Annotated in this window: 48 protein-coding genes and 1 riboswitch (1 of these 49 running past the window's edge); of the genes, 13 read left to right on the top strand and 35 right to left on the bottom strand. The window is 40.4% G+C overall.

Features of this window, described 5'->3' with window-relative positions; genetic code table 11:
• Positions 1 to 34 precede the first annotated feature (34 nt).
• From ACH8JV_RS06515 to ACH8JV_RS06525, 3 genes are all read right to left on the bottom strand, one after another.
• Positions 35 to 388, bottom strand: a complete 354-nt coding sequence (locus ACH8JV_RS06515) for a DUF1304 domain-containing protein (RefSeq protein ID WP_396520274.1) — start codon at positions 386 to 388, stop codon at positions 35 to 37.
• A 65-nt stretch (positions 389 to 453) separates the two neighbouring features.
• A complete protein-coding gene (locus tag ACH8JV_RS06520) occupies positions 454 to 1,431 on the bottom strand; it encodes a zinc-binding dehydrogenase (RefSeq protein ID WP_396520276.1) in 978 nt (325 codons plus the stop codon).
• A gap of 3 nt (positions 1,432 to 1,434) precedes the next feature.
• The gene (locus ACH8JV_RS06525) at positions 1,435 to 2,037 is read right to left on the bottom strand and encodes a TetR/AcrR family transcriptional regulator (protein ID WP_396520278.1); all 603 of its coding nucleotides are present in this window, start codon (positions 2,035 to 2,037) and stop codon (positions 1,435 to 1,437) included.
• Positions 2,038 to 2,331: 294 nt separating this feature from the next.
• Between ACH8JV_RS06525 and uvrA the strand changes: the two genes are divergently transcribed.
• Positions 2,332 to 5,166 carry an excinuclease ABC subunit UvrA gene (gene uvrA, locus ACH8JV_RS06530; protein ID WP_396520280.1) on the top strand — a complete coding sequence of 945 codons (2,835 nt, stop codon included), beginning with the start codon at positions 2,332 to 2,334 and terminating at the stop codon, positions 5,164 to 5,166.
• A 32-nt stretch (positions 5,167 to 5,198) separates the two neighbouring features.
• On the opposite strand, the gene ACH8JV_RS06535 is transcribed toward uvrA, so the two are convergent.
• Positions 5,199 to 6,905 (bottom strand): GGDEF domain-containing protein, encoded by a 1,707-nt coding sequence (locus ACH8JV_RS06535; RefSeq protein WP_396520359.1) that lies wholly within the window; start codon positions 6,903 to 6,905, stop codon positions 5,199 to 5,201.
• 990 nt (positions 6,906 to 7,895) lie between these two features.
• Between ACH8JV_RS06535 and omp33-36 the strand changes: the two genes are divergently transcribed.
• The gene (omp33-36, locus tag ACH8JV_RS06540; protein ID WP_002054064.1) at positions 7,896 to 8,798 is read left to right on the top strand and encodes a porin Omp33-36; all 903 of its coding nucleotides are present in this window, start codon (positions 7,896 to 7,898) and stop codon (positions 8,796 to 8,798) included.
• Positions 8,799 to 8,855: 57 nt separating this feature from the next.
• On the opposite strand, the gene ACH8JV_RS06545 is transcribed toward omp33-36, so the two are convergent.
• The 4 genes from ACH8JV_RS06545 to ACH8JV_RS06560 all read right to left on the bottom strand — a co-directional run bounded on the left by ACH8JV_RS06545 (position 8,856) and on the right by ACH8JV_RS06560 (position 13,899).
• On the bottom strand, positions 8,856 to 10,823 hold the full coding sequence (locus ACH8JV_RS06545; RefSeq protein WP_396520282.1) for a BCCT family transporter: 1,968 nt from the start codon (positions 10,821 to 10,823) through the stop codon (positions 8,856 to 8,858).
• Between the two features lie 164 nt (positions 10,824 to 10,987).
• Positions 10,988 to 11,680, bottom strand: a complete 693-nt coding sequence (locus ACH8JV_RS06550) for an ion channel (RefSeq protein WP_396520284.1) — start codon at positions 11,678 to 11,680, stop codon at positions 10,988 to 10,990.
• Positions 11,681 to 11,849: 169 nt separating this feature from the next.
• A complete protein-coding gene (locus tag ACH8JV_RS06555; RefSeq protein ID WP_263614801.1) occupies positions 11,850 to 13,565 on the bottom strand; it encodes a cation acetate symporter in 1,716 nt (571 codons plus the stop codon).
• A gap of 1 nt (position 13,566) precedes the next feature.
• Entirely contained in the window at positions 13,567 to 13,899 is a 333-nt protein-coding gene (locus ACH8JV_RS06560) for a DUF485 domain-containing protein (RefSeq protein WP_000372818.1), read from the bottom strand.
• Between the two features lie 183 nt (positions 13,900 to 14,082).
• Here ACH8JV_RS06560 and ACH8JV_RS06565 point away from each other — a divergent pair, with 183 nt between their 5' ends.
• A complete protein-coding gene (locus ACH8JV_RS06565; RefSeq protein ID WP_396520286.1) occupies positions 14,083 to 17,580 on the top strand; it encodes a PAS-domain containing protein in 3,498 nt (1,165 codons plus the stop codon).
• Positions 17,581 to 17,968: 388 nt separating this feature from the next.
• Positions 17,969 to 18,736 carry a hypothetical protein gene (locus tag ACH8JV_RS06570; RefSeq protein WP_396520288.1) on the top strand — a complete coding sequence of 256 codons (768 nt, stop codon included), beginning with the start codon at positions 17,969 to 17,971 and terminating at the stop codon, positions 18,734 to 18,736.
• A gap of 44 nt (positions 18,737 to 18,780) precedes the next feature.
• Here the strand turns inward: ACH8JV_RS06570 and ACH8JV_RS06575 are convergent, their stop codons facing one another.
• Complete coding sequence (locus tag ACH8JV_RS06575; RefSeq protein WP_031955588.1) at positions 18,781 to 19,431, bottom strand: response regulator transcription factor; 651 nt, start codon at positions 19,429 to 19,431, stop codon at positions 18,781 to 18,783.
• Positions 19,432 to 19,806: 375 nt separating this feature from the next.
• Here ACH8JV_RS06575 and msuE point away from each other — a divergent pair, with 375 nt between their 5' ends.
• Positions 19,807 to 20,544, top strand: a complete 738-nt coding sequence (msuE, locus tag ACH8JV_RS06580) for an FMN reductase (RefSeq protein WP_396520290.1) — start codon at positions 19,807 to 19,809, stop codon at positions 20,542 to 20,544.
• A gap of 44 nt (positions 20,545 to 20,588) precedes the next feature.
• Positions 20,589 to 21,701, top strand: coding sequence for a dimethylsulfone monooxygenase SfnG (gene sfnG, locus ACH8JV_RS06585; RefSeq protein WP_396520292.1), 1,113 nt, complete (start codon positions 20,589 to 20,591; stop codon positions 21,699 to 21,701).
• 92 nt (positions 21,702 to 21,793) lie between these two features.
• Here the strand turns inward: sfnG and ACH8JV_RS06590 are convergent, their stop codons facing one another.
• Positions 21,794 to 22,207: an Lrp/AsnC family transcriptional regulator gene (locus ACH8JV_RS06590; protein ID WP_263614804.1), complete on the bottom strand. Its 414-nt coding sequence runs from the start codon at positions 22,205 to 22,207 to the stop codon at positions 21,794 to 21,796.
• A 105-nt stretch (positions 22,208 to 22,312) separates the two neighbouring features.
• On the opposite strand from ACH8JV_RS06590, the gene ACH8JV_RS06595 reads away from it, so the two are divergent.
• Entirely contained in the window at positions 22,313 to 22,855 is a 543-nt protein-coding gene (locus ACH8JV_RS06595; RefSeq protein ID WP_396520294.1) for a cysteine hydrolase family protein, read from the top strand.
• Positions 22,856 to 22,896: 41 nt separating this feature from the next.
• On the opposite strand, the gene acs is transcribed toward ACH8JV_RS06595, so the two are convergent.
• Positions 22,897 to 24,846 carry an acetate--CoA ligase gene (acs, locus tag ACH8JV_RS06600; protein ID WP_396520296.1) on the bottom strand — a complete coding sequence of 650 codons (1,950 nt, stop codon included), beginning with the start codon at positions 24,844 to 24,846 and terminating at the stop codon, positions 22,897 to 22,899.
• Between the two features lie 294 nt (positions 24,847 to 25,140).
• On the opposite strand from acs, the gene ACH8JV_RS06605 reads away from it, so the two are divergent.
• Together ACH8JV_RS06605 and ACH8JV_RS06610 are read left to right on the top strand one after the other, a co-directional pair.
• Positions 25,141 to 25,716: a DUF805 domain-containing protein gene (locus tag ACH8JV_RS06605; protein ID WP_343568922.1), complete on the top strand. Its 576-nt coding sequence runs from the start codon at positions 25,141 to 25,143 to the stop codon at positions 25,714 to 25,716.
• A 113-nt stretch (positions 25,717 to 25,829) separates the two neighbouring features.
• Positions 25,830 to 26,801, top strand: a complete 972-nt coding sequence (locus ACH8JV_RS06610) for a mechanosensitive ion channel family protein (RefSeq protein ID WP_004704965.1) — start codon at positions 25,830 to 25,832, stop codon at positions 26,799 to 26,801.
• Here the strand turns inward: ACH8JV_RS06610 and ACH8JV_RS06615 are convergent.
• From ACH8JV_RS06615 to prfB, 5 genes are all read right to left on the bottom strand, one after another.
• Complete coding sequence (locus tag ACH8JV_RS06615; protein WP_396520298.1) at positions 26,790 to 27,497, bottom strand: 16S rRNA (uracil(1498)-N(3))-methyltransferase; 708 nt, start codon at positions 27,495 to 27,497, stop codon at positions 26,790 to 26,792. The genes ACH8JV_RS06610 and ACH8JV_RS06615 overlap by 12 nt on opposite strands.
• Positions 27,494 to 28,786, bottom strand: coding sequence for a 3-deoxy-D-manno-octulosonic acid transferase (locus tag ACH8JV_RS06620; RefSeq protein WP_396520300.1), 1,293 nt, complete (start codon positions 28,784 to 28,786; stop codon positions 27,494 to 27,496). Before ACH8JV_RS06620 ends, ACH8JV_RS06615 begins: the two co-directional genes overlap by 4 nt.
• Positions 28,787 to 28,954: 168 nt before the next feature.
• Entirely contained in the window at positions 28,955 to 30,013 is a 1,059-nt protein-coding gene (locus ACH8JV_RS06625) for an alkene reductase (RefSeq protein WP_396520302.1), read from the bottom strand.
• 28 nt (positions 30,014 to 30,041) lie between these two features.
• Positions 30,042 to 30,344, bottom strand: a complete 303-nt coding sequence (locus tag ACH8JV_RS06630; RefSeq protein ID WP_002053977.1) for a helix-turn-helix transcriptional regulator — start codon at positions 30,342 to 30,344, stop codon at positions 30,042 to 30,044.
• A 199-nt stretch (positions 30,345 to 30,543) separates the two neighbouring features.
• Positions 30,544 to 31,639, bottom strand: a protein-coding gene (gene prfB, locus ACH8JV_RS06635; protein WP_099143691.1) for a peptide chain release factor 2 whose coding sequence is annotated in 2 segments (ribosomal slippage) — positions 30,544 to 31,566 and positions 31,568 to 31,639 — 1,095 coding nt in all. Because the reading frame shifts where the segments join, the coding sequence is not laid out codon by codon here.
• 391 nt (positions 31,640 to 32,030) lie between these two features.
• Here prfB and ACH8JV_RS06640 point away from each other — a divergent pair.
• The gene (locus ACH8JV_RS06640; RefSeq protein WP_396520304.1) at positions 32,031 to 32,798 is read left to right on the top strand and encodes a putative porin; all 768 of its coding nucleotides are present in this window, start codon (positions 32,031 to 32,033) and stop codon (positions 32,796 to 32,798) included.
• Between the two features lie 43 nt (positions 32,799 to 32,841).
• Here the strand turns inward: ACH8JV_RS06640 and recJ are convergent, their stop codons facing one another.
• The 11 genes from recJ to ACH8JV_RS06695 all read right to left on the bottom strand — a co-directional run bounded on the left by recJ (position 32,842) and on the right by ACH8JV_RS06695 (position 46,715).
• Positions 32,842 to 34,542 carry a single-stranded-DNA-specific exonuclease RecJ gene (recJ, locus tag ACH8JV_RS06645; RefSeq protein ID WP_396520305.1) on the bottom strand — a complete coding sequence of 567 codons (1,701 nt, stop codon included), beginning with the start codon at positions 34,540 to 34,542 and terminating at the stop codon, positions 32,842 to 32,844.
• Positions 34,543 to 35,199: a pyridoxamine 5'-phosphate oxidase gene (pdxH, locus tag ACH8JV_RS06650; protein WP_046879663.1), complete on the bottom strand. Its 657-nt coding sequence runs from the start codon at positions 35,197 to 35,199 to the stop codon at positions 34,543 to 34,545.
• Between the two features lie 10 nt (positions 35,200 to 35,209).
• The gene (gene glmM, locus ACH8JV_RS06655) at positions 35,210 to 36,547 is read right to left on the bottom strand and encodes a phosphoglucosamine mutase (protein WP_311087253.1); all 1,338 of its coding nucleotides are present in this window, start codon (positions 36,545 to 36,547) and stop codon (positions 35,210 to 35,212) included.
• 148 nt (positions 36,548 to 36,695) lie between these two features.
• Positions 36,696 to 38,162 carry an IMP dehydrogenase gene (guaB, locus tag ACH8JV_RS06660; protein ID WP_311069946.1) on the bottom strand — a complete coding sequence of 489 codons (1,467 nt, stop codon included), beginning with the start codon at positions 38,160 to 38,162 and terminating at the stop codon, positions 36,696 to 36,698.
• Positions 38,163 to 38,297: 135 nt separating this feature from the next.
• Entirely contained in the window at positions 38,298 to 38,663 is a 366-nt protein-coding gene (locus ACH8JV_RS06665) for a YkgJ family cysteine cluster protein (RefSeq protein WP_396520307.1), read from the bottom strand.
• Positions 38,664 to 38,754: 91 nt separating this feature from the next.
• On the bottom strand, positions 38,755 to 39,552 hold the full coding sequence (locus tag ACH8JV_RS06670; protein ID WP_004711495.1) for an MBL fold metallo-hydrolase: 798 nt from the start codon (positions 39,550 to 39,552) through the stop codon (positions 38,755 to 38,757).
• A 270-nt stretch (positions 39,553 to 39,822) separates the two neighbouring features.
• The gene (locus ACH8JV_RS06675; protein WP_396520309.1) at positions 39,823 to 40,398 is read right to left on the bottom strand and encodes a TMEM165/GDT1 family protein; all 576 of its coding nucleotides are present in this window, start codon (positions 40,396 to 40,398) and stop codon (positions 39,823 to 39,825) included.
• Positions 40,399 to 40,413: 15 nt separating this feature from the next.
• A riboswitch (yybP-ykoY riboswitch) is annotated at positions 40,414 to 40,610 on the bottom strand.
• Positions 40,611 to 40,646: 36 nt separating this feature from the next.
• Positions 40,647 to 40,919: a hypothetical protein gene (locus tag ACH8JV_RS06680; protein WP_311069948.1), complete on the bottom strand. Its 273-nt coding sequence runs from the start codon at positions 40,917 to 40,919 to the stop codon at positions 40,647 to 40,649.
• A gap of 149 nt (positions 40,920 to 41,068) precedes the next feature.
• Complete coding sequence (locus tag ACH8JV_RS06685) at positions 41,069 to 43,051, bottom strand: 2-oxo acid dehydrogenase subunit E2 (RefSeq protein WP_311069949.1); 1,983 nt, start codon at positions 43,049 to 43,051, stop codon at positions 41,069 to 41,071.
• Positions 43,052 to 43,053: 2 nt separating this feature from the next.
• Positions 43,054 to 45,771: a pyruvate dehydrogenase (acetyl-transferring), homodimeric type gene (gene aceE / locus ACH8JV_RS06690; protein ID WP_263614819.1), complete on the bottom strand. Its 2,718-nt coding sequence runs from the start codon at positions 45,769 to 45,771 to the stop codon at positions 43,054 to 43,056.
• A 251-nt stretch (positions 45,772 to 46,022) separates the two neighbouring features.
• Entirely contained in the window at positions 46,023 to 46,715 is a 693-nt protein-coding gene (locus tag ACH8JV_RS06695) for a M23 family metallopeptidase (protein ID WP_263614820.1), read from the bottom strand.
• Between the two features lie 107 nt (positions 46,716 to 46,822).
• Here ACH8JV_RS06695 and ACH8JV_RS06700 point away from each other — a divergent pair, with 107 nt between their 5' ends.
• Complete coding sequence (locus ACH8JV_RS06700; RefSeq protein ID WP_263614821.1) at positions 46,823 to 47,263, top strand: DUF721 domain-containing protein; 441 nt, start codon at positions 46,823 to 46,825, stop codon at positions 47,261 to 47,263.
• A gap of 97 nt (positions 47,264 to 47,360) precedes the next feature.
• On the opposite strand, the gene lpxC is transcribed toward ACH8JV_RS06700, so the two are convergent.
• From lpxC to gshB, 8 genes are all read right to left on the bottom strand, one after another.
• On the bottom strand, positions 47,361 to 48,263 hold the full coding sequence (gene lpxC / locus ACH8JV_RS06705) for a UDP-3-O-acyl-N-acetylglucosamine deacetylase (RefSeq protein ID WP_031982274.1): 903 nt from the start codon (positions 48,261 to 48,263) through the stop codon (positions 47,361 to 47,363).
• A gap of 110 nt (positions 48,264 to 48,373) precedes the next feature.
• Positions 48,374 to 49,549, bottom strand: a complete 1,176-nt coding sequence (ftsZ, locus tag ACH8JV_RS06710; RefSeq protein WP_002053783.1) for a cell division protein FtsZ — start codon at positions 49,547 to 49,549, stop codon at positions 48,374 to 48,376.
• Positions 49,550 to 49,713: 164 nt separating this feature from the next.
• Positions 49,714 to 50,976: a cell division protein FtsA gene (gene ftsA, locus ACH8JV_RS06715; protein WP_002053865.1), complete on the bottom strand. Its 1,263-nt coding sequence runs from the start codon at positions 50,974 to 50,976 to the stop codon at positions 49,714 to 49,716.
• A gap of 60 nt (positions 50,977 to 51,036) precedes the next feature.
• The gene (locus ACH8JV_RS06720; protein ID WP_396520311.1) at positions 51,037 to 51,891 is read right to left on the bottom strand and encodes a cell division protein FtsQ/DivIB; all 855 of its coding nucleotides are present in this window, start codon (positions 51,889 to 51,891) and stop codon (positions 51,037 to 51,039) included.
• A gap of 2 nt (positions 51,892 to 51,893) precedes the next feature.
• Positions 51,894 to 52,820, bottom strand: a complete 927-nt coding sequence (locus ACH8JV_RS06725; protein WP_002053928.1) for a D-alanine--D-alanine ligase — start codon at positions 52,818 to 52,820, stop codon at positions 51,894 to 51,896.
• A 37-nt stretch (positions 52,821 to 52,857) separates the two neighbouring features.
• Positions 52,858 to 54,306, bottom strand: coding sequence for a UDP-N-acetylmuramate--L-alanine ligase (gene murC, locus ACH8JV_RS06730; RefSeq protein ID WP_033855553.1), 1,449 nt, complete (start codon positions 54,304 to 54,306; stop codon positions 52,858 to 52,860).
• A gap of 11 nt (positions 54,307 to 54,317) precedes the next feature.
• Entirely contained in the window at positions 54,318 to 55,415 is a 1,098-nt protein-coding gene (murG, locus tag ACH8JV_RS06735; protein WP_396520314.1) for an undecaprenyldiphospho-muramoylpentapeptide beta-N-acetylglucosaminyltransferase, read from the bottom strand.
• A 237-nt stretch (positions 55,416 to 55,652) separates the two neighbouring features.
• Positions 55,653 to 56,597, bottom strand: a complete 945-nt coding sequence (gene gshB / locus ACH8JV_RS06740; protein WP_396520316.1) for a glutathione synthase — start codon at positions 56,595 to 56,597, stop codon at positions 55,653 to 55,655.
• Positions 56,598 to 56,757: 160 nt separating this feature from the next.
• On the opposite strand from gshB, the gene ACH8JV_RS06745 reads away from it, so the two are divergent.
• Both ACH8JV_RS06745 and ACH8JV_RS06750 read left to right on the top strand, forming a co-directional pair.
• Positions 56,758 to 56,970, top strand: coding sequence for a DUF1737 domain-containing protein (locus ACH8JV_RS06745; protein WP_000781166.1), 213 nt, complete (start codon positions 56,758 to 56,760; stop codon positions 56,968 to 56,970).
• Positions 56,971 to 57,195: 225 nt separating this feature from the next.
• Positions 57,196 to 57,671: the beginning of a TonB-dependent receptor gene (locus tag ACH8JV_RS06750; RefSeq protein ID WP_396520317.1), read on the top strand. The gene runs 1,717 nt beyond the window's last position; 476 of the gene's 2,193 nt are visible here — the first part of the coding sequence; it begins with the start codon at positions 57,196 to 57,198; its stop codon lies beyond the right edge, outside the window.

Here is a 57,671-nt window from a genome sequence, read left to right on the forward strand (position 1 = left end):
TCATTCAAACTCAAAACGCTGTATTGTGCGCTTTTTAAAGAAAATTAACAGCGACTAAAGCAATAAAAGCTGGAACTGCCTGAATATAAATAATCTTTTTACTGGCAGTTAGACCACCATAAATACCTGCAATCAGTACACAACCTAAAAAGAAGTTAGCAATTGATGTGGCAAACGGCGCATCAGCCAATAAAGACCAAAATAAACCCGCAGCTAAAAAGCCATTATAAAGCCCTTGATTTTGTGCCATGACTTTAGTGAGTTTTGCTTTTTCAGCATTATTTCCAAAGGCTTTCATGCCATAAGGTTTGTCCCATAAAAACATTTCTAACACTAAAATATAGACATGTAATATGGCTATAAGCGCAATGAGTATTTGTCCGACCATACGGTTTTCCTTTTTATTTTAAAGATATGAAAAAAGATCAGTCTCTCGACTGATCTTTTTACGTTTTACGGTTTTAACAATACTTTGCCTTGTCGAGCACCTTGCGTTGCTTTTTGAGCAGCTGTTTTAATCTCATCAAAACCAAACACACCTTCTACAGGTAGAATTAATTTTTTCTGAGTCGCTAGTGTTAATAACTCAACAATCAGTTCCTTTTTACGTTCTGCAGGCATTTCTTTATTGACCACACTCGCCCAGAAACCTTTTACTGTTGCTTGTTTGAAAATCAAATCGCCCGATGAAATCTGCATGGTTTCACCAGTCATACTGCCAAACGAAACGAGCAAGCTATTTTCACTGAGTAAATTCAGCATTTCACCACTTGCAGTTCCGCCAATTGAGTCCACACCCGCAATCAGCGGTTGGTCACCGTGGAGTTGTTTAACTTGCTCTTTCCAGTTCGGCTGATCAGTTGCAACAACGTGCTGAATACCTAGTGCTTGCATCTCTGCAATCGCGTCAGTACGACGAACTAAATTAATTACAGGTAAGCCACGTGCCTGTGCAATCATGGCAACTGTTTTACCGACTGCACCATTCGCTGTGTTTTGAATGAGCCATTGACCTGGTTGAACATTTACAAAGTCCAATAGCATAAGCGCACTAATGGGCATACCAATCAGCTGCGCTGCTGTTTCATCATCAATTTCATTATTGAGTGGAATAAGCCCTTGAGCTGGTGCAATAAAATATTCAGCCCAACTACCATGAACAGATGCAACCGCAATACGCTGGCCTACCTGTACATGGGTAACGCCTTCACCCAAAGCATCGACAATACCAACGCCTTCACTACCACCAATCGCAGGTAAAGTTGGCTTGTAGCCATAGCTTCCACGTACTGTCCATACATCATGATTATGAATTGGAGACATGATGGTTTTAATACGAACTTCGCCTGCTTTTGGTTCTGGCTTTGGCATATCCGCCTGCTCTAAAACGTCTACAGGTTCGCCAAAATTACGATGGATAATACTTCGCATGCTTTATTCCTCTATCGGTTTTAACAGCTGTTGGGTAGTTTCTAAGGCTAGGTATAAATGTGCTTTGTCTTGCGATAATTTTGTGAGTAAGGCTGCACCTATCCATAACTGATACATGACTTGCGCAGTTTTCAAAGGCTCAATATGTTTTGGAATTGACCCTTCTTGTTGCCCTTCTTTGAGTAGTAAAGCTAGACGCTGCGTTAATTTGTACACACCATCATTGAGAATTTGACGCATATCTTCTGACAAGTCAGAAACCTCTGCCGCCAACTTCACAATCAGGCAATTTTCAGCCCAGCTGCCATATACGGGATCATCAATCCACGCCTGCCACAACGCCATTAAACGGGCATGCGCACTTTGTTCACTGTGCTGCCAAAGTTGTTCCATACGAACTTTATAATTGGCCATGTATTGCTCTAGCAAGGCACAACCAAATGCCTCTTTCGAAGCAAAGTAGTGATAGAACGAACCTTTGGGTACGTCACAAGTCTTTAAAATTTCTTGCAAACCAACACCAACAAACCCTTTACGTAGTACCAGCTCAAAGCTGGTATCTAAAATGTGTTGTCGCGTGCTTTCGCTTTTGTTTAATCGTTTCATGAACACATCATAAACAACTATTAGACCAGTCGTCTAGTAAAATTATGTTGCTTGTAAAAATATGCGGAGAGTAGAAATGTAGAGTGAGGAATGTTAAAAATACAATCTGCTTATTTAAACAAATTTTGTCGATTGTCGTTTAACCGTCACAATTTGTCGCTTTAAATCATTTTGTACTACTTGAACAATTTTAAATCGTTATCATATAGGGTCTGTTGTTTATAAATAGCCATATCTCCCTGTGACTAAACAAACAACACCTAAATTTTCATCAATACATAATTGAGATGTTTTATGAGCCAAAGTCATATCCGTATTCGAGGCGCACGTACACATAACTTAAAAAATGTGTCACTCGATATTCCACGCGACAAATTTGTGGTGATTACGGGGCTATCAGGTTCAGGAAAATCTTCTCTTGCCTTTGATACCTTGTACGCCGAAGGACAACGCCGTTACGTCGAATCACTTTCAGCCTATGCCCGCCAGTTTTTATCGCAAATGGAAAAGCCTGAAGTCGACTCGATTGAAGGTTTATCACCAGCGATTGCCATTGAGCAAAAGTCTACCAGTCATAACCCACGTTCAACGGTGGGTACGATTACCGAAATTTATGACTATTTGCGTTTGCTTTATGCACGTGTCGGCACCCCTTACTGCCCTGAACACGACTTACCAATGGTTGCGCAAACTGTTTCTGAAATGGTCGATGCAGTAAAAAACCTTGAGGAAGGCACAGCACTTATGTTGCTTGCTCCAGTGGTACGTGAGCGTAAGGGTGAATACAGTAACCTGTTCGAACAACTACAGGGTCAAGGTTTTGTACGAGCGCGTGTTGATGGTGAAATCATTGATATTGATACGCCACCAGAACTCGACAAAAAGAAAAAGCATACTATTGAGGTTGTGGTTGACCGTTTCAAAGTACGTGATGACTTAGGCAACCGTATTGCTGAATCATTTGAAACCGCACTGCGTTTAGGTGGCGATATTGCTGTTTTATCATGGATGAATGGCGAACACCCAGATCGTGTTTTTTCTGCGAAGCATTCATGCCCTGAGTGTGATCGCGCAGTCGCAGAGCTTGAGCCTCGTTTATTTTCATTTAACAACCCATTCGGTGCCTGCCCTGTTTGTGATGGATTAGGTACACGCAGTCATTTTAGTTCTGAAAAGCTCATTCCAAATCCTGATCTTGCGATTAGTGAAGGGGCTATTCGTGGTTGGGATCGTCAGCGTCCTTATTATTATTCAATGCTACAAAAAGTTGCCGACCATTTTGGCTTTCAACTTGATACGCCTTGGAACCAGTTAGATAAAGACACTCAAAAGAAATTTCTACAAGGTACTGGCAAAGAAAAAATCGATTTAAGTTATATCGATGAGCGTGGCCGCAAGCATACACGGGTGCAACCTTTTGAAGGGATTTTGCCGCACCTTGAACGCCGTTACCGTGAAACTGAAAGTAACTACGTACGTGATGATTTAGCTCAATATTTGTCTAATGCAGCATGTGATGCATGCGGTGGTTCACGACTAAATGAAATTTCACGTCATGTTCGTGTAAAAGATAAAACGATTGCCGACATTACCCGCATGTCGATTGGTGATGCAGAAAGCTACTATCAAGATTTAAACCTTGAAGGTGCTAAAGGCGAAATCGCAGATAAAATCTTTAAAGAAATCCGTGAGCGTCTACACTTCTTGGTGAGTGTTGGTCTGAACTATTTAAGTTTAGCTCGTTCTGCCGAAACCTTATCGGGTGGTGAGGCACAGCGTATCCGTTTAGCCTCACAAATTGGTGCAGGTTTGATGGGTGTGATGTATGTACTCGATGAACCATCTATTGGTTTGCATCAACGCGATAATGATCGTTTATTACAAACCCTCATTCGCTTACGTGATTTAGGCAACACGGTATTAGTTGTTGAACACGATGAAGACGCCATTCGTGCAGCCGACCATATTATTGATATCGGGCCGGGTGCGGGTGTACATGGCGGTGTGATTATTGCTGAAGGAACTTATGATGAATTGGCTAAACATGCCGACTCACTCACAGGACAATACCTTTCTGGCAAACTCAAAATCGAAGTGCCAAAAAAACGCACTGAGTCGCCACGTCCAGATGAAGTCATCAAACTTTCAGGTGCAGCAGGCCACAACTTAAAAAATGTCGATTTAACCATTCCACTTGGTATTATGACCTGTGTGACTGGCGTTTCAGGTTCGGGTAAATCAACACTAATCAACCGTACTTTGCTTCCATTGGCTGCAACACAGCTCAACGGTGCAACGACTTTAACGGCTGAAAAGTTCGACTCAATTGATGGTCTACAACACCTTGATAAAGTCGTTGATATTGATCAAAGCCCGATTGGACGTACACCACGTTCTAACCCTGCAACTTACACAGGGCTATTTACGCCAATTCGTGAGTTATTTGCACAAACCCCAGAGGCAAAAGCCCGTGGTTATAGTGCCGGTCGTTTCTCGTTTAACGTGAAAGGCGGACGCTGTGAAGCCTGTGAAGGCGACGGCATGATTAAGGTCGCAATGCACTTCTTACCAGACATGTATGTACCTTGCGATGCCTGTCATGGCAAACGTTATAACCGTGAAACGCTTGAAGTCGGCTATAAAGGCAAAAATATTTCTGATGTTTTAGAAATGACGGTTGAAGATGCCGCTGAGTTCTTTAGTGCAATTCCAGTCATTCACCGTCGCTTAGAAACCTTAACTCAGGTTGGCTTAGGCTATATTCGTTTAGGTCAAGCTGCTACTACACTTTCTGGTGGTGAAGCGCAACGTGTAAAACTTGCACGTGAGTTAGCAAAACGAGATACAGGTAAAACGCTTTATATCTTGGATGAACCGACAACAGGTCTACATTTCCACGATATTGCTAAGTTGCTCGATATTTTGCATGAGCTACGCAACAAGGGTAATACCATAGTGGTGATTGAACATAACCTTGATGTGATTAAAACAGCAGACTGGGTTGTGGACTTAGGTCCTGAAGGTGGTTCGGGTGGTGGTATGATCATTGCCGAAGGTACACCTGAACAAGTGGCTGAGGTTGAGATTTCCCATACGGGACGTTTCTTAAAACCGATGTTGAAGCAATAAAACAAAAAGCCGGAAATCATTTTCCGGCTTTTTTATCCCTCTACAACATTTCGGCCCCGAGCTTTAGCTTTTAAAAGTGAACGGTCTGCTTTTTCTAACAGTTCCATCCAGCTTGTTGCTCCAATCGCAAAACCAATACTGACCGATACATGCAATTTTTCATGCGTACTAGATAAATCGACTTCTTCTAAAGAAATCGCAATACGAATTTTTTCGGCCAAGAGACGTGCATCTAAAAATGGTATCTGCTCTAATAAAATTAAGAACTCATCGCCACCATAACGAACGATTAAATCCGAAGCGCGCACATTCACTTTTAATTGATCTGCAATACGTTTAATCACTTGATCACCGACAATATGACCATATTGATCATTCACATCTTTAAAGCGATCTATATCAATAATCATTAAACAAGTTTGTGAAAATTTTTGAGGATAGCTCTCAACAATTTTTAAATATTCAGATAAAGCCAAACGATTGGATACACCTGTTAAAGGGTCTGTATTTGCAATATTTTTAAGTTGGAATTCAAAAGCATCTCGCTGCTTAAGCATTCTTTGTAAACGGTCAATCGCTTCAAATAGTGAAATAAACTCACCCTTTTTAGGATTCAACTCATCTACCGGATAATCTTTGCTATGAGACAAATCAAGAATTAAGGTTCGGGCCTGAATAAGGGGCTCAAATACCCTTCTCTTTGCATAAATTAAGGTAAGTAAAGCAGCCGCTAACGATATGCTAGAAATAAGCAAAGTCAGAAAGAATTTCTTTTTTGCCAAATAATTTTCTTGAGAAGCAATAAAGACACTTTTATTAAGTAGAAAGTTTTGTAAATCGATGACTGTTGTAAATTTATCAACAATTTGGTCTGTCAGTTCAGTTCCATTTAAATGATAGCTCTCATGTTTTTGGCTTTCTTCTAAAAGTTGACCAACAATAGGCACACCTTTATCCAAAAACTCAGTTTTAACTCTCGCATAAAGGCGATGATATTCTGGGGTCTTGGCCTGCTCAGACTGTAACGTATCTACAAGTGCCCATAAGTAGCGTGCTTGTTGTTGAGTCTGTAAAGAACGCGCCCGATTATCATTGGGTATGGTTTCTTTAAACGTCACTGGTGCAATAACATTGGATGCGGTGCGACCAGCTTGATCACGCATATCAGTTAATACAACAATCAAAGTAAAATAGTTATTAATTTGGCTATCTTTACTTTTTAACTGCAACATGAGCTTTTGCAAAATTTCTCGGCAGCTATCCCAAGCACCGAACATCCCCAAAATTGCATGATCGAATTGCATAGAGGTTCGTGCTTGTTCAGGTGTTGCGGCATAATAGTCGACGACAGCCCGCGCCTGCTTCAAATCATCTTTAAATTTAGTATCTAAAGTATGTGCTAAATCGGAATAGCCTTCTTCCTTTAAAATACGAATAGTTTCATTAATTTGCTGATCGACAGTAAGTCGATATTCTTTTAACTTCTTCTGATTTTTTAAAAAGTCGGCAGCGTTACTCGACATTAATTTATTTGCTGGTGCACGCTCTTTAGATACCTTATTTGCAACTTCAGCAATCGATTTTAAGCTTTTGATTTCAACCAAAGCTTGTTTAGTTTTTAAATACTCTTGATAACTGCTGACAATAAGAGGCACAGCCATAAATAGTAAGGACAGAATAATGACCAACATGAAGAAAAATAGTCGATTACTGATATGTTCTGAACGTAATCCTGACATTTCTAGCTGGTACTCCGTAAATGTCCTACCATCATCACTACTATAGAATGAAGTAATTAACTCGCATCCTAGCACTTTAATGAGCAGAAGTTCAGCAACAAAGTTGAATAACGCAATATACGCATTCATTGTTGGTATTTCATAAAAATCTGATCGAAAGAGCAAATGATGGCTATAGCAAAACTCCATTTTACAGCTGAAGTAAATTTCGCAATCCTATAAAAAGATTCTTTTTCCTCTTGGATGCCACTCCCAGCATCCGAAACCCAGCGTTAAGCTGGGTTCTTTTTATACAAACTAAAAAGAAGAAATTTCATGTAATTTTTTTAACAAATGTTAATGTTTTCTTATAGATAAAAAAAAGCTCAACCTTGGGGAAAGCTGAGCTCGTAAAGTCTGATGTGATAACACATCGTATCTGGAAAAGCACTGCTAACTATAAAAATGTTAGATAGTGAACTTTGCAATTGAATTGTGTGACTTATCTCTAATTTTGTAAAGTTGATTAAATTGATCAGAATTAATTTTTTAATCGTTTTTTTGATTTAAAAACGTATTTTTTTTGCCTTATTCAATTATATAATAATTCAAAATAGATAGATTGTTTAGATAAACTTATTAAAATAATGTTAACTATTACTCAAAATATATAAAAATTGAAACAAGAATAATGTTTGAGCGACTATTTATTAATCAAATCGACAATTTTATTAACGTTAAATCCGATTAACAAGATCATTTTTTCCAATTGTGAATGTAATTATTTTTAAACTATTTATTGTCAAATCCTTAGGAAACTTAAGGTTTAGCTACTTGTTAATGTTCATTTTTTTATCAGGTTGACATAAAATGCTTTGATTGATGTTTTTTTAACCATTTTTAACATAAGTGTCAAATTTCCTTAACATTACGTTTCATCTATTATTGACTTCATAAATTGTTACAATACAATGACCCCAGCTTTATCTCTTGTTAATGCTGGAAATGATTATGAAAAAACTTGGTTTAGCCACTGCTGTATTATTAGCCATGACCGGTGCTCATGCTTATCAATTTGAAGTTCAAGGTCAATCTGAATATGTTGACACAACTGCAAACGATAAAAACTACACTGGTGACGTTGCTGGTACATTCTATTTGAAAAATGTTGATACAGCTAAGGGTCCTTTAGCTGAAGCAGCTTTCTTAAACCAAGCTTCTAGCGTGTCTTTAGGTTATAGCTATCAACAATATGACCAAAACAACGGTTTAAACTACCGTGTAGGTACATACGGCGTTAAAGGTGAGGCATACGTTCCAACTCCTTACCTTCCTGTATACGCTAGCGCTACTTATAACCACACTGACGTTGACGGTAAAAACGCGATTTCTCGTGATGACCAAGGCGACCGTTATGCTTTAGAAGTTGGTGCAATGTTGTTACCTAACTTCTTGATGGCTGTTGGTTACACAAGCGTAGCTAACCAATTTGCTTTAGATAACTTCGGTATCATGGGCAACGGTATCTACTCTGCTGTTAACCAAACTGCTGCTATCCAAAACGATCAAGATGCTGTTACAGCACGTGCTAAATATGTAGGTCCAATCGACGGAACTAACATGGCAATCGGTTTTGAAGCTGCTGGTGCTTTCGGTCAAGAAAACCAATACGGTTTAAAAACTGACCTTTACTTAACTCCTAAGTTAAGCGTTGGTGCTGCATTCATCGGTAACGACGGCGTAGCTAACATCAAAGGTAATGACCTTGGTGAATTCCGCCAAGCTTGGGGTGGTAACGTAAACTACTTCATCACTCCTGCTCTTGCAGTTGGTGCGTCTTACATGAAAGCTGACGTTAAAAAGTCTAGCTACGACACACAAACTATCGGCTTAAATGCTAAATTCCGTTTCTAATTTAATTTAGAAATTGAATTAAAAAAAGGACTCAATTGAGTCCTTTTTTTATGGCTTTTAACTACGTACGATATTTAAGAAATGTAAGTGACGTTCGTACTGATCAATAATATCTTGGATCAAATCTTCCTGCGTCCAGTCCATTACATCATAGTTTTGTCCACCCTCTCTCAAAAACACCTCAGCTTGGAAATATTGACCATCTTCGGCTTCAGTACGCCCAATTAAAAAACTTGGTGGCACTGTTTCACGTGAAACAACTTTATAAATAAAATTAATTTCATGGTGATGATCGACTCGAAGTTGCATACCGTCCTCAACTTCACTAATCGAAACCTCAAGATGACGGCGTTTAAACTCATGCTGAATATTTCCAAAAGCACGTGAAACCTGCTTTTCAATATATTGCTGAACCTCTTCTTCGCTATGAGGATAGTGCATAATTAAGCCAAGACGTTGTTGCCAACTTCTAGGGTTATGAATAGCACGTGGAGTAATGCGAGCTTCCTGAATTGCTTGCATTTTCGTGACATCGAGATGTAAAGCTTTTATAAGTCCCCAGCTCATCAGCAACATGACTACAGTAAATGGCAATGCACTCATAATGATTGAAGACTGAAGCGCGGCAAGGCCACCCACCAAGAGTAAAATAATAGCCAGCACCGCCATAAGCACTGTCCAGAACAGGCGTTGCCAAGTAGGTGAATTTTCAGTTTTTGCAGTTAAGTAGTCAGTAACGAGTGCCCCTGAGTCAGCAGAGGTCACGAAGAATAAAACCACTAAAATAGTAGCCAGAATATTCATGACACCTGACCATGGCAGGTGCCCTAAGAATTCAAACAGTGCAACTGATGAGTCTTGCTGAACAGCCTGAATGAGAGTGGTTTGATGTTCATGAATAATGCTAAATAACGCAGCATTTCCTAAAAAGCCCATCCAGATAATGGTAAAGCCTGTTGGAATAAGAAGAACGCCTACAATAAACTCTCGAATGGTACGACCACGTGAAACCCTCGCGATAAACATGCCCACAAATGGTGACCATGAAATCCACCAAGCCCAATATAAAATAGTCCATCCCCCAATCCATCCATTTGGCTGATAAGCATATAAATTGAATGTCATGGTAAAAAGGTTAGATATATATTGCCCAGTGTTTTGAATAGTGGTTTGAAGTAAATAAATACTAGGGCCAGCAATGAAGACAAATACTAATAATATTAAAGCTAAAACCAGGTTTAGTTCTGATAAGCGTTTGACCCCTTTATCTAGGCCTAAGAACACAGATAATGAAGCTAAAATGCTCACAAAAATAATGAGCAAAACTTGGATATTAGTACTTTGCTCGACACCAAATAAGTAATGTAAACCAGAGTTAATCTGGGTGACACCAAATCCGAGAGAAGTCGCTACACCAAATACCGTACCAATGGTCGCAAATATATCGATGCTATCACCCCATGGCCCATAAATCTTTTTACCAATGAGTGGATAAAGAGCTGAACGGGTCTTTAGAGGCAAATTATGACGATAAGCAAAATAAGCTAATGCTAAACCGACCACAGCATAAATTGCCCATGCATGTAAGCCCCAATGGAAAAAGGTCACACGTAGAGCTTGTTGTGCTGCATCAATGGTCTGTGGCTCACCGCTTGGTGGGTTGACATAGTGCATGACAGGTTCAGCAACGCCAAAGAACATTAAGCCAATACCCATACCGGCAGTAAACAGCATGGCAAACCATGAACCGTTACTGTATTCGGGCTGGCTATGGTCAGGGCCTAATTTAATCCGACCTATCGAAGAACAGGCAATATAAATCAGTAGGATAAGAAAGAAAGCAACCGATAAAACATAAAACCAGCTAAATGAATCAGTGATCCACTGTTTTAACTGCTGCGTGAGAAGTTCAAAAGAACTCGGAGCGATCACAACAACTGCTAGGAATAAAGCAATAATAATGACCGTACCCAAAAAGACATTGGGATTAACATTTGCGAACCAACTCGTTTGTTTGGAAGGCATAAATCCTCCATATTATTTTAATGAAAATGACAGGCTTAAAGCCAATAAAGACATTCAGGAATGAACAAAGTTATATCTTTCAATAGAGAAAGCCGATAATACTTTAAGTAAACTTAAATAATATTGCAGTTACAAAGGTGTAAATAAACTCAACACCTCCTTCTTTATTTATCAGAATTCTTTTTAGGGGCGTGTGAAATGTATTGTAAAGCGATCAAACGCGTAACAATTAATGCCAAGTACATAACGCCACAAAACATTTGTAACATCGCTAGAACACGTGCTGGTGGGCTAAGAGGCATGAGGTCAGACAGCCCTGTTGCCGACTGCAAACTAAAGCTTAAAAACAGTAAATCTAGCCAAGTTTGTAAGTGATGGACATGATTTGGATTTTGGAAGCTATTAGGAATGAGTATCTGACAAATGTTGTATAAAAATGCAAAGCCCCAAGCGATTAGGGTAAAAACAGCTGCTGCTGCAAACAATTCATCCCGTGTTAGATATCGGTCGGCAAACATATAACGAAATAAACCATAAGCTGCCGAGAAATAAGCTAACGCTTCACAACTATGGGCAAAAATCTGGATCGTTAAATTGCTGTAGCCTAATAAAATAAAAACTGAAGATACAATTGCCCCACTTACAAATGTGAGGCCCAGAAAAGTGAACATGGGGGTCTGACGAATAACCTTAGCAATAATGAGTAAAGCGAGAACTCCTAATGCCCAAGTGAAGGTTCTATACGCCTCATTATCAAAAGTCAGCATGGACAGAATAAGTAAAATGAACTGCACAAACAGCAACCATGCCGAAGGCAACAATCGAAAACCTGCCCAAAACTCGATGATAGATCGCATTTAATTATTTTCCATTTTTTCTTTATGTTTTGAATTATAGAAAATCATACTGTACAAAAAATAGGATAAACAAGTTGTTCTTTATTAAGGAGCTTCTTTTGATTAAGCCATACAAGAGAAACAAAAAAAGCCCCGTAGGGCTTTTTATGAGATGTTCAATATATTTTGATTAGTGGTCTGATGCGCCAGAAGCACCAATACCTGTCATTGAACGTACATATTGTGCATCGAAAGAAGCACGTTCTTTTTTCGCACGTGCTGAGTTGTCAGTCACTGAGAAGAACCAGCAGCAAAGGAAAGACAATGGCATCGCAAATAATGCAGGACCGTTAAACGGATTGATCGGTGTATCAGAGATTTTTAAAGTATCAACCCACACTGCTTTAGACAAGATGATTAGTACAACTGCTGTTACCAAGCCAACCACACCACCAATTACTGCACCACGTGTAGTCAAACCTTTCCAGAACATTGAAAGAACAAGTACCGGGAAGTTTGCACAACATGCTACAGAGAATGCTAAACCTACCATGAATGCTACGTTTTGCTTTTCAAACAAAATACCCAAAATCATGGCAAAGATTGCTAAACCAAGTGTCGCGATTTTTGACATACGAAGTTCAGAAGCTGGAGTTGTTTGACCTTTCTTAAATACGTTAGCGTATAAGTCGTGCGAAATTGCAGATGCACCTGAAAGTGTTAAACCAGCAACAACAGCAAGAATCGTTGCGAACGCTACTGCTGAAATGAAGCCCATAAACAAGTCACCGCCTAAAGCGTCACTAAGATGCACAGCCGCCATGTTGTTACCACCAACCAGCTCAAGCTTGCCTGACACTGCCATTTTTGCAACATCAAGGAATTGCGGGTTGTTTGATACGAACAAGATCGCACCAAAACCAATAATGAAAGTTAAAAGGTAAAAGTAACCAATGAAACCTGTTGCTACCACAACCGACTTACGTGCTTCTTTTGCGTCTTTTACAGTGAAGAAACGCATAAGAATATGTGGAAGACCCGCTGTACCAAACATAAGCGCTAAACCAAGAGATAAAGCATCAATTGGATTTGCAGCAAGTTTACCTGGCCCCATAATTTTTGAAGCATCTTCAAAGCTTACGTTATGAACTTTACTAAACACTTCAATAGATTGGGTGAACATGTTGCTGAAGCTAAAACCAACCGCTTTCATCACCATGAATGCCATGAAGGTCGCACCGCTCAGTAACATGACCGCTTTAATGATTTGTACCCATGTGGTTGCCAACATGCCACCAAAAATTACATAGGCCATCATTAATAGACCAACGATGACTACAGCGATGTTGTAGTTCAAACCAAATAGCAATTTAATGAGCTGACCTGCACCCACCATTTGCGCAATCAAGTAAAACGCGACAACAACAAGCGAGCTAAAAGCAGCTAGAGTACGAACTGGTTTTTCTTCAAGACGAAATGACACAACATCGGAAAGGTTATATTTACCGAGGTTACGTAAGCGCTCTGCTACCAAGAATAAAACGATTGGCCAACCTACCATGAATCCAAGTGAATAGAGCAAGCCATCAAAACCTGAGCTAAATACCATTGCGGAAATACCAAGGAATGACGCCGCTGACATATAGTCACCTGCAATTGCCAAACCGTTTTGGAAACCACTGATTCCACCACCCGCAGTATAGAAATCTTGTGCAGATTGGGTTTGCTTTGCAGCCCATTTAGTAATGAACAGTGTGAAACCAACAAAGATGACAAACATGATAATGGCATGCCAGTTGGTTGCTTGTTGCTCTGCTTCACCTAAATCTGGGCTTGCCATAGCAACTGTTGAATATAGCGATGCTGCACCCAATAGGGCTTTCGCTTTTAATGAGTTCCATTTCATATTAGTGTAATCCTTTCTCGTGCGTGATGGCTTCAACTTCCTTCAACGCTTCTTCACTCAACTGGTCAAGGGTATTATTTGCGATATAGGAATAGACACCACAGAGTAGGAAAGATAAAACAATAATTCCTAAACCAAGCGGGATACCCCATGTCGTTACACCACCACTAAAGGAACTCATCAAAAATTCTTTGTTGTAGCCCACAAGTAGCATAAAGCCCACATACAGCACTAACATGATGATGGTGAGCGTCCAGCTTAATGCACTTTTTTTCTTGACCATTTTTTGAAACTTTGGATTGCGTAGAATCTGTTCCACTTGGCTTTGATCCATAACCAAACTCCTTACCTAGTGCCCAACCTTGGTCACTTTTTTTTAATGTATTTTTTCATAATTAAAGTTAGCAAGATTCCAGCTTAGTCGTAACTTAGACTTTGGTCGTTAAAATTTAATCAATTTATAGCTTTGTTTCGGCATAGGTTATGATAGACACAAGGTTTCACTTATGTAGGTCATATGAACAGCTGGCTGATTATTGGGGTTCTCACTCTTTATATTGCGCTTTTATTTGTCTGTGCTTTTTTTGGTGAGAAGCATGCCAGTCGTCTCGGCACACGTGGCCGCATGTTTTTATTTAGTTTAACTTTAGGTGTCTACTGTTCTTCATGGACATTTTATGGTGCAACCGGCGCTGCCGTACGTGAAGGCGTTATCTTTTTACCTATTTATTTAGGTCCACTTTTATTTGTCTGGTTTGGCTATGATATCTGGCGGCGTTTAGGTCGAGTTCGCCAGCATCATGCGATTTCGTCAATCGCTGACTTCGTCGCAGCACGCTATGGTAAAAGTGGTGTACTCGCATCCTTGGTGACTATTCTTGCCGTTATTGCGATTATTCCTTATCTCGCCTTACAGCTCCGTGCGATTGCTTTAAGTACCTCTGTCATTATGGAGCAAAGCTCGCATATTCATACGACGACTAACAGCGTGTTATTGCTCACCAGTGTGCTTGCGATTTTAGCCATGATTTTTGGTACAAGGCAGATCGCAAACACGGAGCAACACGGCGGACTCATGCTGGCGGTTGCATTTGAGTCGTTCGTGAAGTTATTTGCCTTACTTTGTGTGGCTTTATTTTTTATTTTTGAATCACCGGCTAACCTCAGCCAAATGACCTCGGATGTGAACCAGACTTTTCAAGAAGTACAGCTCTTTGGTGTACCCGAAACTTTCTGGATTCAAACTTTGCTAGCAGGTTTAGCGATTATTTGTTTACCACGTCAGTTCCACGTGGCAGTAGTTGAACTACGCGATGAAAAGCATATTCGCGGTGCTCGTAAATGGTTCGCGGTTTATCTCATTTTAACTATTCTTGCCATTATTCCAATTGCAAGTTGGGCTTTACATGCCGCACCAAAGTTCCTGACCGTACCCGATGTGGCTGTACTGTCGTTACCTTTAAGTTATAACCAAGAGTGGCTCGCTTTATTGGCCTTTTTGGGCGGGTTCTCTGCATCAACAGGTATGTTACTGGTGTCATCAGTTGCTTTGTCTATCATGCTCAGTAACGACCTAATTATGCCAGCCTTGTGGCGTTTTAAGTTGCTGTCACGTCACGACAAACATTTACCTAAAGTTCTTAAATTTAGCCGTCGTATCAGTATTGTTGCGGTGATGCTACTTGGCTTTTTATTTTTCCACTTCTTTAATGATATTAACCAACTTTCAGTATTTGGTTTACTAGCTTTTAGTGCGGTAGCTCAATTTGCACCTGCACTTATTGGGGGGTTGTATTGGCGAGGTGGAAGCCGCCAAGGTGTTTATGCAGGACTCATCATTGGATTTTTAATGTGGAGTTATACTTTACTATTTCCAACGATTTTACGTAGCTTGCCTGAAGCCTATCAGGATGCTGCTCAAAGTATTTTGCTTTTTGGTCCTTTTGGCATTAATGCCTTACGTCCAGAGTCTCTATTTGGTTTTGAGTCATTTGCACCTTTAACTCATGGCGTGATTTGGTCACTTGGTTTAAATATTCTTTTATATATCTGGATTTCTAAGCTTTACCGTCCAAGTGTGGCCGAACAAATTCAGGCAGAAAGCTTTTTTTATTATGAAACCAAGCCTCTACCTTCACCGCATACATCTACCGATTTAACCTACCTCCCCCATGATGCAGCTCGCTTAAAAGTGGGTGATTTATTTGCCTTAGCTAAAAGAATTACGGGTGAGCAACCCACTACACAAGCGTTCGAAAACTTTTGTGAGCAAAACCACCTCACCCTTAACCCGAATAGTATTGCCAACGGCATGTGGTGGCGTTTTACCGAGCAATATCTAGCAGGTATTATCGGTGCCGCTTCTGCACGTACATTGCTGACTACAGCAATGATTAATAACGGTCTCGCTTTGGGTCAAGTCGCTAATATTTTAGACCAAGCATCACAGTGGCAACGTTTTAATCAGAACTTACTTATGACCATGATTGACCACATGACCCAAGGGGTAAGTGTGGTTGATAAAAATATGTGCCTGGTCGCGTGGAACAATCAGTACTTAAAATTGTTTGGCTATCCAAAAGACTTAGTCTATGTCGGCTGCCCAATTGCCGACCTGATTCGTTATAACGCTGAACGTGGCGAATGCGGTCCCGGTTCAGTCGAAGAGCATGTACGCAAACGTCTTCACTGGATGAAAGTCGGAAGCGCCCACGAATTTGAACGTATTCGTAAAGATGGTCGTGTGATTCAAATGCGTGGTAATCCTATTTCAGGCGGTGGCTTTGTGACGACATTTGCTGACATTACCGCTTTCCGTGCGAACGAAGCAGTCCTTGAAGCTCGTGTAAAGGATCGAACTCAACAGCTTGCTGATGCCTTAACAGAACAACAGCTTGCACGTGAACAAGCCGATATGGCCAATATGTCAAAGAGTCGATTTATTGCCGCGGCAAGTCACGACTTATTGCAACCGATGCATGCGGCTCGTCTGTTTAGTACTGTTCTTGAGCAAAGTATTTCGACAGAAGAAGACCGCCAAACATTACAACAACTTGACCGAGCACTCTATGGTGCCGAAAGTATGCTGTCTGCCCTACTCGATATCGCTCGTTTAGAAGGCGGCAGTATCCAACCGAAAAGACAGCCTTATCCTTTGCATGATTTACTCAGTGACCTTGAGTTGCAGTTTAAATCGATCGCTGCACAGCGGAACATTTCACTAAAAGTTCATGATGTATCGTTCTGGATTGATACCGACCCACAGTGGATTCGTCGTATTATTCAAAACTTTGTCAGCAATGCTTTACGCTATACCGCCAAAGGTCGAGTAGTCGTAGGTGTACTTCGTTCTGCACAACAGCAGAATCATATTCGAATTGGCGTTTGGGATACCGGACCAGGTATTGCTGAAGAACAACGAATTAAGCTTTTCCAAGAATTTGAACGTTGTGGACATTTGTCACCTTGGGGTGAACAAGGTTTAGGGTTAGGGCTTGCCATCGTCCAACGTATGACGGGTTTGCTCAATTACCCAGTTCATGTTTACTCAGAGTTGGGCAAAGGCTCATGCTTTATGATTGAGGTGCCTATTGTCGAGCCACCAAAAGTTGCAACTCCGACTGTACAAGCAGTGCCTTTAAAAACCAAAGCGTACCGTATTTTATGCTTAGACAATGATGAAACCATTTTAGAGGGTATGAGTAGTTTATTAGGCCGATGGGGTTATCAGGTGTTCAAAGCTACCGAACCTGAGCAGGCTTTAGAAATTATTAAAAAAGAGAATATTCAGGTTTGGCTCATTGATCAACACTTGAACAACAACCAGTTGGGCGTTGATTTTATTAATCAAAATCGTCAAGAAGATGTTCCAGTTGCTTTAATTACAGCAGATTCTCACCCTGAGTTACCGCAGCAACTCAAAGAGCTGAATATTGTTTTACTTAAAAAACCCCTTAAACCTGCCTCATTAAGAGCTTGGTTATCTGGGCTTAAAATTGCCAGCACAGCAGACTAATCTTTTTTCGCTCCTCAACCTTTTATAGGTTTGGGAGCGATTCTTGGCAAAAACGTTTGGCTAAATTTAAGCCAATAGGCAGAACTGCTCAAAAAGTCTACTTTTACCCAATAAATTATTGACCAAAATTTCCAAAGACTCTTTTTCTATGGCAAAGCCCACCTTTTTTGTAAGTGAACACGTGTACACCTAGTTACAATTTAATAAACTATTGTTTTTATAATTATTTATTTACTAAAAACCACCATATACGACTTTAGTCGTATTCTACTTGCTTTCTGCATGACACATAAATATTCAAAACGCATTTTATTCGTCTGAAAATTTATTTGAATTTATTTTGCCTTATCGCACCCCTGCTCATGAATTAACGCAAAGGACCACTGCCATGAATATTTCTGATAACAACCCGCAAGGGCAACTTTCGTCTCAACAATTTTATCGCCAATACAGTGCCAATGCCTTACTTCCAGAATTAGATTGGCAGAGTATTTTTCCACATAGCAAGCTTAGCGAAGCACATATCAAAGCACTTAACACAATTTATCAGTGTGCAGTCCCACTCGCGCTTAATGTATTTCACGATCTAAATTTTGATGTATTTGCACCTGCTGCTTATCATCCACAAGGCTTGGGCTTATTCGACAAGTTAGCGCAACAAGAAGAAAACTTCTTAAAAGTCCTTACTGCTGAGAGTGAAAATCTTGATCACGACACACGCCATCAAATCTGGAGCATGCTACTCCGTGGCGGCGCTGTTCTGGTTTTCAAAGCTTGGCTTGGCCATGTCAAACTTGGAGAAAATCATTTAGATATGACTCAGTTTGATGAGCTTTCTGACTTGCTCTTTATTAAGACACCTCCGCATCAACTTGCTGAACGTTTGCATGTAGATGAAAAAGCAAAACTTGACCATATCTTCTTAATGTATGGCAATGACATTTTCCTTGATCGCTTCAACAGTCTGGAAACTGCTGCTCTGTTCGTTGATTTAGGTGTTTATGATGCAGCTTTCTTAAGCTTGCGTGATGACCGTGTGGCTGAATATTTAAAAAGCAAAGGCTATGTGACTCAAGAACAAATTGATGATTTGCAATGTGCGCTTAACCCACTGTACTGCGACAGCCTAACACCAAAGCAAGATTGCCTTGCCTAAGTGGAACATATAAAAAAGACCTCAATTGAGGTCTTTTTTTATTTTTAGATTTTCTTATCTTCAATATTTAATGCACTAATTGCCAATACAGCCTGAGTACGATTTTGCACACCTAATTTTCTAAAAATGGCAGTTACATGCGCTTTAATGGTGGCTTCTGAAACATCAAGCTCATAAGCGATTTGTTTATTTAACAAACCTTCTGCAACCATCATCAAAACACGGAATTGCTGAGGCGTTAAAGACTGAATACGTTCAGCCAAAGCAGTTTCATCTGCCGCTCGCGGGTCAAGATTAATATTTGATGGTAGGTTTGGTGGTAACCAGATTTCGCCATCTAGAACTTGACGAATCGCTTCACCAATATGACTTGGATGAGCCGATTTAGGAATATAACCCATTGCACCATGTGCAATTGCACGTTGAATAATTGAAGCTTCTTCGTGTGCAGAAACCACAATAATAGGAATAGCTGGATATTGTGCTCTTACATAGACCAGAGCCGAAAAGCCTGAAGCACCCGGTAAATTTAAATCGAGTAATACCAGATCAGGTTCTGCCCCATTTTCCAAACGCTCATAAAACTCATCAACCGAAGCTGTTTCATGAATTTGTGCCTGTGGCAGGCTATAACGTACTGCTTGAATTAAAGCATGACGAAACAAAGGATGATCATCAACGATTAAAATATTCATAAGCGATTAAAGTAATCTTGAGCATAAGTATGGCCTATTGTAACCCTACTATTTAGATGAAAGATATGCTCATCTTATCCATTTTTATGCAAAATGTTGATAAATGCTGAACTTAGCCTCAATTTTTAGATGTTTTTACCTTTTAATCAAAATTAATCTGTTTTTTATATAAGCTTACTTTTTATTATAAAAAATATATCACCTATAATTATATGAAATAAAAACAGCAACTTAAACAAATTACAAAGTATAAAAATCAACTATTTAGGTTTTATATTTAAAACTGATAAGGTTGACCAATTTCGTTATTTTACAGTTTGCCGTCATTGTTGATTAATAAGTCCAATGTTGTTTTTTAGGCTTAGGAACCAAATCATGACTGGTATCGCATCATCAAAACCTTTAAATATTGTTGCCGTTTCTGGTGGGTTAAATACCCCATCTAAAACCGAAAGTCTGGTTCAGGCCATTCTTGATGAGTTATCTGAAGCAATTGATATTAAAGTTCACTTTATTAAATTAAGTGAAATTGGACCATTATTAGGCGGTGCATTTTATCGCAACCAACTTCCACAGCGTGTACAAGATGACCTTGCAGCAGTTGAAGCAGCAGATGCCCTAATTGTGGGTACTCCCGTTTACCGTGCTTCTTTCACAGGTCTTTTCAAACACTTTTTCGACTTTGTTGAACAAACTGCATTAGTTGATGTGCCTGTACTTTTAGCTGCATCAGGCGGTAGTGATCGTCATGCACTCGTACTCGAGCACCAACTCCGCCCATTGTTTAGCTTCTTCCAAGCACAAACTTTGCCAATTGGTGTATACGCGACAGATCGTGACTTTACCCCTGAATATACAGTGAAAAGTGAGCAATTAGCTGACCGTATCACCCTAGCAGTAGCGCGTGCATTACCAATTTTAGAATGGGCGCCAGCAAAAGGTAAACGTGCCGAGGTGATCAAATCTAAGACCCAGCAAGCGAATCAAGAGCTAGGTATTAACAAGCAAATTGAGCAAGAAGAAGTATTACCTTCAGCGGCTGTACCCAATCTTGATGCAGCAGAGTCTCGTTTGCATCACAAGTCTAGCAAATCATTAACGCATGTTGCCTAAGTTCAACATGGCTAAATAAAAATAACGAATGGGGAGAGCGCACCATGACGCAATTACAACAACCGATTAAATTTGCTTATTGGGTACCAAATGTAAGCGGTGGCCTTGTCGTAAGTAACATCGAACAGCGTACAGACTGGAGTTATGACTACAATGTTCGACTTGCACAGGCAGCCGAAAACAATGGTTTTGAATATGCGCTCACTCAAATTCGTTTTACGGCGGGCTATGGGGCAGAAAACCAGCATGAATCTGTGAGTTTCAGTCATGCATTACTTGCAAAAACTGAGAAACTTAAAGTGATTGCGGCTATTCTGCCCGGCCCTTGGAAACCGGCACTTGCGGCTAAACAGCTGGCTACAATTGACTATTTAACTCAAGGCCGTATTGCAATTAACGTGGTGAGTGGCTGGTTCAGAGGCGAGTTTGATGCGATTGGTGAAGAGTGGCCTGAGCATGACGAACGTTATGTCCGCTCTGAAGAATTTATTCGCACGCTAAAAGGGATCTGGACCACCGACAACTATAGTTTCGATGGTAAATACTACCAGTTCCAAAACTACACGCTTAAACCGAAACCTTTGCAAAAGCCTTATATTGAAATTTTCCAAGGTGGTAGCTCACGTGCTGCACGTGATATGGCTTCTCGCGTTTCTGACTGGTATTTCACTAACGGCAATACCGTCGAAGAAATTCAAAAACAAGTAGAAGACATTCGTACCAAAGCAAAAGCCAATAACCATCACGTCAAAATTGGTGTAAATGCGTTCATTATTGCTAGAGATACCGAAGAAGAAGCAAAAGCGGTACTTCAAGAAATTATTGATAAAGCCAACATTGAAGCTGTAAATGCCTTTGGCGATGCAACACGTGAAGCAGGTGCAGCCTCACCAGAACAAGAAGGTAACTGGGCAAAATCAACTTTTGAAGATTTAGTGCAATATAACGATGGCTTTAAAACCAATTTAATTGGTACACCTCAGCAAATTGCAGAGCGTATTGTGGCGCTTAAAAATGTAGGTGTCGATTTGGTACTTTCCGGATTCTTACACTTTATTGAAGAGGTGGAATATTTCGGAGAAAAAGTTCTGCCGCTCGTTCGTCAGTTAGAACTTCAACAGGAAAAGGAGGTAGAAATCCAAGCGAAATCAGCCTAAAAAACTCCAGTTAAAACAGCGCAAGATAATAAAAACAACAAATTAAAATAAAGTTTTATTGGCTCCAAGACTCGGCTTGGAGCTTTTATTTTTTAAGGTTTCTCAACTTCTCGAACGACTGTTTCAACCGAATATCGGCACCATTTTGAAAGAACCTCAATAAATTCATTTAATGCTGCAGGTTCAAAATGACTGACAATCATATAACAAGCATTGCCCATGACTTTAAAGCATTCATCGATTTGTTCGTATTGCTTCACTAAATTTTCAATTTCTTCAAAAGCGCGTTGTTCATTTAAATGTAAATGAATAAATTGTTTATACGAATAGTGAACGGCAATGGTGTAGTTTTTGATAACCCCAGCATCCATTAACTGAGCAATTCGAGCACCCACAGCCTGCCCCGTCCGGTGAACTCGCTGCCCGATTTCTTTATTTGTCAGACGGGAATCTTGTTTGAGTAATGCAATAATTTTTAGATCAATCGGGTCTAATTCAATATTCATTTTTCATGGCGAAAGAAAACTAGCGTTAATGCTTTCATAGGACTATAGCCGATTTTACTGACAGAGAATAACCTTGTTTTATCTCATATCAACAAGAGTGTTCTCATGAAACAAGCACTGTTAGTTATCGATGTTCAAAATGATTATTTTAAAAATGGCAAAATGGAATTGGTTGGGCCAGATCAAGCGCTCGATAAAATAAAGCAGCTGGAACAATATTTTAACGAGAAAAACTTACCCATTATTTATGTGCAGCATATTAACCCGCCACAAGCCAGCTTCTTTCAAGAAAATACAGATGGAGTGTTACTTCATCCTGAACTCAATGTTCACAATGACTCATTGGTTGTAACAAAGTATTATCCAAATAGTTTTTTAGAGACCAATTTAGATGAACTTTTAAAAGCACATCAAATTGAGCAACTCGTGATTACAGGTATGATGACTCATATGTGTATTGATTCAGGGACACGCGCAGCGAAAGAACTTGGCTATCAACCCATCTTAATTGCAGATGCTACCGCAACACGTGATTTAAGCTATGCTGGAAAGACTGCAAAAGCTGAAGATGTACAAACTGCGTTTTTAACTGCGCTTAGTACGTTTGCAAATGTACAAAATACTGCTGACTTTTTAGCAAACTATTAATCGAGCTTAATAAAAAAAGCCCCATTTGGGGCTTTTTAAAATTAGTTTTGCTTATCAGGATAAACCGTTGCAATTAACTGATCTACCACAGCAGGTTCCGCCAAGGTTGAAGTATCGCCTAAACTATCAAGCTCGTTTGCCGCGATCTTTCTTAAAATACGGCGCATAATTTTACCCGAACGGGTTTTTGGTAATGCTGGCGCCCAGTGCAAGGCATCTGGCGAAGCTACTGGCCCAAGTACTTTACGTACCCAGTTAATTAACTCTTTACGCAGTTCTTCCGACTCTGGAACTCCCGCTTGTAAGGTCACAAAAGTACAAATACCCTGACCTTTAATATCATGCGGCATACCTACTACGGCTGCTTCTGCTACCGATTCATGCGAAACAAGAGCACTTTCAATTTCAGCCGTACCTAAACGGTGGCCTGAAACGTTTAAGACATCGTCAACACGGCCTGTAATCCAGTAATAACCATCTTGATCACGGCGAGCACCATCACCTGTAAAATAAGTATTTTTAAAGGTTGAGAAGTACGCCTCGATAAAGCGATCAGGATCGCCCCAAATGGTACGCATCTGACCCGGCCATGAATCTTTAATGACTAGATTACCTTCAGCGGCACCTTCTAGCTCATTGCCCTCGCCATCTACAATTGCGGGTTGAATACCAAATAACGGACGCGTTGCCGAACCCGGTTTTAAGGCTGTTGCACCCGGTAATGGAGCAATCAAAATACCGCCTGTTTCGGTTTGCCACCATGTATCAACAATTGGACAGCGGCCTTCACCAACAACGTTGTAGTACCAATTCCAAGCCTCAGGGTTAATAGGTTCACCCACTGAACCTAACAAACGCAGGCTGCTACGGTTACTTTCACGTACATACGAATCGCCTTCTCGCATCATGGCACGAATCGCAGTTGGCGCTGTATATAGAATAGAGACTTTGTGTTTATCGACCACATGACCAAGACGTGCCCATGTTGGATATTGAGGGACGCCCTCAAACATTAAGGTCGTCGTACCATTTGCAAGTGGTCCATAAATCAAATAACTATGCCCTGTAATCCAGCCAATATCAGCTGTACACCAATACACGTCATCTTGTTTTAAATCGAAGACCTCTTTAAAGGTACTGGTTACATAGACTAAGTAACCACCCGTGGTATGTAACACACCTTTCGGTTTACCTGTTGAGCCCGAAGTATAGAGAATAAATAAAGGGTCTTCTGCCTTCATTGGTTCTGGAGGACAGTTTGCATCTACCTCCATAATAATGAGGTGATACCACAAATCACGACCAGGTTTCATTTCAATCGGGTTTGCATTGCGGTAAACCACAATCACGTTTTCAACGCACTCGGTACCCGGCAATGCTAAAGCCAAATCGACGTTTTCTTTAAGGGGTAATAGTTTGCCAGCACGTAGACTTGAGTCTGCGGTAATCACCAGTTTAGCTTGGCTGTCTTCAATACGACTTGCCAATGAATCTGGCGAAAAACCACCAAATACCACGCAGTGCACCGCACCAATACGAGCACAGGCTAACATGGCAATTGCCGCTTCTGTCACCATTGGCATATACAACACAACGCGGTCACCTTTACCAATGCCATATTTCTTTAAAACGTTGGCAAAGCGGCAGACTTCATCATGTAATTCTTTATAAGAAACAATTTTATGACGAGAAGGATGGTCCCCTTCCCAAATAATTGCAGGTTTATGAGGATGTTCTTTAAGATGCCTGTCCAAACAGTTTGCTGACACGTTCAACTCACCATCGGCAAACCATTCAATCTTGAAATTGTCTTTATCAAAACTGGTATTTTTAACTTGGGTAAATGGCTTTATCCAATCGACAATTTTAGCTTGCTCTGCCCAGAATTTATCTGGGTTCTCGATAGAGTGTTGATAACGTTTAAAGTAGTCTGCTTCAACAGTACGAGCTGTTTTTTTAAATTCCTCTGGTACTGGATAGATCTCATTCATACGCAACTTCCTTGATCTTGTGCATCCCATCTCGAGACTGTGGCTATTATTTTACTGGATCTTATTTGTATGCCTTTTCAGTATGATGACTCTTTCAAAGCCTAGACAATCCGACTTTGGTCACATATTAATCACTTACTCAAGCATACGAAATTGTGAACATTTTTATAAAATTAAGTTGATTTAAAACATTTGTCTATAGCTTTTACTTTTATAATTTTTTTAAGTTTTGATGGTTTTGACCATCAACAAAGATTATTTTACCTTTTAGACGCAGCACAGGAATAAAATAATATGTTTGCCGAAACGCCCTCTTCACGTCCACCTCAACTTCCATTTAAAGACAGTCCTTTTTCAATTCGTGGTCGCTTTAACCGCATGAGTTATTTGGGTGGTTATGGCCTAATTTATTTAGTCACCCTCATAGGTTATTTCATTTTGGCCTCATTTCTTGGAAGTTTTCAGCTTTCAAGTAATCTATTTAATTTTGAGTTTTACAGTTCTCTTTCTGGCGTAAGTGCTTTAGTCGTCTGGGCTTTTTGGCTATTTTTGATTTATTTAAATATTGTTCTGGTTGTTAGACGCTTACACGATTTAAATAAAAGTGGCTGGATGGGGCTGCTGTTATTTATTCCAGTCATACAGTTCTTTTTCATGATCTATCTACTGCTTGCCTCTGGTACAGCAGGCACCAATCAATATGGTCCAGCTCGACCTTCAACATTTATAGAAAAACTGATGGCTTGGCTTATTTTGTTAGCTATTTTAATTAGTCTCATTTCCACAGCAGGATTTTTTTATTATTTCTCTGGGACTGACACCCTAGAAACACCAACACAAATCTTACAAAAAGGAACGCAATACTTTTAATTAAAAAACACTTTATTATTTAGTTGAACTCATTATAGTAGGCGCACATTTTATCTCCTACTATGATGGAAGCTGAAAATCGCTTTCATGAATTTATTCAATCGAGACTTGTCGTGGCTGATGAACAAAAATCCTTAACGGATGTTGCAAAAAATACAGGCGAACTGTTGCAAGAAGCGGGCACTAAAACCACTCAAACGGTTTTAGCACATACCGAGAAATATCATGATGCATATACCACTATCGACAAAATTGTAGATAGTTTCTGGGAACGTGTACCTTATATCTGCATTGCGATTACCGTTTTTATTATTTTTTGGCTATTGACCAAGTTATTTAAGTTCTTTGTTCGTAAGACTTTAGAAAATCGCTCTTATACTCGCCAAAATCTGGTACTTGTTTTAAACCGTGTCGGCAGTACAACAATTTTATTCTTTGGTTTCTTAATTGCTCTCGTCATTATGATTCCAGGGTTCACACCGGGCCAACTCATGAGTGCCTTAGGTATTGGTTCGGTCGCAATTGGTTTTGCGTTTAAAGATATTTTCCAAAACTTGCTCTCGGGTATTTTGATTTTATTGAGCGAGCCATTCCGTATTGGCGATTCAATTGTTGTAAATTCACTTGAAGGGACTGTTGAAGATATTCAGATTCGTGCAACCTTCTTACGCTCGCCAGATGGCCGTCGTATTGTTATTCCAAACGCAACTGTTTATACAAGTGCCTTAACGGTAAATACAGCCTATCAACAACGACGCTGCGAGTTTGTGGTCGGAATTGGCTATGACGACGATGAGCAAAAAGCGAAACAAATTATTTTAGATATTCTCAATAATGACCGAAATGTATTGAGTCAGCCTGCTTTCTCGGTTAACGTGACAGCTCTAGCCGACTTCTCGGTTAACCTTACGGTACGCTGGTGGATTAACACCACTGAGACAGATATTTCATCATCTACAAGCACTATTCAAGCCGAAGTAAAACAAGCCTTCAATGCAAATGGCATTAATATTCCTTACCCAATTCAGGAGTTAAAAATGGCTGCAAATCATTTGCCATTGAATGCGGAGAACTCAGCTAAATAAACGACCTAAAATATAAGAAATAGACGTTTCGGTTCTTAAAATACGGTTGCCTAAGCTCACAGCTTGGCAGCCGTTTTTTGTGAGTAAATCAATTTCATAGGGAATAAAACCACCTTCGGGCCCCACGACAATACTGCAAGCATGGTCAATGTTACTTGGCATACTCTGCTCAGCATAAGGATGAGCCACATAGGCAGGAGATTCTTCTGAAATGAGTGTTGGCAAAACGTCTTCAACAAAAGGTTTAAAACGTTTATACATCTGAACTTCAGGAACGATGGTGTCACCTGCTTGTTCAAGTCCAAGCGTCACATAGTTATCTATTTGCTGTAAAAATGGAGTTTGCCAATAGCTTTTATCAACGCGATAACTATGGATCAAACTGATTCTTTCAACACCTAAAGTCACACTATCCATAATTAAACGGCGCAAAACTTTAGGTCTTGGTAAAGCCACAATTAAATGAACTGGAAGTTTTGCCGGTACTGCTTCTTCACGAATAGGGCGTATACACACTTCTTGCTCATCAATCGAAACAATTTCTGTGACATAACGCGTGCCATTACGAATACCAACTTTCAGATTTTGGCCAACCGTAATATCAAGATGTTCACGTAAATGTTGTAATTGACGCTTTGAATGAATCGACCAGATTTCTGACTGAGTATCTTCAGGTTCTAGTAAAACAATATTCATGGTTTTTCGGCCAAATACCGGTTAATCACCCCAATATGTTTTTGTAGCGAACCTTGATTACGCTGCAATACTTTATGCGCCTGTGTAACGAGCTGTTCAGTAGCTTCAGGTTCTGCCAGACAAGCCAACCAGATATCAACGACCTGCTGTGCATCTTGAGCAATCAGTACACCATTTTCATCAATGAACTCATCGACAATTGTTTGAAAGTTGAAATAACGCGGCCCCACCACTGTAGGTACATTTAAAACCATAGGTTCTAAAATATTATGTCCACCACCCGGCTCATTTAAAGAACCACCTACAAAGCACACTTGACTTAAAGCGTACCATAACCAAAGCTCACCCATGCTATCGGCCAAATAAACCTGCGTACTGGCATGAATACTTTGCCCCATACTTCTACGATGCGTAACTAAATTTAAATTTTGACAAATTTCAAATACTTCATCGAAGCGTTCAGGATGACGAGGCACAACTATGCATACCAACTCACGATTGGAATTTAAATGAGGCGCAAGTGCTTCTAAAATTTGTTGTTCTTCAGGTGCATGTGTACTGGCAATCGTCACAACCTGACGGTTTTCCAAATACCACTGCTGATGCAATTGGGCAGCTTGCTTAATAAAAGCCTCAGGTGCATGAATATCAAATTTAATATTTCCAACCACCTGACTTTTATGCTCGTCTAAACCAAGCTCGATATAACGCTGACGGGTTGCACTATCTTGCGCTAATACCCAATCGATTTGCTTTAACATACCGGCAGTTAAACTTGAGACTTTACTATAACCCTTTGCTGACTTTTCAGATAAACGAGCATTAAGTAATAAACATGGTACATGCTGTAACTTGGCTTGATCAATTAAATTGGGCCAAAGCTCTGTTTCAACTAGTGCCAAAAGTCTCGGTTGATATGATTCGAAAAATTGTTTTAAAAGCGGTTTTTGGTCTACAGGCAAATAAACCGCTTGGAATAAATCTAGATAGGGTTCTTTTAAAAAAAGTGACTTGGCACGAGCCTGACCTGTTTTTGTAGTATTGGTCACTAAAACTGGCTGCCCAAGTTTGAGATAGTGCTCAATGAGTGGCTGTGCAGCATTGGTTTCCCCGACTGAAACAGCATGAAACCAGATGGCTTTTACATTCTTCGGATCTTCAAACGGCCCAAATCTTTCCAGACATTCCTGATGATATAATTCCAGACTTTCTGCACGTCTTTTTATCCGCCAGCGATAAAACGGTTTTAATAAATGGAGTGCTGTGTTGTACCAAAATGGGGTCGCCAAGCGGTTTGCCTCAAATAGTCAAAATTTAAAAACTGGGGAAAATATAACATAGATAAAAAAAATGGCAGAGTTTCGATACCTAAACTCTACCATATACAAGAAAAGTCATTGACTGAACTCACAAAAGAGTAAGTTCAGCAAATAATAAATTTAAACAAAATAACGATTTTATGAAGCTTCTAAAGCAGGATAGTCCGTATAACCTTCAGCGCCTTTAGCATATAAAGTCGTTGGTTGAAGTTCATTTAATGGTAGACCTTGCTCTAAACGTTGTAAAAGATCTGGGTTCGCAATATAAGCCTTGCCAAAAGATACCGCATCTGCCTGACCTTCACGCAAAATACGTTTTGCTGATTCTGGTGTCAGGTTTTCATTAGCAATCCATACACCATTAAATTTTTGACGTAATTGCGGACCAATACTATCTGCAGCTTCATATTCACGAGAGAAAATGAAAGCTACCTTACGTTGACTCAATTGCTCAACCACATAACCGAATGTTGCTAACGGGTTTTCATCACCCATATCGTGTGAATCGCCACGCGGTGCAATATGTACACCTACTCGGCCAGCGCCCCACACTTCAATAAAGGCATCAACCACTTCTAATAATAAACGAGCGCGGTTTTCAACCGGACCACCATATTCATCATCACGTTGGTTGGTATTACTTTGAAGGAACTGGTCAATTAAATAACCATTTGCAGCGTGTAACTCAACACCGTCAAAACCTGCTGCTTTAGCCAGCTCTGCTGAATGTTTATACTGAGCAACAACTTCTTGAATTTCTTCAATTGAAAGCGCACGTGGTTTTACATATGGGCGCTTAGGACGTAATAAACTCACTTCACCCGCAGGTTGAATTGCACTTGGTGCAACCGGAATATCGCCATCCAAAAGTTCAGGATCTGAAATACGGCCCACATGCCAAAGTTGAACTACAATTTTTGAATCTTGCGCATGAACTGCTTCAATAATCTTGTTCCACGCTTGTGCCTGCTCTTGTGACCATAGTCCAGGAGTGTCTGCATAACCCACAGTTTTTGAACCAATCACTGTTGCTTCAGTGAGAATGAGACCAGCATTTGCACGTTGCTGATAATATTCCACCATTAAGTCGTTTGGAACACGGCTTTCGCCACTACGTGCACGTGTTAATGGGGCCATTACCAGTCGATTTTTAATTTCAAAATCACCAACTGTTAAGGGAGTATTGAGTTCAGCCATGATCGCCTCGACTTACACTTTATTTGTTTTAAAGTGTTTGTTTTAAATGTTCGATATATTGCTGAATCAAAGCTTCGTTACGTGAAAAATAAGACCATTGTCCATATTTTTGGACCTGAATGAGACCGGCCTGCTGTAATACAGACAAATGATTGGACATTGTAGACTGAGCTACTTTACCCAAACGTTCAATATGACCTGCGCAAACCCCTTTTTCAAAACTACCACCACACTCTTCTACCGGTAAATAATGCGCAGGTTCTTTTAACCATTGCAGAATCTGCCGACGCAGAGGATTGGCTAGGGCTTTGCTAATTGCATCAATATCCATAGGCTCAACACGTCTTTTAAACGAACAAAGCTTTGTTCAGCATTTCGAAAACATAATATCGCATTTTTTCGATATTCATATCCATTTTTTTCGATATTCATATCGTATTTTTCCGATTAACTTCCGATCACTGAACTGCTTTGCCGTTTTAATCGCTAAAAATTTAAGAGCTTAAAAGAACTAAAAGTTCAAAAGACTCTTATAACCCCTGCTTTAAACTCGCTTCAATGAAGCGATCAAGATCACCGTCAAGAACTGCACCAGTATTTGAGTTTTCAACACCTGTACGTAAGTCCTTAATACGAGAGTCATCAAGTACATAAGAACGAATTTGGCTACCCCAACCAATATCAGACTTCGAGTCTTCAAGTGCTTGAGCTGCTTCATTACGTTTTTGCATTTCTAGTTCATACAATTTTGCACGTAACTGTTTCCATGCATGATCACGGTTCGCATGTTGTGAACGCTGGTTTTGACACGCAACCACAATACCAGATGGGATGTGTGTCAAACGAACTGCTGAATCTGTTTTGTTAATGTGCTGACCACCTGCACCAGATGCACGGTAAGTATCAGTACGAACATCAGAAGGATTAATATCGATTTCGATATTGTCATCAACTTCCGGTGAGATAAACACCGCAGAGAATGACGTATGACGGCGGTTACCACTGTCAAAGGGTGACTTACGTACTAAACGGTGTACACCTGATTCTGTACGTAACCAGCCATATGCATATTCACCTTCAACACGAATCGTTGCAGATTTGATACCTGCTACATCACCATCAGAGACTTCCATAAGTTCTGCTTTAAAACCGTGACGTTCAATCCAGCGCATATACATACGTAATAACATTGAAGCCCAATCTTGTGCTTCTGTACCGCCTGAACCTGCCTGAATCTCGACATAGCAAGGATTCGGGTCCATTGGGTTGCTAAACATACGGCGGAATTCAAGTTTTGCTAATTCTTCTTCGGCAGCGCCAAGCTCAGATTGCACATCTACCAGCAAGCTTTCATCATCAGCTTCAACAGCTAAATCCAGCATTGCTTTGGCATCTTCAAGCTGTGTAGATAAGCCATCTAATACATTAATAACGTTTTCTAGTTCGCCCTTTTCTTTTGCCATTGCCTGAGCACGGTTTTGATCATTCCAGATCGCAGGGTCTTCTAACTCACGTAAAACTTCTTCTAAACGTTCTTTTTTCAGATCGTAGTCAAAGATACCCCCGTAGTGTTTGGCTACGATCAGTTAAGTCTTTCAATTGGTTTAGATAAGGATTAATTTCCACGCGAGTGTTCCCATAAAAGCAGATAAACAGTCGAATATTTTATCATAGCTATGGTTATCTTCGAACCTGCTTTAATCTTTAACTCATATTTTCAATTTAAAAAGTTTTTATTCCTTTCAGAAGATTTTAAGCTTTACTCGTAACATCCCCATACAAAATTGGGTACTTTTCCAGCATTTTTGAGTTTCTACACAAAATCTCCTCAATTTTAATAAAATAAAACATTATGTTTTTATATTTAAAAATCAATATTTTAAATTAAATATATTTACAAAAAAAGCACATGGTTACAGTACGGTTACTTGTGCAAGATTGACGCTAATTGATTTTGCTCTAGACTAAAAGTTGTAACAAAACATTTATAAAATCGTTTTTAGAGGGGAGAGATTCCATGAAAAAACTAGCAATTGCATCAGCTCTTTTATCTGCGCTTGCAGTAAGCGGCGCAGCAAACGCTTACCAAGCTGAAGTTGGTGGTTCTTACACTTATCTTGATCCAGATAACGGCAGCAGCGTAAGTAAATTCGGTGTTGATGGGACTTATTATTTTAACCCTGTTCAAACACGTAATTCACCGCTTGCTGAAGCAGCATTCTTAAACCGTGCAAGCAACGTTAACGCACACGTTAACTATGGCGATAACAGCGGTACTAAAGATACTCAATATGGCGTAGGTGTTGAATATTATGTTCCTAACACTGACTTCTACCTTAGCGGTGATGTAGGCAGAAATGAACGTGAAATCGACAATTCGAACTACGACCAGAAAGTTACAACTTATGCTGCTGAAGTGGGTTACTTACCAGCACCAGGTTTGTTGCTTGCTTTAGGTGTTAAAGGTTATGACGAAAAAGACGGTAAAGATGGCGCAGACCCTACCGTTCGTGCGAAATACGTAACTCAAGTTGGTCAACATGACGTAAACCTTGAAGCTTATGGCGCGTTTGGTGACCTTGACGAATATAAAGTTCGTGGTGACTACTACATCGATAAAACTTTAAGTTTAGGTGTGGACTACTACAACAATGACTTAACTGATAAAGACGAATGGGGCATTAATGCTAAAAAATTCTTGAATCAGCAAGTAAGTCTTGAAGGTCGTATTGGTTTCGGTGATAACGACAACACTTATGGTGTTCGTGCAGCATACCGCTTCTAATCTTACCTAGATTAAAAAAATCCGCTCAATTGAGCGGATTTTTTTATTGATTTAAATGCACAATTCGCAGCTGTAAACTCACATTTCCATTAAAAACATTACGGTCTATTTCATAGACCAGATGTACATGGTCACGCATAGGGTCAAAGTCGAAGCGACCTGCTGCATTAAAAGCAATCGCATCGAAACTGTATTGATCTATCGCCAGTCTAAGCTTTAAATGTGTCTCTTTGAGCCAACGGAAATCGATAACTTTAAAATGTCCCTCAAATTGAGGCAGCGGAAATTTTTGTCCCCACGGGCCTAACTGCTCAATCCAGTTCAAGGTATCTAACTGCAAAGCAGAAACAGGTAGCTCGCCATCAGTCCATAATGTCGCTTGAAAGATTGATTCATCCATCGCAGCCACACAGTTATTAAATACCGTTTTAAAGGCTTCAAAGTTTTCTTTACGTATAGTCAAGCCCGCTGCCGCCGCATGACCACCAAAATGGCTCACCAATTCAGGATGTTGTTCGGCAACTTGTTCAATGGTATCTCGAATGTGCACCCCATCAATGGAACGTGCTGAACCTTTAATATGAATGCCGTCTTCATCGGGTGCAAAAACTATCGTTGGTCGATGGAACTGCTCTTTTAAACGCCCCGCAACAATACCAATGACGCCTTGGTGCCAATTTTCTTCAAATAGAACAAGTGCCGCAGGAATATCTTGCTGTGAAAGTTGCAGAGTATCTAAGGCCGATAAAGCTTGTTGCTTCATCTCCCCTTCAATTTGGCGACGATCTATATTTAACTGATTTAATTGCTGAGCAATTGGATACGCAGTTTCCATAGAGTCTGCCAATAAACACTCGATCCCGATGCGCATGCTCTCCATACGCCCTGCTGCATTAATGCGTGGCCCAAGCACAAATCCTAAATCTTGTGCACGTATTGAAGTTGCTTCCCGACCAGCAATATCGAGTAAAGCTAAAATTCCTACTCGACACTGATGTTGCTGAATGCGTTTTACACCAGCATCGACCAATATACGGTTGTTATAGTCTAGAACAGCCACATCGGCATAGGTTCCCAAAGCGACTAAGTCTAGATATTGGGTGACTTTACTGGTACTTTTGCCTTGTCTATTGCGTAGACTTGCCAAATTGGCAAGTACATAAAAAGCAACGCCAACACCAGCAAGTGCTTTACTTGGAAACTCACAGCCTAATTGATTTGGGTTTACTACCGCTTCAGCAAGTGGGGTTTCTTTAGTCGTTAAATGGTGGTCGGTAATAATCACTTGCATGCCTAAGGCATGTGCTGCATCAACACCAGCATGGCTAGAAATTCCATTATCTACCGTAATTAATAGATCAGGTTGATAAGTTTGATGAGCAAGCTCAGCAATCGCTGGAGTAAGGCCATAACCATATTTAAAACGATCTGGAACCAAATAGTCGACTTGTGCTCCCATATCGCGAAGCACGAGCATCATTAAAGCTGTGCTGGTTGCCCCATCGGCATCATAGTCCCCCACAATCACAATTTTTTTCTGCTCATCAATGGCTTGATCCATTAATGCGACAGCAGCATCCAATCCTTTGAGCTCTGGCGCAAGCAAATTCTTAAGTTTTAGCTCTAGTTCTTGTTCAGACTGCACTCCACGTCTTGCCAAAATCTCGGCAATAAACGGAGGCACGCCCTGAAACTGTTCAGGGCGTGTCAATAAAGGTCTTTGTTTAATTTGTATTTTTGTCATTTAAGGCATCAGTCGGTGCAATGTCCATTGACCGTCGATTTTTTCATAACTCAAGCGGTCATGTAAACGATTTGGTCGTCCTTGCCAGAATTCATAATAGTCTGGTTGCAGACGATATCCGCCCCAAAACTCTGGCTTATCGAGTACTTCACGGCTTTGAACTTGTTGTTGCAAGTCTTGGAAACGCTGCTGTAACAACTCTCGACTTTCGATCTTTCCACTTTGAGGCGTACTGATATGAGCTGCAATCTGGCTATCACGTGGACGTTTATGGTAATAGTCAGTAGATTCCTGTTCAGGAATCTTCACAACATATCCACCCACACGTACCTGACGCTCTAGACTTGGCCAATAAAATAACAGTTCAGCATATGGATTTTCTGCCAAATCTGCCCCTTTTTGACTGTCATAATTGGTATAGAAATCATACCCAGCTTCTGTCGCACCACGTAGCAATACAGTTCTGACATGCGGACGACCGTTAGCACTTGCAGTTGCCAACGACATTGCATACGGTTCGTGCAAGTTAGCCGCTAAGGCATGATTAAACCAACCTAAGAATTGTTCATGCGGATTGCTAGCAACTTGTGTCTCGTACAATTCACCTTGTTCATAGCTTAAGCGTAATTCACTTAAGTCTTTAATGACATCACTCATGCCATACACCTTATGCGACTTGTGCTTGTGAACGGACTGCATTTGCTAAATGTTCAGCCAAAGTTTTTACTTCTTGCTCGTTATCACCTTCAACCATGACACGAATAACTGGCTCAGTTCCAGACTTACGAATTAAAATACGTCCTCGTCCTTTAAGCTGTTCTTCTGCTTTATTAAACTCAGTCACTAATGCCGGAATAGAATATGGATCAAGCATTTGTTCTAAACGTATATTTACAAGCACTTGCGGGAATAATTTAAAGCCCTGAACCAATTCATGGAGCGCTTTATTCTGCTCAACCATTACCGTTAACACTTGAAGTGCTGCAATAATCGCATCACCTGTTGTGCTCTTGTCTAACGTTAAAATATGACCAGATGGTTCACCACCTGTGACCCATCCATTTTCATCTAATGCTTGTAATACATAGCGGTCACCAACTTTTGCACGAACAAAGCCAACATTTGCTTTTTCAAGTGCAACTTCAAGTGCCATATTACTCATAACAGTACCAACAATACCTACTGGCTTGTTTTTCGCCTGAGTTGCTAAAATATATAAGATATGGTCACCATCAATTAAGTTACCAAACTTATCGACCATCACAACACGGTCAGCATCACCATCAAAAGCAATTCCTAAATCGGCTTCTTGTTCAACCACTGCTTTTTGTAAGCTTTCTGGATGTGTAGAACCACAGTTTTCATTAATATTTAAACCATCTGGTTCGTTGTAGAGAGCAACAACTTTGGCACCTAGCTCACGAAAAACTGAAGGCCCAACGCTATAAGCTGCACCATGTGCACAATCCACAACAATTTTTAAATTATTTAAATCGAAATGGTATGGGAATGTAGATTTACAAAATTCGATGTAACGGCCATTTGCATCATTTACACGAACACTTTTACCTAAGTTCGCAGTGTCTTCAATAAATAAATCTTTTTCTAATTCTTTATTAATTTCTTCCTGCAATGAATCTGGTAATTTTTTACCTTCACTTGAGAAGAACTTAATCCCGTTATCAAAATATGGGTTGTGTGATGCAGAAATAACAATACCTGCATGGGCATGTAAGGCACGGGTAAGATGTGCAATTGCCGGAGTCGGTAATGGACCAAGCAAATGAACATATACACCAGCCGCATTTAACCCCGCCTGTAAAGCAGACTCTAAAATATAGCCAGATAAACGAGTATCTTTTCCTAATACCACAAGCGGTTTATTTTTTGGACTCGTTCGTTTTAATACCTTCCCTGCGGCGAACCCGAGTTTTAAAGCAAACTCTGGTGTAATCGGCATTTGCCCAAATTTTCCACGAATACCATCCGTTCCAAAATAACTCATAGCTTATCTCATTTTACGCCACTTCAGCCGTGGCTCATTTCATATATGGCCATTCTGCCATATCTCTTTTCATTAGATTTACTTTACACCAAAAACAAAAAGCCGTCAGTGTACTGACGGCTTTCTTGATTGATTTGGTTACCAAAATCTAACCAACACGATAGTTCGGAGCTTCTTTAGTAATCGTTACGTCATGAACATGTGACTCAGACATACCCGCTGAAGTAATCTTCACAAATTTCGCATTTTGGCGAAGGTCTTCAATCACTGATGAACCTGTATAACCCATAGATGAACGTAAACCACCCATCATTTGATGAACAATGTTACCCATTGGGCCTTTATATGGAACACGACCTTCAATTCCTTCTGGTACTAACTTTTCAGCGCCTGCTTTTGAGTCTTGGAAGTAACGGTCAGCAGAACCTGTTGCTCCAGCCATTGCACCTAATGAGCCCATACCACGATATGCTTTGTAGTAACGGCCTTGGAAGAATTCAACTTCACCTGGTGCTTCTTCAGTACCCGCTAGAAGTGAACCTACCATGATTGTGCTTGCACCCGCACCGATCGCTTTTGCCATATCGCCAGAGAAACGGATACCGCCATCTGCAATTAAAGGAATTTGATCTTTCAGTGCATTAGCAACGCTGTCAATCGCAGATATTTGCGGCATACCAATACCTGCCACAATACGTGTCGTACAGATAGAACCAGGACCAATACCTACTTTTACAGCATCTGCACCTGCATCTAATAATGCTAATGCAGCATCACCAGTTGCGATATTACCGCCAATCACTTGTACTTGAGGGAAGTTTTGTTTTACCCAACGTACACGTTCAATAACACCAGCAGAGTGGCCGTGTGCTGTATCAACAACAATAACGTCAACACCAGCTTCAACCAACGCTTCCACACGACTTGGTGTTTCAACGCCTGTACCTACCGCAGCACCAACACGTAAACGACCAAGATCATCTTTACAACTGTTTGGATAACTCTCAGCTTTACGGAAGTCAGTTACCGTAATTAAACCTTTGAGTTCGTTGTTTTCGCCAACAACCAAAACTTTTTCAATGCGATGCTTTTGCAATAATGCTTGAATATTTTCTTTAGACTCGCCTTCACGCACAGTAACCAAACGATCTTGGCCTGTCATGATGTTACTAACAGGTTGTTCCAAGTTAGTTTCAAAACGCGTATCACGGCCTGTCACAATACCAACAACCTTGCCGTCTTTAACAACAGGTACACCGCTAATGTTATTAGCGCCCGTAATTGCAATAAGTTCACGTACTGTAGTTTCTGGGGTTACAGTGATTGGATCTTTCACCATACCCGCTTCGAATTTTTTCACACGGCGTACTTCTGCAGCTTGAGCAGCAATATCCATGTTTTTGTGCAAAATCCCGATACCACCATTTTGCGCCATTGCAATCGCCATACGTGACTCAGTCACTGTATCCATTGCAGCTGAAACTAATGGGATATTTAAATGAATGCCGCGAGTTAAACGTGTCTTTAGAGAGACATCTTTTGGGAGAACAGTAGAGTAGGCAGGAAGTAATAAGACATCATCGAAGGTTAGCGCTTCTTGAACGATGGTCAGCATAACAATCTCACTGGTAAATTCCGTGAGCTATTATAAACAAATTTCAATGCAATTTTCATATTATCTTTGCCTTTTTCAGCAATAGATATTCACCTACTCTAAATATTTCTCACTTATTATCGTGTTAGCTCATATTTAACTCACCTGATCATAGTCATGATCATTTTCTGAATCTGCTGGGCTTACTTCAATCAGAGGAATCAGCTGGTGCGCCAAGCGCGCTTTGTTACACTGTTCATCAGCAATCTGTACTTCTCTACAGGTAGAACTACGCACAGCATAGATAGAACAGCCCACCTCTTTACCAATTTCACCCATCAAAGCCTGACATCGTGGCTGAGCCTGATTAGTTCCACGCATACACGAATAAACGGGTGTCAAAGGTTCAACAAGATGTTCATCTATGAACTCGGCCTCAGCCCAGTAAAATGAAACCCGAAAATGTGCACAACATGCCCCACAGCGAAGGCACTCATCTGGAGTCGCAACTTGAGATAACATTTTTATTCAAATTCTCGTCATCAAAAATTTTTCTGTGACGCAAAATCCTAAAAAAATTTCAAATTGGACTCAAGATATTGGACTTAACTTTTTATGTTGGACAGCTGAAAATTTGTTCAGTCATTAAATCTACACCGCATGGCAAGGTCTCAATCCAGTCTAAAAACTGGTTAATCATTTCTTTGCCAATAAATGGAGTCCCATGCTGAGGCACAATCATCTCAATATCCATTTGACGAACCATGTTGACCCATAAACGGATGACTTTATTGGAGCACATATAGCGTTGGTGAAAAGCTTTCATTTTCATCACATGGGCATCAAAATCTTTGAGAGGTTGACTTGCATCTTCAACAATAGAAGCCCCCATATCACCAGAAAATAAAATTTTGGCAACTGGATCATAAAACTGAAAATTACCCACCGAATGTAGAAAATGTGCAGGAACCATGACAAGCTTTGATTCGCCCAATTGAATCACTTGACCACGATCTGGCAGCTCAATGAGACGGTCTTCCCAATTTCCTTTCATACGCTCACTCATAAATGATGAATTTAAGTGAGGTAAAAATCGCGCCCATAATTTAGAGGCAACCACTTTAGCATCGGTATAAACCAACCAACGAGGCATTGAAGTAATAATATCTGGGTCTTGATGTGAAGCGATTACATAGTCCAGATTTTTAAGACGAGTATATTTATTAAGTTCCATCGTTAATGGAACATAGGTCAAGTCACCACCTGGATCAATAACAGCTGCTCTTTCATGATCAATAATTAAAAATTGATTGGCTTGTATACCTTCCCCTTTCACCAAACTGGTAAAACTAATACATTTATGTACGCCATTATCAAATAGTATCTGCGATGTTGTTTTTTCAAACCCCATACAATTCCCCAAAAAAACTTTAAATATTAGATATTTTTATATCCCTACTAAAATAAAGGGGTTCTAAAGCACTTGCAATGAATTGATTGATATTTCTCATAATATTTTAAAATTGATTTTACTTTTCTTATTCTATAAATGAATCATCAATAAATTGAGTAATCCTCTAGCATCTCCTTAAATAAACAGTATCGTGAAGTTTAACTACTTAAACACTCAATAAAAAACGCACTCTTAATGAATGCGTTTTTATATAAAGCGAAAAGTATTTTAGAAGAAATAATGTTGTACTAACGTAGAAACACCTACAATAAAGAAAATAGCTGCACCAATTTTATGAATGAGTGAGATAGATAAACGTTCAGCCAATTTATTACCAATAAATACAGCGGGTGCATTCGCAATCATCATCCCTAATGTTGTACCCAGCATCACCCAGAAAATACTGTCATAGCGTGCAGCTAAAGCGACAGTTGCAATCTGGGTTTTATCACCAATTTCTGCCAAGAAAAATAAAATAAAGGTTGCACCAAAAACACCAAATTTTTGCCATTTATTAATACTATCAGTTTCATCATCGAGCTTATCTGGAATAAGCATCCAGAACGCCATACCAATGAAACCAATGGCGAGTACCCAAACTAAAATTTCAGGACTGAGCACGGTCGTAATCCACTGCCCAAGCACAGCAGAAATACCATGGTTAATGAGTGTTGCTAAAAGAATTGCAATGAGAATAGGAATTGGCTTACGGAAACGCGCAGACAATAAAAGTGCCAACAATTGAGTTTTATCACCCATTTCAGCGAGGGCAACAATCGAGGTAGAAATCAGAAATTCTTGCATGTCGGTTCTCTGGCTAGCATAAATGCCTATGACCTACCCCTCCTGCTAGCCAAATATCATAAAATGATTGCAGAGTGGTAAATCAAAGGTCTTGCCAACTCAGGAACGATGAGACGTTTAAGCTATGATGACCATGTTCTGTTGAACAATTATGTTGACCATCACCTATTCACATTTGCTGTGAATAGCGGCTACTCCCCAATGAAGTATGTGTTTATTATATTCAAGTCACTCTATTTTTCAAACATTCAAGCAATAAATTTTACCCACGCCCACACCAATAAACGCGCAAGACCTAATAACACTGCAAAATAAGCACTTATATGAATGAAACCAATATGGCTACTGCTCGTTCCAGCCTGATATTCAAAGGGCAAAATCAAAGTAGCGACAAACACCTCAAAACCCATCACCACATAAGTCATCCATTCCCACGGGAAGTGTAAAATACTGACCCATACTCCCATCAATAAAAATACAATCAACAGTAAGGGCAACATAATTTTCAGGAAACCCAACATTTACTATTTCTCCTTTACCTGATAACGAGAAATTTCTCCTCACGCTCAATAAGCCTTGCTTAGCCTGTAGATTAACCCAAAATTTAATTAAAGAGATATCAAAAACAAAACCCCGCCGAAGCGAGGTTTTAGTCAATTATTTCAAAGCATTAGATTAATAAAGTACGAATATCTTTAAGAAGCTTCGTAAGTTTATTTGTAAAGCGAGCTGCATCTGCACCATTAATTACACGGTGGTCATAAGACAATGACAACGGCAACATTAAGCGCGGATCAAAGTCTTTACCATTCCATACTGGCTGCATTGTTGCAGGTGAAATACCTAAAATTGCAACTTGTGGCCAGTTCACAAGAGGTGTAAATGCTGTGCCACCTATTGCACCTAAGCTTGAAATGGTGAAATTCGCACCTTGCAAGTCTTTCGGTGATAATTTCTTATCACGCGCTTTTTGACCTAACACACCCAATTCAACTGCAATTTGCTTAATTGATTTTTGGTCTGGGTTACGAAGTACTGGCACAGTTAAACCATCAGGTGTTGCTACTGCAATTCCCATATGGATTTCATTGCGCAAGAGCACTGATTTACCGTCATCAGATAGATGACCTGCGAACTCACGCTCTTCTTTCAACAAATGCGCAACCGCTTTGATAATGAATGCCATAATCGTCAGGCTGATACCTTCTTTTTTGAAGTTGCCTTTCAGTTCATTACGCCAATCTTCTAACTCAGTAATATCAGCCAAATCAAACTGGGTGACTTGCGGAATAAAGTTGTTCAACGACAATTGCGGAATTGATACCTGCTGCAAACGCGTCAGTACTTTTTCTTCCACGCCACCAAATGCAGTAAAGTCAGGAAGCTTTGGCAAACCCGAAACCGCTGGTGCAGCTGCAGCAACTGGCGCCGCCGCTTGCGGTGCAGTTAAACGACTCTTCACATAAGCAAAGATATCTTCTTTAACAACACGGCCATGCTCACCAGAAGTTTTAACTTGTGACAAGATCACACCAAGTTCACGAGCCAGCTTACGAACAGCAGGGCCTGCATATACTTTAGCATTTTCAGCTTCTTGCTCTTTCGTTAACTTATCAGCACCAGATGTTGACGCTACAGGCGCAGGCTGAGTCGCAGCAGGAGCTGCCGCTTTAGGTGCTGCTGTCTGTGGAGCCGGTGCAGCTTCTGCTTTTGCCGCTGGAGCTGCTGCAGGTGCTTGACCTTCAGCTTCAATTGTTGCAAGCAACACGCCTTGTGAAACCTGTTGGCCTGCTTGTAAGTGAATTGCTTTTACAACACCCGCAACAGTACTTGGAACTTCTACAGTAGCTTTATCAGATTCAACCACAACAAGGCTTTGGTCTACATCAACTTTATCGCCAACTTGCACTAAGATTTCAGCAACAACTGCTTTATCTACACCTAAGTCAGGAACATTGATATCAACTGGACCAGATTGAGTAGCAGCTGCTACAGTTTCTTGCTTTGCAGCAACTGGTTCAGCTGCCGCAGCTGGAGCTGCTGTAGGAGCAGGAGCTTCTACTTGCGCACTTGATGCAGACGTCGTTTTGACTTGAATAAGAACAACACCTTCTTTAACGGTATCGCCTTCTTTCACTTGAATACTTTCTACAGTACCAGCAACACTGCTTGGAACTTCTACTGTCGCCTTATCTGACTCTACAACAACAATACTTTGTTCAACATCAATTTGGTCGCCCACTTTAACGAGGATTTCACCAACCAATGCTTTTTCAACACCGATGTCAGGTACAGTCACGTCAACAGTTGCAGTTGATGTAGCGGTAGCAGGTTGAGCTGAAGCTTGAGTTTGTTGTGCAGGTGCTGGAGCAGCTGGTTTTTCAGCCGCAGGAGCCGGTGTTGGCTCTGGTGCTGCTTGTGCTGCACCTTCTGCTTCGATCTCAATCAAAGCAACACCTTCAGTCACATCATCACCTTGGTTAATCAAGATGCTTTTTACCACACCTGCTGAAGTGCTAGGCACTTCAACAGTTGCTTTATCAGACTCAAGCACAACGATACTGTCGTCAACTTCAACGCGGTCGCCAACTTTTACTAAAATTTCAGCGACGTTTGCTTTATCTACACCAATATCAGGGGTCTTAATTTGCATGCTTAGTTCCCCTCACCTGTTTGCGTTTCATTGTATTCAGCAACTGGCTGAACTTCCGGATGTGCTTGTGGAGCCCATGCAACCGGACGGTCAGTATCTAACTCAAAGTTAGAAATTGCATCTTTCACTAAACGTGCATCTACTTCACCTTCGTCAGCTAGTTTTTTCAACGTAGCAACAACGATATGTGCAGCATCAACACCAAAGAAACTACGTAAGTTCGCACGTGTATCTGAACGGCCATAACCATCTGTACCCAATGCAACAAATGGACGACCATCTGGAAGGTACGCACGAATTTGTTCGCTATAAGCACGCATATGGTCTGTAGCAGAAACGACAATACCTTCTGTACCACGTAATTGCTTAGATACCCAAGATTCTTTCACTTCTTCAGCAAGTGGGTGTAGGCGGTTGTATTCTTCACATGCCATACCATCACGAGACAACTCATTGAAGCTTGTTACACTCCAAACGTTTGAATGGATTTGGTATTCATCACGTAAGATTTTCGCAGCTTTAATCACTTCACGAAGAATGACACCTGAACCAAGTAATTGAACAGTTGCTTTTTCATCTTTTTCGAACAAGTACATACCACGTTTAATACCTTCCTCAGCGCCTTCTGGCATTGCAGGATGCTCGTAGTTCTCGTTCATTACTGTTAAGTAATAGAACACACGTTCTTGGTTCACATACATACGTTTTAAACCGTCATGTACGATTACAGCTAACTCATAACCAAAACATGGATCATAAGATACGCAGTTTGGAATCGTGTTTGCCAAGATATGTGAATGACCATCTTGGTGCTGTAAACCTTCACCGTTCAATGTTGTGCGACCAGCAGTTGCACCTAACAAGAAACCTTGAGCTTGTGCATCACCAGCTGCCCATGCAATGTCACCAATACGTTGGAAACCAAACATTGAGTAGTACATGTACATTGGAATCATTGGCAAGTTATTCGTTGAATAACTTGTCGCTAACGCAGCCCATGCACTCATCGCACCAGCTTCGTTAATCCCTTCTTGAAGCATGTGACCGTCACTTGCTTCACGATAATGCATTAACTGTTCTTGGTCTTCTGGAGTATATTTTTGACCGTGAGCAGCATAAATACCAAGCTGACGGAACATACCTTCTAAACCAAAAGTACGTGCTTCATCTGGAACGATTGGCACTACGCGATCTTTAATTGCTTTTTCTTTAAGTAAAGCTGCAATTAAACGCACCATTACCATCGTAGTAGATTGTTCTTTACCACCTGAACCGTTTAATACAGCATCAAATACAGATAATTCAGGAATCGCTAAAGTTTCACTCTCACGACGACGTGCAGGTAGGTAACCACCTAATGCTTCACGACGCGCCTTCATGTACTTCATTTCTGGAGAGTTTTCACTTGGGCGGTAGAATGGAAGCTCTTCTAACTTATCATCTGTAAATGGCAGGTTAAAACGGTCACGTACATATTTCAAAGAGTCGATCTGCATTTTCTTGATTTGGTGAGTTTTGTTCACCGCTTCAATTTCTTCAGACAAACCGTAACCTTTAACAGTTTTCGCAAGAATAACTGTTGGTTGACCTTTAGCTTTCATTGCTTCTGCATATGCAGCAAAAACCTTGTACGGGTCATGACCACCACGGTTGAGATTATCGATGTCTTCATCGCTTAAATCTTTTACAAGTTCCGCAGCTTCTGGGTACTTGCCAAAGAATTTCTCACGTGTATATGCACCACCTTTTACTTGATAGCGTTGGTACTCACCATCAACAGTTTCTTCCATTACCGCTTTTAAAGCGCCTGTGCTGTCTTTTGCAAGTAGTGGATCCCAATGACGGCCCCATACCACTTTAATGACACGCCAGCCCGCACCACGGAATAAAGATTCTAATTCTTGAATAATTTTACCGTTACCACGTACAGGACCATCTAGACGCTGTAAGTTACAGTTAACTACCCAAATGAGGTTATCTAGCTTTTCACGACCAGCAAGTGAAATTGCACCAGTACTTTCTGGCTCATCCATTTCACCATCGCCAAGATAAGCCCAGACTTTACGATCTTCTTCTTTGATCAAGCCACGGTTCATCAAATATTTTTGAATGTGTGCTTGATAAATCGACATGATTGGACCAAGACCCATTGATACAGTTGGGAATTGCCAATAGTCTGGCATTAAATATGGATGTGGATAGCTTGGTAAACCGTTACCGCCAACTTCACGGCGGAAATTACTTAACTGTTCTTCAGTTAAACGTCCTTCGAGGAATGAACGTGCATAAATACCAGGAGCACAGTGTCCTTGGTAATAAATCATATCTCCGCCAAAGTTATCGCTGTTTGCGCGGAAGAAATGGTTAAAACCTACGTCATATAATGTTGCACTTGATGCGAAACTCGCTAAGTGACCACCTAAATCATCACCTGTTTTATTCGCGCGAAGTACCATTGCTAAGGCATTCCAACGAATCAATGCACGAATACGGCGTTCCATATCTTGGTCGCCTGGCATTGCAGGTTGTTCTTCAACAGAAATTGTATTTAAGTAAGGTGTATTGAGACGTTGAATTGGAACATGCTTAGCAATTGCTTGTTGGTAAAGTTTTTCCAACAAGAATGCCGCTCGCTCAGTTCCCATATGTTGTAAAACTGAATCGAATGCATCTTGCCATTCTTGGGTTTCTTGTGCGTCGGAGTCACCGTAAAACGCCATAATTCACCTGTTCCTTGTTCTCTAATCTACTTTGTATTTTTACCACGTTTTGCCCCTCTCAAGTTATTGCCACGGGTGAATGTGAGGGGGCCCTATTATTTTCTGAATGAATAGTCATTGACCGAGCATGAGTCAAAATAACAAAAAAACGCCAATATTGGCGTTTTTTTATACGATCATTGCGTTAAGAAAGGTTTATGTTCATTTTCAGATTCACAAATTCAATAACCTTGATCTTTTAAGAAATGTAATTAAGGCAACATTGCTAAGTAAGTTGATGGATTCTTACGTTGACCATCTTTAACTACTTCATAGTGTAAATGTGGTCCAGTACAACGACCTGTACAACCCACATTAGCAATATGGTCACCAGCAGAAACCTGATCACCCACACGAACCATTAAACGTGAAGCGTGTGCATAGCGTGTTAAATAACCATTACCATGGTTAATTTCAACATATTGACCATAACCTGTACCCCAACCTGATTTAGTTACAATACCAGGACCTGTTGCATAGATTGGTGTACCACTTGGCGCAGACATATCTAAACCACCGTGGTGCTCTGCACGACCACCCATGGTACGGCCACCAAAGTTAGAAGAAACACGTACGCTATCAGGAAGAGGATGAGAAACTAACCAAGAATAAGGATTTGAAGAAGAGGCATTGAAAGAGCTTTTAGCGGTCGTATGACCATATTTTTTTGCCAGTGAGTCATTGTTGAGCTCAACTGTTTTTGGGCGTAAAGTGACTGAAACTTTAGCACTTGCCGGAAGATCTAAATCATCAGGATGCGTATATGAACCTTGAGATAATGTTTTTGATAACTGTTCCAATCGATCTGAGTCAGTAGATTGGTTAATATTTTGATAATCTGCAAAAGCAACCGATGCTGCCGAAGCGGCAAGTGAAAACGCTAATAAAATACGACGCGTGTGCATAAAAACCTCTTGAAACTGTTCTTACTCAAGTTCCTTATGATCTCTTCCTTGATATCGGTTGAAATGAACGCTTAAGATTAGGACAAGAAACCATTCGAGAACGATCAATGTCTAAACCCGATAACGTTTTTCAACAATCCGGAAAACACATAAAAACAGGAAACCTTACGTTTCTAACAACGCAAGTCGCGCAATGGCAAAGACTTACGAAAATAATCCAACCCTTATTGCCCCAACCGGAACAATGGCAGGTCGTGTGTTATCAAAATGGCACTTTAATTATTACTGGTGAAAATCAGGCAATGATTAGTCAACTCAGCTATTTACAGAGCCAATATATATCTAAATTATCTCAACTTGAAGGATTAAAAGACCTACAAAGAATTCAAGTTCGCCTAAGAAATAAAACTATTTCTACAGCGCCCCCATCTGAGCCTTCTAAATCCATCCCCCCGGAAACACAAGAAATGTTACGTAGTGCTGCCGACTTCGTGAGCGACCCTAAGCTTAGCCAAGCTTTACTACGTTTGGCAAGCAATAAAAAATGATGAGCTTTCTATTCCTTAATTAGAATCGTTCTTATTATGTGACTAAAATCACAATTTTCATTGTTACATTATAACGTAGCCAAATAAAGACAATGACTTATGTCACACTCACGTATGGAATTGGACAGTCTTTCTCGTCATTAAATGTTACAATTTCATAATTACTCGGATCACTTTGAACATTGCGTAATAGCTGATTATTTAAAGCATGTCCTGACTTATAACCATCAAACTTGGCAATAATTTGATGACCAAGCAAATACAAATCACCTACTGCATCTAAAATTTTATGTCGGACAAATTCATCAGCAAATCGTAAACCTTCTTCGTTCACAACCCCTGTATCATCTACACCAATTGCATTATCTAGGCTTGCACCTAAAGCCAAATTATTTGCTTTGAGGTAATCTAAGTCTTTCATAAAGCCAAAAGTTCGTGCTTCACTGACCTCATACACAAACGTTTCGGTCGAAAAATCGATAGTCGCAGACTGATATTCTTTTGCAAAGGCAGGATGATCAAAATCAATGGTAAAGTTAAGTTGAAAACCATTATGCGGTCTAAAAATTGCTTTTTTATCATCAATTAAAGCTTCAACTGGCTTTAATATTCTTATAAATTTTTTCGGAGCATCTTGTTCACGCAAGCCGCCTTGCATCAACAAATAAATAAATGGTCCAGCACTACCGTCCATAATTGGAACTTCAGATGCTGATACTTCTACGATTAAATTATCGATTCCTAAACCCGCAATCGCACTCATTACATGCTCAATTGTACCGACCTTAATATCACCAGTGACAAGGTTTGAGCACATAAATGCTTCTTGAATGAGCAATGCATTAGCAGGAATATCGACTGGTGGATCCAAATCGATACGGCGAAATACAATACCTCCATCCACGGTATGTGGAATGAAATTGATCATCACTTTTTGACCGCTATGAAGACCTATTCCACTCGCTTTTACCACACGATTGAGAGTACGTTGTTTCACCATGCTTTGTAACTTCTTTTTTAAAACCGCTATACGTTAGCATATTTAGTCATTGATCAAAAATAAAAAAAGGCAGTGTTTATACACTGCCTTTTAATAGATTGAACGCTGAATTACTTACGTTGCTGATTTTTCAAGTAATCTTGAATACTCATTGGCGAAGAACGCGGTGATGAACTTGGTGCATTATTCACATCATTTTCTGCATTTTGACGTTTATTAATTGCAGGAACATCATCTTCATCTACAGATTGTGCAGATTGAGTTGCTGTATGGCTTACTGTATTGCGCTTTCTTGGCTCTGCATCAGCGGCATTACGTGTTAAACCAGTAGCTATAACAGTTACACGTAATTCATCGCGCGCATCTGGATCAAATACCGTACCGTAGAAGATTTCACCTTCATCAAGGTCAACAATTTGGTTAACCACATCAGTAATGATTTCAGTTTCGCGCAAAGTGATGTCATCACCACCTGTAATGTTAATTAACACGCCTTTCGCATTAATAATATTCACATTATCAAGTAGTGGACTACGAATTGCCTGTTCAGCAGCTTGACGCGCACGGTCTTCACCACGGCCTAAACCAGCACCCATCATTGCATAACCGCGAGTACTCATTGCAGTTTTCAAATCGGCGAAGTCAAGGTTAATATGACCACGGTTAACAACAAGGTCAAAGATACTACGTACAGCGTTTAGCAATACATCATCTGCTTTTTTGTAGGCATCTTTCATTGAAATATCACCATACACGCTCAATAAACGTTGGTTAGGAATAATAATCAATGAATCAACATGTGCTTCAAGCGCTTCAATACCACGTTCAGCAGATTTTTGACGACGACGACCTTCAAAGTTAAATGGAGTTGTTACAACACCAACAGTCAAAATCCCCATTTCTTTAGCAACTTCGGCAACAACCGGAGCAGCACCAGTACCTGTACCACCACCCATACCAGCGGTTACAAATACCATGTCAGTTCCTTCAAGGTGCTGACGAATAATTTCACGGCTTTCTTCTGCGGCAACCTGACCTACTTCAGGGTTAGCACCAGCACCTAGACCACGTGTACTTTGCTCACCTAACTGAATTTTGAAAGGGGCATTCATACAGTCAAGTGCTTGTTTATCTGTATTGGCACAAACGAATTTAACACCCTGAATATCAGACTGTACCATGTGCTGAACGGCATTACCGCCACCGCCACCTACACCAAATACAGTGAAACGGGCTTGACCGTTGCCATCGTTTAGTTCATCTTCTATAAATTCAAATGAGGCCATGACCTTTAGGGTTCCTAATACATTATGGCAGTCACTTCAGCCCGTATACTGCCTTGATTTTCAAAAATAACTAATTTTAAGAATGCTGTGCAATACAAACCTTGTCAAGTACAGTGGTTTTCTCTTACAACTTCCTAACAATTCTACCAATAAATCCATACATCCTAAAAAATGGCTTTAAGTTTGCTATTAAACGCATTCCAGCCATTCACCATTCGTTCCCATACCGAACGGTCATTCCCCTCTTCAGGTTCCTCAACAGCTTCTTGTAATTCGCTTTGGCTAAACATAAGCAAACCAGCTGCTGTCGCATACATTGATCGGCGTAATGCAGCTTGATGCTGATCATCAGCATACACCTGTAACGGTGGATTACCTAAATGAGCAGACACACCTAACATACGACGCGCTAAACTCACCATACCTTCAATCTGGCAAGCATCACCTGTCAATACAACGCCATGATATAGGCCATGGATTGCACCGCTTTGTTCGAGTTCTTCGCGAATCTGGCTGAAAATCTCTTCATAACGCGCAATAATAATTTCTGATAACTCAATACGACTAATCGTTTGAGGTCCATCAATACCCTGTACCTGAATCATATGGTCAGGCTTAACAGCACTTAGATCAACACAGCCATGCAGAATTTTAATGCGTTCAGCTTCTTCAGTGGTTGTTTGCAACACAGCAGCAATGTCACGTGTCACATGTTCACCACCACGCTGTAATGTACGTGCTAAAGCCAAACGACCATCTAAATAAACTGCCAGGTTGGTAATACCTGCACCAATATCAACTAGACAAACGCCATATTCTTTTTCATCTTTCAGCAAACTTGCTTCAGCCGTAGCTAAGCAAGAGACCACCATTTTCTCTACACCAATGTTCGCACCTTTCATGGCACGATCAAGGTTTTGCATAGTGGCAATCGGCATCATCATGAGTTGATAGTGGCCAGTCATGCTATGAGCGGTCATATTGATTGGGTTTTGAACCCATTCAGCAGAGTCGCCTAACTCAAACCCTAACGGGACAGCACTTGCTAAATAGTAGTCAGAAGTCACATGGCTTGCTTTTGCTAATTCTAATGCACGTACAACTTCATTGGTTGTAATCACATGTGCTGGATTAGCAACAGGTGTGCGTCCAGAAGCATAGAAACTTTGCAGCTCGGTACTCGGAATTGATACCCACGCACTATGAATGCGACATTCGGCCATATTTTCCGCTTCAGCAACGGCATTTTTAATCGCAGCAATGACTTTATCGAGACTTACAATTTTTCCTTTGTTCATGCCTCGATTGCGAGCAGTTGCCATACCGATAACCTGAATGTTATCCGGCGCATGAATTTTTCCAATCAAAACTGAAACTTTATGCGTCCCAATGTCAATCGCAACAACTGAGGGAACAGCTTCACTCATCACTCATACCATTTCTTTGTTGTCTAATACCAGGCAAATTGCCTATTTTAAAGCCACGTATTATGGCTTTGCTTTTGCATCACCTGCAATGCTTGTGTCATCACTCGTTACAACAAACTGACCATTCACAATTTTAGGTGGGGTTGCATTCTTCCATTGAATAGATAATCCATTACGATATCGCAAATCAATGGCTGAGATTTTCATCCACACAGGTTTTAGGTCAGATTGTGCCAAGTGACTTAAACGTTGCAATTTATTCATTGTTTGGTCTTGGTCAACAATAATTCGTAAACCAGAGTCAAACTGCATAAACCAAGTCATTCGCTCTGTTAGATATAACTCTTTTAAACGCAAATTAACAGGATGGAATAACTGATTAATTTCATTATAGCGTCGCATCATCATTTTAGACTGGCTTACCGGACCATGTAACAGCGGAAGCTCAGGATGAAGTCTCGGTTCTGCCTCACTAAATACGTCACCACCATCGCTTAATAAGCGACCTGTTCCCCAACGGGCGATCGCATGTCGAGGCATCACACGAACACGAATACCATTTGGCCAGGCACGAGATACGACAACTCGGTCTACCCATGAAATTTCTAATGCTTTATCACGAATCTGCTCTAAGTCAGACGTGAAATAATTATCTTTTACAATCGGTTGCACATATCGCATCACTTGCTGATTCTCAACCAGAGTTGTTGAACCTACCACTTCAAGTTTTGCGACAGTTGCATCAGTAATAACTTTATATAGACCGTAAATTCCGGCTGCCAAGACTAAAAAGGCAATAACCAGCAACACCCATCCGCCAGCATTGGCAAGCTTTTGCTTGCGCGTAGGCGGTTTTTCATGAATGGAGGTAATCGCCGCACGTTTACGGCGCATGGAAGCCGGAAGTTGTGCCATATTTAAGCCGTACCTTCCAATGTTTGCTCAAGAATTGCAACACACAATTCATCAAAGCTATAACCCACAGCTTTAGCTGCTTTTGGCACAAGCGAGTGGCTGGTCATACCTGGTACGGTATTTACTTCTAAAAGCCAGAAGTTACCTTGCTCATCCTGCATTGCATCAATACGGCCCCAACCTTCTGCACCTACGGCTTGGAAAGCACGTAAACATAAGGCTTGTAGGTTTTTCTCTTCGCTCTCGCTAAGACCGCAAGGAATACCATATTCGACATCATTACGTTGATATTTTGCTTCATAGTCATAGAAAGCAACATCTGCTGGTGGCTGCAAACGAATAACAGGTAAAGGCTGACCATTTAAGAATGAAATCGTAAATTCGCGACCCGTAATCCATTTTTCTGCCATCACTACAGCATCGTGCTGAGTTGCTTTTTCAATTGCTGCCGCAAAATCTTCAGCTTTCTCAACCTTACTCATGCCTACACTTGAACCTTCATGTACAGGCTTGATAATGACAGGTAAACCTAATTCGGCAATGACTGAATCTAGGTCAGTTTCTTTAGTAATAATGCGATACGGTGCCGTTGGTAAGTCACTGCCTTGCCAAATTTGCTTGGTTTTGACCTTGTCCATACCAATTGCAGAACCTTGCACACCTGTTCCTGTATAAGGAATGTTTAACCACTCAAGTGCGCCTTGGATTTGACCGTCTTCACCACCACGACCATGCAAAACAATGAATGCGCGGTCGTAATTTACAAGTTCAGTTACGCTACGGTCTTGCGGATCAAATGCCTCAGCCTGAACACCTGAACGTAACAAAGCGTCCAGAACTGCCTGACCACTATCTAAAGACACAGCACGCTCAGCCGATTTTCCACCAAGTAACACAGCAACTTTGCCGAATTTTGTAGCATTTGACACGTTTAAATCCTTAACCCAATAATTCAATATTTTTTGTTCATTTCACATACAAATGATGCTGTGCAAGTTCTACTGAAATTGCTCCCACGTTACCTGCACCTTGCGTTAATAACAAGTCATTTGGTTGTAACACATTTTGCATGATGTTTTGCAAATTACCGTCAACCGGATCAATCAAAATCGGCTCCACCTGACCACGCAAACGAATACTACGCGCCAAAGTACGGCTATCTGCACCAACAATTGGTTTTTCCCCAGCCGGATAAACTTCTAGTAATAATAATTGGTCGACTTGAGATAAAACTTCAATAAAGTCATCAAAACAATCACGAGTACGAGAGTAACGGTGTGGTTGGAAAAGCATTACTAAACGACGGTCAGGGTGACTCTGACGAGCAGCTTTAATTGTAGCTTCCACTTCTTTCGGGTGGTGTCCATAGTCATCAACTAATTTCACATTACCTTCACCAAGCTCAAATTCACCTTGTACTTGGAAACGACGTCCAACACCACTAAAGCCTTTTAATGCACGACTAATTGCTTCATCTGAAACGCCTTCATCGGTAGCAACACCAATTGCAGCCAAAGCATTTAAAACATTATGTAAACCAGGCTGATTAATCGTTAGACGTAACGGTTCACGGCCCTTACGTAACACCGTAAAGTGCGAACGCATGCCATCTTGCTCTACATCAATCGCACGAATGTCATTATCTTCGTTAAAACCATAGGTAATAACCGGACGGCCTACACGCGGCAAAATCTCACGAACGTTTGCATCATCACCACAAACTACCGCTAAACCATAAAACGGTAAGTTATGTAGGAATTGTACAAACGTATCTTTTAATTTATCAAAGCTACCTTCATAAGTGTCCATATGGTCAGCATCGATGTTGGTTACAATCGCTGCCATTGGCTGTAAATAAAGGAAAGATGCATCTGATTCGTCAGCTTCAGCAACAATAAAACGGCTTTCACCAAGAGCGGCATTTACACCAGTACTGTTAAGTAAACCACCAATCACATAAGTTGGGTCAAGGTTTTCTTCAGCCAACATAGTGGTTAACAAACTCGTTGTTGTGGTTTTGCCATGTGTACCTGCTACCGCGATACCATGACGGTAACGCATAAGCTCACCGAGCATTTCTGCACGACGTACAATCGGAGTACGTTGTTCAATCGCTGCTTTAATTTCCGGATTTTCCGGATCAATTGCAGTTGAAACCACAAGCACATTCGCATTTTTAATATTTTCTGCTTCGTGTCCGATATAGACTTTAATGCCATTTTCTTCTAATTGTTGTGTAGTTTTAGAAGCTTTAATATCTGAACCGGAAATTTTATATCCTTGGTTAGCTAACACCTCAGCAATACCACACATACCTGCTCCGCCAATACCCACAAAATGAATGTGTTTGATACGGCGCATTTCAGGCACTTTAATCAATTTTTTTGCTTGGTTTGCAGCTGTTATTGGAGACATAGTAAATCCGATTACATTTTTTGAATAAGATCAACCACATGCTGAGTTGCATTTGGTTGGGCATGTTGACGCGCTTTCACTGCCATTTCTGTAAGTAATGGGCGGTTCATCAACGTGGTAAACAATTGATTTAAAACTTCTGGTGTCATGGTCGATTGCTGGCAAATTTTTGCAGCGCCGACATCGGCCAGAAATTTAGCATTTGCAGTTTGGTGGTCATCTACCGCGATTGGAAGCGGTACAAAAACTGCTGCAACACCAGCAGTTGCAACTTCTGTCACTGTTAATGCCCCAGCACGGCAAATAATCAGATCTGCTTCGCTATACGCTTTTGCCATATCTTCAATAAAAGGCAAAACCTGTACAGTTAAATTTGCTGGCGCATCTGTATACAAAGCTTGAGTTGCCTCAACTTGTTGCTGACCACACTGGTGAAAAATATTCAGTGGAACTTGAAGTTGTTTTAATGCTGGAGGTAAACGTTCATTGAGTGCTTTTGCGCCTAATGAACCGCCTACAATTAAAATATTTAAGGGTTTGCCCGCTTGCTCACGCTCATCGTAACGCCACTTTGGGCTTAAGATATCAGTGATTTCACGACGTACCGGATTTCCAGTCGTTACCACTTTTTCGCTAGCAGGAAAAGTATTTGGAAATGCTTCACACACCACTTTAGCCACGCGTGATAACTGTGCATTGGTAAAACCAGCAACCGCGTTTTGCTCATGAATAAGTACAGGAATACCTAACAAACGTGCTGCCAAGCCACCAGGGCCTGCAACATAGCCGCCAAAGCCAGCTACCGCGTCTACTTTAAGCTGTTTCATATAGCGCATTGCGCTAAAAGTTGCTTTTAAAATTTTAAAAGGTGCAGCAAGTTTACGGATGACTCCATTTCCACGCACACCTTGAATATCAATTTGATATATTGGAATATTTTGATCTTTTAATAACCGATTTTCCATACCTGTTGGCGTGGCTAACCATGAAACCTGACAACCTTGTTGTTGAAGTTGTTTGGCTACGGCGAGGGCTGGAAAAACATGTCCACCAGTACCGGCAGCCATCATCATGACATGTTTAGGTTTGCTTTGCTGTGAATCTGTCACGGTCTAATTCTTCAACTCAAAAAACAATGGAAATTGTCATCTATTTTTGTAGCCGTTTATTTTAATCCTAAAGCTTCATTAACGAAAAGCGAATTTCACTCGTTTATAACAGAAAGATGTGCTTTTTTGAAAATATGCCTACAAAGCGCTAGCGTATTTCATATTGTGGTTTTATTAATTCATATATTTTTAGGTGATTTCCCAATATTCGCTTAGGAAATCACCCAAAGTAGATGATTAAGCAGGACGGCCAGCTTCTAATACGTCAAACAGATCATCGGCAATTGAAGTACCAAATTGAGCATCAATTTCACGAATACAGGTTGGGCTGGTCACATTAATTTCAGTGACATAATTACCAATTACATCAAGTCCAACAAATACCAAACCTTTTTCACGCAAGAAAGGCCCAATTTTCGCTGCAATCTGCTTATCATTTTCAGTAAGTGGACGCGCTTGACCTAAACCACCTGCTGCCAAGTTACCGCGCACTTCACCATTTTGTGGAATACGAGCGAGACAGTACGGAACAGGTTCACCATTCACCATTAGAATTCGTTTATCCCCTTCTACAATTTCAGGAATATAACGCTGAGCCATAATTGGACGAGTGCCTAATTCTGTCAACATTTCCAATGTAGAACCAATATTTACACCGTCTTGGTATAAACGGAAAATACCCATACCACCCATACCATCAAGTGGCTTAACGATCACATCGCCATGTTCTTTAATAAATTCGCGAATCAAACTCTGCTGCGATGTTACAAGTGTTGGCACCTGTAATTCAGGAAATTGCGTAGCAAACAATTTTTCATTGCAGTCACGTAGTGATTGGGGCTTATTAATAATCCATGAACCTTCACGTTCAGCTTGTTCAAGCACGTAAGTTGTGTAGACAAAGTTCATGTCAAAAGGCGGGTCTTTACGCATGAGGACAACATCATAAGCCGCGATAGATTCTTTTTTCTTTTCGCCTAACTCATAATAATGGTTGTAATCTTCGAAAACTTTTAACGGAGAGATGAGACCGTAAGCCTTACCTTGATCGATATATAAATCTTGTTGTAATGCATAGCCTAACTCATGTCCACGACGGCTCGCCGCCCACAACATTGCCATGGTTGAATCCTTTTTCAGATTTACGGTTTCAATCGGATCCATGACGACAAGTACACGCATGCTCAAGCTCTTCTTAAAATTTAAATTAGCATGAGTATAGCTGAGATTTTTCACTCGTTTTTCTTAATTTTAGTAAAACCTTATCGGTTATTTCTTTATCTTGAATTAAGGTAAATTCAGTTAAACTACTCCCATAAAATATTATTTTTAAAGGCTAAAGATGAAACTTTATCGCTATTTAACCGGACCTGATGACTCTGCTTTTTGTGCACGAGTGACTAAAGCACTTAATCATGGTTGGGAGCTCTATGAGGCACCTACTATGACTTTTAATGGCTCTCAAGTTATTGTAGGCCAAGCAATTTGCAAAACAATTGATGAAAATTATGATCCAGAAATGGATATTTTAGATGTTCTCAAAAATAATGCTTAACTCCAAGGGTGCTTTTAGCCGTAGAGCACCCTCTTCAAAACCCTATTCATAAATAAAACTAATCATTTCATTCAATCGAATTTTTAATAAATAAATTATATTTTAAAAATCAATTTTTAAAAAACAATCAATGTAATTTTGCAAGCAATAGTTCTTTTATTCTAAACAATTAAATGATTATAATTATCATTTATACTTTTATTTTTGTTAACTGATTTTATTTTTATGTTAAGAATTTCTATATCATCTCCCCAAATTAAGCGTCTTTTCCCGCTGAGCTTACTCAGTTTAATGATTTTGAATATTCAAGGTGCCTATGCAGAGGAATTAGCTGACTCATCTTCAAAAGTTGCAGCAGTTATGCCAACTATAAAAATTGAAGCGATGAGTGAACTCGATCCCATCAAAAGTTATATCGACTACGACAAAGCCAATGTCACACGTAATGGTTTAGACAAAAAAGATATTCCGCAAACTATTGATACTATTGATGTTCAAAAATATAAAATTTATGGATCAAATGACTTAAGCGTCATGCTGCAAGGTACACCAGGTGTATCAACCAGTTACGATATGCGCGGCGATGGGATCACGATTCGTGGTTTTGGTGCCGACACAGGCGATATTTACCGTGATGGTATACGTGAAAGCGGACAAGTACGTCGTAGTACAGCAAATATCGAACGTATTGAAATTTTAAA

It is taken from the genome of Acinetobacter sp. ABJ_C5_2, from assembly GCF_044538485.1.
Lineage (GTDB): Bacteria > Pseudomonadota > Gammaproteobacteria > Pseudomonadales > Moraxellaceae > Acinetobacter > Acinetobacter nosocomialis_A.

Coding starts and splice junctions, on each gene's coding strand:
- ACH8JV_RS06700 (WP_263614821.1), top strand. CDS start 46,823: ATGTCTAAACCCGATAACGTTTTTCAACAATCCGGAAAACACATAAAA.
- ACH8JV_RS06605 (WP_343568922.1), top strand. CDS start 25,141: ATGTTTGCCGAAACGCCCTCTTCACGTCCACCTCAACTTCCATTTAAA.
- ACH8JV_RS06525 (WP_396520278.1), bottom strand. CDS start 2,037: ATGAAACGATTAAACAAAAGCGAAAGCACGCGACAACACATTTTAGAT.
- ACH8JV_RS06670 (WP_004711495.1), bottom strand. CDS start 39,552: ATGGGGTTTGAAAAAACAACATCGCAGATACTATTTGATAATGGCGTA.
- ACH8JV_RS06720 (WP_396520311.1), bottom strand. CDS start 51,891: ATGGCACAACTTCCGGCTTCCATGCGCCGTAAACGTGCGGCGATTACC.
- recJ (WP_396520305.1), bottom strand. CDS start 34,542: ATGACAAAAATACAAATTAAACAAAGACCTTTATTGACACGCCCTGAA.
- lpxC (WP_031982274.1), bottom strand. CDS start 48,263: ATGGTGAAACAACGTACTCTCAATCGTGTGGTAAAAGCGAGTGGAATA.
- msuE (WP_396520290.1), top strand. CDS start 19,807: ATGACTGGTATCGCATCATCAAAACCTTTAAATATTGTTGCCGTTTCT.
- ACH8JV_RS06640 (WP_396520304.1), top strand. CDS start 32,031: ATGAAAAAACTAGCAATTGCATCAGCTCTTTTATCTGCGCTTGCAGTA.
- ftsZ (WP_002053783.1), bottom strand. CDS start 49,549: ATGGCCTCATTTGAATTTATAGAAGATGAACTAAACGATGGCAACGGT.
- ACH8JV_RS06695 (WP_263614820.1), bottom strand. CDS start 46,715: ATGCACACGCGTCGTATTTTATTAGCGTTTTCACTTGCCGCTTCGGCA.
- omp33-36 (WP_002054064.1), top strand. CDS start 7,896: ATGAAAAAACTTGGTTTAGCCACTGCTGTATTATTAGCCATGACCGGT.
- ACH8JV_RS06625 (WP_396520302.1), bottom strand. CDS start 30,013: ATGGCTGAACTCAATACTCCCTTAACAGTTGGTGATTTTGAAATTAAA.
- ACH8JV_RS06680 (WP_311069948.1), bottom strand. CDS start 40,919: ATGTTGGGTTTCCTGAAAATTATGTTGCCCTTACTGTTGATTGTATTT.
- ACH8JV_RS06575 (WP_031955588.1), bottom strand. CDS start 19,431: ATGAATATTTTAATCGTTGATGATCATCCTTTGTTTCGTCATGCTTTA.
- ACH8JV_RS06665 (WP_396520307.1), bottom strand. CDS start 38,663: ATGTTATCTCAAGTTGCGACTCCAGATGAGTGCCTTCGCTGTGGGGCA.
- ACH8JV_RS06555 (WP_263614801.1), bottom strand. CDS start 13,565: ATGAAATGGAACTCATTAAAAGCGAAAGCCCTATTGGGTGCAGCATCG.
- acs (WP_396520296.1), bottom strand. CDS start 24,846: ATGAATGAGATCTATCCAGTACCAGAGGAATTTAAAAAAACAGCTCGT.
- ACH8JV_RS06545 (WP_396520282.1), bottom strand. CDS start 10,823: ATGCCTTCCAAACAAACGAGTTGGTTCGCAAATGTTAATCCCAATGTC.
- ACH8JV_RS06685 (WP_311069949.1), bottom strand. CDS start 43,051: ATGCAAATTAAGACCCCTGATATTGGTGTAGATAAAGCAAACGTCGCT.
- ACH8JV_RS06595 (WP_396520294.1), top strand. CDS start 22,313: ATGAAACAAGCACTGTTAGTTATCGATGTTCAAAATGATTATTTTAAA.
- sfnG (WP_396520292.1), top strand. CDS start 20,589: ATGACGCAATTACAACAACCGATTAAATTTGCTTATTGGGTACCAAAT.
- ftsA (WP_002053865.1), bottom strand. CDS start 50,976: ATGAGTGAAGCTGTTCCCTCAGTTGTTGCGATTGACATTGGGACGCAT.
- ACH8JV_RS06615 (WP_396520298.1), bottom strand. CDS start 27,497: ATGAATATTGTTTTACTAGAACCTGAAGATACTCAGTCAGAAATCTGG.
- ACH8JV_RS06550 (WP_396520284.1), bottom strand. CDS start 11,680: ATGCGATCTATCATCGAGTTTTGGGCAGGTTTTCGATTGTTGCCTTCG.
- guaB (WP_311069946.1), bottom strand. CDS start 38,162: ATGCTGACCATCGTTCAAGAAGCGCTAACCTTCGATGATGTCTTATTA.
- murC (WP_033855553.1), bottom strand. CDS start 54,306: ATGTCTCCAATAACAGCTGCAAACCAAGCAAAAAAATTGATTAAAGTG.
- ACH8JV_RS06565 (WP_396520286.1), top strand. CDS start 14,083: ATGAACAGCTGGCTGATTATTGGGGTTCTCACTCTTTATATTGCGCTT.
- ACH8JV_RS06675 (WP_396520309.1), bottom strand. CDS start 40,398: ATGCAAGAATTTCTGATTTCTACCTCGATTGTTGCCCTCGCTGAAATG.
- ACH8JV_RS06590 (WP_263614804.1), bottom strand. CDS start 22,207: ATGAATATTGAATTAGACCCGATTGATCTAAAAATTATTGCATTACTC.
- glmM (WP_311087253.1), bottom strand. CDS start 36,547: ATGAGTTATTTTGGAACGGATGGTATTCGTGGAAAATTTGGGCAAATG.
- ACH8JV_RS06515 (WP_396520274.1), bottom strand. CDS start 388: ATGGTCGGACAAATACTCATTGCGCTTATAGCCATATTACATGTCTAT.
- gshB (WP_396520316.1), bottom strand. CDS start 56,597: ATGCGTGTACTTGTCGTCATGGATCCGATTGAAACCGTAAATCTGAAA.
- ACH8JV_RS06535 (WP_396520359.1), bottom strand. CDS start 6,905: ATGTCAGGATTACGTTCAGAACATATCAGTAATCGACTATTTTTCTTC.
- pdxH (WP_046879663.1), bottom strand. CDS start 35,199: ATGAGTGATGTCATTAAAGACTTAAGTGAATTACGCTTAAGCTATGAA.
- ACH8JV_RS06520 (WP_396520276.1), bottom strand. CDS start 1,431: ATGCGAAGTATTATCCATCGTAATTTTGGCGAACCTGTAGACGTTTTA.
- aceE (WP_263614819.1), bottom strand. CDS start 45,771: ATGGCGTTTTACGGTGACTCCGACGCACAAGAAACCCAAGAATGGCAA.
- ACH8JV_RS06745 (WP_000781166.1), top strand. CDS start 56,758: ATGAAACTTTATCGCTATTTAACCGGACCTGATGACTCTGCTTTTTGT.
- ACH8JV_RS06630 (WP_002053977.1), bottom strand. CDS start 30,344: ATGGATATTGATGCAATTAGCAAAGCCCTAGCCAATCCTCTGCGTCGG.
- ACH8JV_RS06570 (WP_396520288.1), top strand. CDS start 17,969: ATGAATATTTCTGATAACAACCCGCAAGGGCAACTTTCGTCTCAACAA.
- ACH8JV_RS06560 (WP_000372818.1), bottom strand. CDS start 13,899: ATGGATCAAAGCCAAGTGGAACAGATTCTACGCAATCCAAAGTTTCAA.
- uvrA (WP_396520280.1), top strand. CDS start 2,332: ATGAGCCAAAGTCATATCCGTATTCGAGGCGCACGTACACATAACTTA.